This is a genomic window from Halomonas sp. BC2, assembly GCF_002078115.1.
GTDB lineage: Bacteria > Pseudomonadota > Gammaproteobacteria > Pseudomonadales > Halomonadaceae > Vreelandella > Vreelandella stevensii.
On sequence record NZ_LFGT01000021.1, the window covers coordinates 1 to 56,868 of the forward strand.

53 protein-coding genes and 1 other RNA gene (1 of these 54 only partly in view) are annotated in these 56,868 nt (G+C 59.6%); 21 read left to right on the forward strand and 33 right to left on the reverse strand.

Annotation, left to right across the window (positions count from 1 at the left end; all coding sequences use genetic code 11):
• Positions 1-317: 317 nt before the first annotated feature.
• Positions 318-1,343, forward strand: a complete 1,026-nt coding sequence (locus B7L71_RS12680) for an aspartate carbamoyltransferase (protein WP_016915646.1) — start codon at positions 318-320, stop codon at positions 1,341-1,343.
• A gap of 28 nt (positions 1,344-1,371) precedes the next feature.
• On the opposite strand, the gene ruvX is transcribed toward B7L71_RS12680, so the two are convergent.
• The 7 genes from ruvX to B7L71_RS12715 all read right to left on the reverse strand — a co-directional run bounded on the left by ruvX (position 1,372) and on the right by B7L71_RS12715 (position 6,086).
• Complete coding sequence (gene ruvX / locus B7L71_RS12685) at positions 1,372-1,827, reverse strand: Holliday junction resolvase RuvX (protein WP_081138420.1); 456 nt, start codon at positions 1,825-1,827, stop codon at positions 1,372-1,374.
• 18 nt (positions 1,828-1,845) lie between these two features.
• The gene (locus B7L71_RS12690; RefSeq protein ID WP_039179223.1) at positions 1,846-2,403 is read right to left on the reverse strand and encodes a YqgE/AlgH family protein; all 558 of its coding nucleotides are present in this window, start codon (positions 2,401-2,403) and stop codon (positions 1,846-1,848) included.
• A 40-nt stretch (positions 2,404-2,443) separates the two neighbouring features.
• On the reverse strand, positions 2,444-3,409 hold the full coding sequence (gene gshB, locus B7L71_RS12695; RefSeq protein ID WP_026001921.1) for a glutathione synthase: 966 nt from the start codon (positions 3,407-3,409) through the stop codon (positions 2,444-2,446).
• Between the two features lie 69 nt (positions 3,410-3,478).
• A complete protein-coding gene (locus B7L71_RS12700) occupies positions 3,479-4,183 on the reverse strand; it encodes a CvfB family protein (protein ID WP_081138422.1) in 705 nt (234 codons plus the stop codon).
• Between the two features lie 138 nt (positions 4,184-4,321).
• Positions 4,322-5,089, reverse strand: a complete 768-nt coding sequence (locus tag B7L71_RS12705) for a 16S rRNA (uracil(1498)-N(3))-methyltransferase (RefSeq protein ID WP_081138424.1) — start codon at positions 5,087-5,089, stop codon at positions 4,322-4,324.
• A 3-nt stretch (positions 5,090-5,092) separates the two neighbouring features.
• Positions 5,093-5,602 (reverse strand): protein-export chaperone SecB, encoded by a 510-nt coding sequence (gene secB, locus B7L71_RS12710; RefSeq protein ID WP_016915640.1) that lies wholly within the window; start codon positions 5,600-5,602, stop codon positions 5,093-5,095.
• Between the two features lie 61 nt (positions 5,603-5,663).
• On the reverse strand, positions 5,664-6,086 hold the full coding sequence (locus tag B7L71_RS12715; protein ID WP_016915639.1) for a rhodanese-like domain-containing protein: 423 nt from the start codon (positions 6,084-6,086) through the stop codon (positions 5,664-5,666).
• 252 nt (positions 6,087-6,338) lie between these two features.
• Here B7L71_RS12715 and gpmI point away from each other — a divergent pair, with 252 nt between their 5' ends.
• The 3 genes from gpmI (at position 6,339) to B7L71_RS12730 (ending at position 10,432) form a co-directional block, all read left to right on the forward strand.
• Positions 6,339-7,901, forward strand: a complete 1,563-nt coding sequence (gene gpmI / locus B7L71_RS12720) for a 2,3-bisphosphoglycerate-independent phosphoglycerate mutase (protein ID WP_081138426.1) — start codon at positions 6,339-6,341, stop codon at positions 7,899-7,901.
• The gene (locus B7L71_RS12725) at positions 7,901-9,037 is read left to right on the forward strand and encodes a murein hydrolase activator EnvC family protein (RefSeq protein WP_016915637.1); all 1,137 of its coding nucleotides are present in this window, start codon (positions 7,901-7,903) and stop codon (positions 9,035-9,037) included. The genes gpmI and B7L71_RS12725 overlap by 1 nt, the downstream gene beginning before the upstream one ends.
• A gap of 99 nt (positions 9,038-9,136) precedes the next feature.
• Positions 9,137-10,432, forward strand: coding sequence for a S41 family peptidase (locus B7L71_RS12730; RefSeq protein ID WP_081138427.1), 1,296 nt, complete (start codon positions 9,137-9,139; stop codon positions 10,430-10,432).
• On the opposite strand, the gene B7L71_RS12735 is transcribed toward B7L71_RS12730, so the two are convergent.
• The 4 genes from B7L71_RS12735 to B7L71_RS12750 all read right to left on the reverse strand — a co-directional run bounded on the left by B7L71_RS12735 (position 10,429) and on the right by B7L71_RS12750 (position 15,024).
• A complete protein-coding gene (locus B7L71_RS12735) occupies positions 10,429-11,682 on the reverse strand; it encodes a UbiH/UbiF/VisC/COQ6 family ubiquinone biosynthesis hydroxylase (protein ID WP_081138429.1) in 1,254 nt (417 codons plus the stop codon). The two genes, B7L71_RS12730 and B7L71_RS12735, sit on opposite strands and share 4 nt — an antisense overlap.
• Before the next feature lie 50 nt (positions 11,683-11,732).
• Positions 11,733-12,977, reverse strand: a complete 1,245-nt coding sequence (gene ubiH, locus B7L71_RS12740) for a 2-octaprenyl-6-methoxyphenyl hydroxylase (protein WP_081138431.1) — start codon at positions 12,975-12,977, stop codon at positions 11,733-11,735.
• 94 nt (positions 12,978-13,071) lie between these two features.
• Positions 13,072-14,409, reverse strand: a complete 1,338-nt coding sequence (pepP, locus tag B7L71_RS12745) for a Xaa-Pro aminopeptidase (RefSeq protein ID WP_081138433.1) — start codon at positions 14,407-14,409, stop codon at positions 13,072-13,074.
• Between the two features lie 36 nt (positions 14,410-14,445).
• Entirely contained in the window at positions 14,446-15,024 is a 579-nt protein-coding gene (locus tag B7L71_RS12750; RefSeq protein ID WP_016915631.1) for a UPF0149 family protein, read from the reverse strand.
• Between the two features lie 168 nt (positions 15,025-15,192).
• On the opposite strand from B7L71_RS12750, the gene B7L71_RS12755 reads away from it, so the two are divergent.
• The 3 genes from B7L71_RS12755 to B7L71_RS12765 all read left to right on the forward strand — a co-directional run bounded on the left by B7L71_RS12755 (position 15,193) and on the right by B7L71_RS12765 (position 16,389).
• Positions 15,193-15,501, forward strand: coding sequence for a cell division protein ZapA (locus B7L71_RS12755; protein ID WP_016915630.1), 309 nt, complete (start codon positions 15,193-15,195; stop codon positions 15,499-15,501).
• A 59-nt stretch (positions 15,502-15,560) separates the two neighbouring features.
• A non-coding RNA gene (ssrS, locus tag B7L71_RS12760) (6S RNA) lies at positions 15,561-15,742 on the forward strand.
• A gap of 20 nt (positions 15,743-15,762) precedes the next feature.
• The gene (locus B7L71_RS12765) at positions 15,763-16,389 is read left to right on the forward strand and encodes a 5-formyltetrahydrofolate cyclo-ligase (RefSeq protein ID WP_081138434.1); all 627 of its coding nucleotides are present in this window, start codon (positions 15,763-15,765) and stop codon (positions 16,387-16,389) included.
• Between the two features lie 392 nt (positions 16,390-16,781).
• Here the strand turns inward: B7L71_RS12765 and ilvA are convergent, their stop codons facing one another.
• Positions 16,782-18,296: a threonine ammonia-lyase, biosynthetic gene (gene ilvA, locus B7L71_RS12770; protein ID WP_081138436.1), complete on the reverse strand. Its 1,515-nt coding sequence runs from the start codon at positions 18,294-18,296 to the stop codon at positions 16,782-16,784.
• A gap of 157 nt (positions 18,297-18,453) precedes the next feature.
• Between ilvA and rpiA the strand changes: the two genes are divergently transcribed.
• Positions 18,454-19,128, forward strand: a complete 675-nt coding sequence (gene rpiA, locus B7L71_RS12775) for a ribose-5-phosphate isomerase RpiA (protein WP_081138437.1) — start codon at positions 18,454-18,456, stop codon at positions 19,126-19,128.
• Positions 19,129-19,158: 30 nt separating this feature from the next.
• Here the strand turns inward: rpiA and waaA are convergent, their stop codons facing one another.
• Genes waaA through B7L71_RS12790 form a run of 3 tightly spaced genes read right to left on the reverse strand, consistent with a single transcriptional unit; the run spans position 19,159 to position 22,977 of the window.
• Positions 19,159-20,460: a lipid IV(A) 3-deoxy-D-manno-octulosonic acid transferase gene (gene waaA / locus B7L71_RS12780; RefSeq protein WP_081138439.1), complete on the reverse strand. Its 1,302-nt coding sequence runs from the start codon at positions 20,458-20,460 to the stop codon at positions 19,159-19,161.
• A complete protein-coding gene (hldE, locus tag B7L71_RS12785) occupies positions 20,460-21,890 on the reverse strand; it encodes a bifunctional D-glycero-beta-D-manno-heptose-7-phosphate kinase/D-glycero-beta-D-manno-heptose 1-phosphate adenylyltransferase HldE (RefSeq protein WP_081138440.1) in 1,431 nt (476 codons plus the stop codon). Before hldE ends, waaA begins: the two co-directional genes overlap by 1 nt.
• A complete protein-coding gene (locus B7L71_RS12790; RefSeq protein WP_081138442.1) occupies positions 21,880-22,977 on the reverse strand; it encodes a glycosyltransferase family 9 protein in 1,098 nt (365 codons plus the stop codon). Before B7L71_RS12790 ends, hldE begins: the two co-directional genes overlap by 11 nt.
• On the opposite strand from B7L71_RS12790, the gene B7L71_RS12795 reads away from it, so the two are divergent.
• Entirely contained in the window at positions 22,976-23,707 is a 732-nt protein-coding gene (locus tag B7L71_RS12795; RefSeq protein ID WP_081138443.1) for a 3-deoxy-D-manno-octulosonic acid kinase, read from the forward strand. The two genes, B7L71_RS12790 and B7L71_RS12795, sit on opposite strands and share 2 nt — an antisense overlap.
• A gap of 10 nt (positions 23,708-23,717) precedes the next feature.
• Here the strand turns inward: B7L71_RS12795 and B7L71_RS12800 are convergent, their stop codons facing one another.
• Together B7L71_RS12800 and B7L71_RS12805 are read right to left on the reverse strand one after the other, a co-directional pair.
• On the reverse strand, positions 23,718-24,740 hold the full coding sequence (locus B7L71_RS12800) for a glycosyltransferase family 9 protein (RefSeq protein WP_026001919.1): 1,023 nt from the start codon (positions 24,738-24,740) through the stop codon (positions 23,718-23,720).
• 86 nt (positions 24,741-24,826) lie between these two features.
• Positions 24,827-25,993, reverse strand: coding sequence for a glycosyltransferase family 4 protein (locus B7L71_RS12805; protein WP_016915621.1), 1,167 nt, complete (start codon positions 25,991-25,993; stop codon positions 24,827-24,829).
• A 108-nt stretch (positions 25,994-26,101) separates the two neighbouring features.
• On the opposite strand from B7L71_RS12805, the gene B7L71_RS12810 reads away from it, so the two are divergent.
• Complete coding sequence (locus B7L71_RS12810) at positions 26,102-27,157, forward strand: glycosyltransferase family 9 protein (protein ID WP_081138445.1); 1,056 nt, start codon at positions 26,102-26,104, stop codon at positions 27,155-27,157.
• Here B7L71_RS12810 and B7L71_RS12815 read toward each other — a convergent pair.
• Complete coding sequence (locus B7L71_RS12815) at positions 27,119-27,880, reverse strand: glycosyltransferase family 2 protein (RefSeq protein WP_081138447.1); 762 nt, start codon at positions 27,878-27,880, stop codon at positions 27,119-27,121. The two genes, B7L71_RS12810 and B7L71_RS12815, sit on opposite strands and share 39 nt — an antisense overlap.
• Before the next feature lie 181 nt (positions 27,881-28,061).
• Between B7L71_RS12815 and B7L71_RS12820 the strand changes: the two genes are divergently transcribed.
• The gene (locus B7L71_RS12820; protein ID WP_081138448.1) at positions 28,062-29,714 is read left to right on the forward strand and encodes a sulfatase-like hydrolase/transferase; all 1,653 of its coding nucleotides are present in this window, start codon (positions 28,062-28,064) and stop codon (positions 29,712-29,714) included.
• A 20-nt stretch (positions 29,715-29,734) separates the two neighbouring features.
• On the opposite strand, the gene waaF is transcribed toward B7L71_RS12820, so the two are convergent.
• Complete coding sequence (gene waaF, locus B7L71_RS12825) at positions 29,735-30,754, reverse strand: lipopolysaccharide heptosyltransferase II (protein WP_081138450.1); 1,020 nt, start codon at positions 30,752-30,754, stop codon at positions 29,735-29,737.
• Positions 30,747-31,703, reverse strand: coding sequence for an ADP-glyceromanno-heptose 6-epimerase (gene rfaD / locus B7L71_RS12830; protein ID WP_081138451.1), 957 nt, complete (start codon positions 31,701-31,703; stop codon positions 30,747-30,749). The genes waaF and rfaD overlap by 8 nt, the downstream gene beginning before the upstream one ends.
• A 109-nt stretch (positions 31,704-31,812) precedes the next feature.
• Here rfaD and glyQ point away from each other — a divergent pair, with 109 nt between their 5' ends.
• The 4 genes from glyQ to gmhB all read left to right on the forward strand — a co-directional run bounded on the left by glyQ (position 31,813) and on the right by gmhB (position 36,413).
• Complete coding sequence (gene glyQ, locus B7L71_RS12835) at positions 31,813-32,772, forward strand: glycine--tRNA ligase subunit alpha (protein ID WP_026001915.1); 960 nt, start codon at positions 31,813-31,815, stop codon at positions 32,770-32,772.
• On the forward strand, positions 32,772-34,838 hold the full coding sequence (glyS, locus tag B7L71_RS12840; protein ID WP_081138453.1) for a glycine--tRNA ligase subunit beta: 2,067 nt from the start codon (positions 32,772-32,774) through the stop codon (positions 34,836-34,838). Before glyQ ends, glyS begins: the two co-directional genes overlap by 1 nt.
• A gap of 176 nt (positions 34,839-35,014) precedes the next feature.
• Positions 35,015-35,812, forward strand: coding sequence for a hypothetical protein (locus tag B7L71_RS12845; RefSeq protein WP_081138455.1), 798 nt, complete (start codon positions 35,015-35,017; stop codon positions 35,810-35,812).
• Positions 35,813-35,840: 28 nt separating this feature from the next.
• Complete coding sequence (gene gmhB / locus B7L71_RS12850; RefSeq protein WP_081138457.1) at positions 35,841-36,413, forward strand: D-glycero-beta-D-manno-heptose 1,7-bisphosphate 7-phosphatase; 573 nt, start codon at positions 35,841-35,843, stop codon at positions 36,411-36,413.
• 153 nt (positions 36,414-36,566) lie between these two features.
• On the opposite strand, the gene gyrB is transcribed toward gmhB, so the two are convergent.
• The 4 genes from gyrB to dnaA form a co-directional block, all read right to left on the reverse strand.
• Positions 36,567-38,987, reverse strand: a complete 2,421-nt coding sequence (gene gyrB / locus B7L71_RS12855) for a DNA topoisomerase (ATP-hydrolyzing) subunit B (RefSeq protein ID WP_081138459.1) — start codon at positions 38,985-38,987, stop codon at positions 36,567-36,569.
• A gap of 39 nt (positions 38,988-39,026) precedes the next feature.
• Positions 39,027-40,130 (reverse strand): DNA replication/repair protein RecF, encoded by a 1,104-nt coding sequence (recF, locus tag B7L71_RS12860; protein ID WP_081138461.1) that lies wholly within the window; start codon positions 40,128-40,130, stop codon positions 39,027-39,029.
• Between the two features lie 102 nt (positions 40,131-40,232).
• The gene (gene dnaN, locus B7L71_RS12865; protein ID WP_016915609.1) at positions 40,233-41,336 is read right to left on the reverse strand and encodes a DNA polymerase III subunit beta; all 1,104 of its coding nucleotides are present in this window, start codon (positions 41,334-41,336) and stop codon (positions 40,233-40,235) included.
• Positions 41,337-41,391: 55 nt separating this feature from the next.
• Positions 41,392-42,861 carry a chromosomal replication initiator protein DnaA gene (dnaA, locus tag B7L71_RS12870; RefSeq protein WP_016915608.1) on the reverse strand — a complete coding sequence of 490 codons (1,470 nt, stop codon included), beginning with the start codon at positions 42,859-42,861 and terminating at the stop codon, positions 41,392-41,394.
• Positions 42,862-43,394: 533 nt separating this feature from the next.
• On the opposite strand from dnaA, the gene rpmH reads away from it, so the two are divergent.
• From rpmH to B7L71_RS12900, 6 genes are all read left to right on the forward strand, one after another.
• Positions 43,395-43,529 carry a 50S ribosomal protein L34 gene (gene rpmH, locus B7L71_RS12875; protein WP_009723348.1) on the forward strand — a complete coding sequence of 45 codons (135 nt, stop codon included), beginning with the start codon at positions 43,395-43,397 and terminating at the stop codon, positions 43,527-43,529.
• Between the two features lie 13 nt (positions 43,530-43,542).
• Positions 43,543-43,944: a ribonuclease P protein component gene (gene rnpA / locus B7L71_RS12880; RefSeq protein WP_139790135.1), complete on the forward strand. Its 402-nt coding sequence runs from the start codon at positions 43,543-43,545 to the stop codon at positions 43,942-43,944.
• Positions 43,945-44,059: 115 nt separating this feature from the next.
• Complete coding sequence (gene yidC, locus B7L71_RS12885) at positions 44,060-45,742, forward strand: membrane protein insertase YidC (RefSeq protein WP_081138464.1); 1,683 nt, start codon at positions 44,060-44,062, stop codon at positions 45,740-45,742.
• Between the two features lie 117 nt (positions 45,743-45,859).
• Positions 45,860-47,239: a tRNA uridine-5-carboxymethylaminomethyl(34) synthesis GTPase MnmE gene (mnmE, locus tag B7L71_RS12890; RefSeq protein ID WP_081138466.1), complete on the forward strand. Its 1,380-nt coding sequence runs from the start codon at positions 45,860-45,862 to the stop codon at positions 47,237-47,239.
• A gap of 151 nt (positions 47,240-47,390) precedes the next feature.
• The gene (locus tag B7L71_RS12895; RefSeq protein WP_016915604.1) at positions 47,391-48,602 is read left to right on the forward strand and encodes an AAA family ATPase; all 1,212 of its coding nucleotides are present in this window, start codon (positions 47,391-47,393) and stop codon (positions 48,600-48,602) included.
• A complete protein-coding gene (locus B7L71_RS12900; protein ID WP_016915603.1) occupies positions 48,599-49,198 on the forward strand; it encodes a DUF4276 family protein in 600 nt (199 codons plus the stop codon). Before B7L71_RS12895 ends, B7L71_RS12900 begins: the two co-directional genes overlap by 4 nt.
• Before the next feature lie 201 nt (positions 49,199-49,399).
• Here B7L71_RS12900 and B7L71_RS12905 read toward each other — a convergent pair whose 3' ends face one another.
• The 9 genes from B7L71_RS12905 to B7L71_RS12945 all read right to left on the reverse strand — a co-directional run.
• The gene (locus tag B7L71_RS12905) at positions 49,400-50,245 is read right to left on the reverse strand and encodes a 23S rRNA (adenine(2030)-N(6))-methyltransferase RlmJ (RefSeq protein WP_081138468.1); all 846 of its coding nucleotides are present in this window, start codon (positions 50,243-50,245) and stop codon (positions 49,400-49,402) included.
• 78 nt (positions 50,246-50,323) lie between these two features.
• Complete coding sequence (locus B7L71_RS12910; protein WP_016915601.1) at positions 50,324-50,995, reverse strand: OmpA family protein; 672 nt, start codon at positions 50,993-50,995, stop codon at positions 50,324-50,326.
• 45 nt (positions 50,996-51,040) lie between these two features.
• Positions 51,041-52,210 carry a radical SAM family heme chaperone HemW gene (gene hemW / locus B7L71_RS12915; RefSeq protein WP_081138470.1) on the reverse strand — a complete coding sequence of 390 codons (1,170 nt, stop codon included), beginning with the start codon at positions 52,208-52,210 and terminating at the stop codon, positions 51,041-51,043.
• Positions 52,203-52,811: an RdgB/HAM1 family non-canonical purine NTP pyrophosphatase gene (gene rdgB / locus B7L71_RS12920; protein ID WP_026001914.1), complete on the reverse strand. Its 609-nt coding sequence runs from the start codon at positions 52,809-52,811 to the stop codon at positions 52,203-52,205. Before rdgB ends, hemW begins: the two co-directional genes overlap by 8 nt.
• A 236-nt stretch (positions 52,812-53,047) precedes the next feature.
• Entirely contained in the window at positions 53,048-53,344 is a 297-nt protein-coding gene (locus tag B7L71_RS12925) for a hypothetical protein (RefSeq protein WP_016915598.1), read from the reverse strand.
• Positions 53,345-53,429: 85 nt separating this feature from the next.
• A complete protein-coding gene (gene hemL / locus B7L71_RS12930) occupies positions 53,430-54,710 on the reverse strand; it encodes a glutamate-1-semialdehyde 2,1-aminomutase (RefSeq protein WP_016915597.1) in 1,281 nt (426 codons plus the stop codon).
• A gap of 37 nt (positions 54,711-54,747) precedes the next feature.
• Entirely contained in the window at positions 54,748-55,557 is an 810-nt protein-coding gene (gene thiD / locus B7L71_RS12935) for a hydroxymethylpyrimidine/phosphomethylpyrimidine kinase (RefSeq protein WP_081138472.1), read from the reverse strand.
• A complete protein-coding gene (gene hemJ / locus B7L71_RS12940; RefSeq protein ID WP_016915595.1) occupies positions 55,557-55,988 on the reverse strand; it encodes a protoporphyrinogen oxidase HemJ in 432 nt (143 codons plus the stop codon). The genes thiD and hemJ overlap by 1 nt, the downstream gene beginning before the upstream one ends.
• Positions 55,989-56,010: 22 nt before the next feature.
• Positions 56,011-56,868, reverse strand: partial view of a chloride channel protein gene (locus tag B7L71_RS12945; RefSeq protein WP_081138474.1) — the 3' end only. It continues 948 nt past the right edge of the window; only the last 858 of its 1,806 coding nucleotides appear in the window; the start codon falls outside the window, past its right edge; it ends in the stop codon at positions 56,011-56,013.

The window sequence follows — 56,868 nt, forward strand, 5'->3', positions numbered from 1 at the left end:
ATGGTGTTTGTCAAGGGCTGTTTTCAGCGTGTGAAGCGAGCGATCAATCCAACCAACAGATGACACTAACTTCCTGACAAACCGAAGGTTTTTCGACCTTCTGCACCGCTGGTAACGCTTGGCGTCCCCAGCAGCGGATGCGTACTTTACGGATTCGCTGCCGGGTTGGCAAGAGGCATTTACCAAATAGTCAAAAAAAGTCGCCCACGTGACCACACAACCCGTGGAAAGCACTTCGGCACTTACTGTTTGGCGGTTACACTTGGCACTCCGCAACATTCGCCACATCTATTGCACCTACGGATATGAGGTCTTCGATGAGCCAGCACTTGTTAACCGTCGATTCATTAAATCGCGAAAGCGTTGATCACCTGTTACGGGTGGCCGCACGCATGGAGCCGATTGCCAGTCGCCGTCAGGTCACGCGAGTGCTGGAAGGTGCGGTACTGGGCAACCTGTTCTTCGAAGCCAGTACGCGGACGCGGGTGAGTTTCAATGCAGCTTTCTGCCGTCTGGGAGGCAGTGTCTGTGACACCACGGGCTTTACCTTCTCGTCCATGGCCAAGGGCGAATCCTTGTACGACACCAGCAGGGTAATGAGCGGCTACTGTGATGCCATCGTCATGCGCCACCCGGATCAAGGGTCGGTTGCCGAGTTTGCCGCCGCAACGCATGTGCCGGTCATCAACGGTGGTGATGGTCCAGGCGAGCACCCAAGCCAGGCGCTGCTGGACCTTTATACCATCGACAAGGAGTTCCAGCGGTTGGGCAAGCGCCTGAGTGGTGCCCATATTCTACTGACCGGGGATTTGAAATACGGGCGCACGGTGCATTCGCTGATCAAGCTGCTGTCGCTTTATGATCCGCTGCGGATAACGCTGGTCTCCCCACCCGGCCTGGAAATGCCGTCTTATCTGGTGGATCTGGTGGCGTCACGGGGCCATCGCATCGAGCAGCGCGACTCCCTGGCCAGCGACTTCTCGGATCTGGACGTCGTCTATACGACGCGCATCCAGAAGGAGCGCTTCACGGATGAAATGAACGAGAGCTTCCAGGGGCTTTCCGATGACTTCATGGTCAATCGCGATTTTCTGGATCACCGCTGCAGCCAAAGCACGATCGTGATGCACCCGCTACCGCGCGATAGCCGTCCAGGCGCCAATGATTTGAACGTCGATTTGAATGGCGATCCGCGCCTGGCGATCTTCCGCCAGACAGATAACGGCATCCCCATGCGGATGGCCATTTTTGCCACGCTATTGAAAGTGGACGAGCTGATCGAGCAGGACATGCGGCCAGTGCGCTGGTTCGTACCGCCGCAAATTGGCACGCTGGACCGCTGAGGGGCAGACGGCTGAGCAGCTATAACGCTCAGTGCGCGGCTCGCCCACCGGGAAGGCCTTCTCGGTGGGCGAACCAGCCTTCCAGAATCAGCACGGCAGCGATGCCGTCCACGCTCTGCTGACGATAGTTGCCGCGATGTCCCGACGCGTGGGCGATCTGCTTGGCTTCACGGGTGGAGCCACGCTCATCGACCATTTCACACGGCTTGCCATAACGCCCATGCAGGCGGTTGCCAAACTTGCGCGCACGGGTACTCATGGGCGATTCGCTGCCATCCATGTTCAACGGTAGCCCGACCACGAACAGGTCGGGCTGCCACTCCTGAACCAGACGAGACACCACGTTCCAGTCAGGAATGCCGTCCCGTGCAGGCAGAGGCGTCAGCTCGCGGGCGCTGTTGAGCAGCTCATTGCCTACCGCCACACCGATGCGCCGCGTTCCATAATCGAATGCCAGGATCAGGCGCTCCCCACTGTCGGCCATCGCGTTACTGCCCCTTCGTCATGCGTGACCGGCGTCACGGGTCATCAGGTTGAGATCGACGCCCAGCAGGCCAGCGGCAGCGGCCAGGCGCTCGGCGGGAGGGGTATCGAACAGCACGCTTGGCTGGCCCTCCACCGTCAACCAGGCGTTGTCCTTGAGCTCATCCTCCAGCTGCCCTACTTCCCAGCCCGCGCACCCCAGGCACACGAGGAAGTGCTCTGGCCCCGTGCCATCCGCCAGCGCCTGAAGAATATCCATGGACGTGGTGAGGGCAATGCCATCTTCTACCTGGACGCTGGAATCCCACGCCTGGCTATCCCCTTCGTGCAGGATAAAGCCACGGTCTTTATGGGTGGGGCCGCCGTAATAGACAGGCGCATTGCGGTGCGGGCTCTCATCGCCCCCCAAGGAGAGCTGTTCGAACAGCGCATCCAGGGTGATCTCCAGGGGGCGGTTGGTAATCACCCCCATGCAACCATTGTGGTCATGGTCACACAAGTACACCAGGCTGCCCGCAAAGTTGGGGTCGTCCAGATGCGGCATGGCCATTAAAAAATGGTGTTTTAAGCTTTGCATGCGTCTCCTATGGCTTGCCGCTGAATCAGCAAGTCGGGCGTTATTGGGCGGAAGCAAGGCGACGCTCGATGGCGTCCAGCAGCATGCCGGCGATGTCGGTGCCGCGCTGATCGTCGATTTCCCGCACGCAGGTGGGGCTGGTCACGTTGATCTCGGTGATGTAGTCACCGATGACATCCAGACCCACGAACATCAGCCCTTTCTCACGGATCAGCGGCTGTACCTGCTGGATCAGCCAGTGATCGCGCTCGGTCAGCTCGCGACTCACGCCACGCCCACCGGCGGCCAGGTTGCCGCGGGTCTCTCCCGCCGAGGGGATGCGCGCCAGCCCAAAGGGCACAGGCTCGCCATCGACCAGCAGAATACGGGTATCGCCGTGTTTGATTTCCGGCAAGTAGCGCTGCGCCATGATCTGACGCTGACCGCGCAGCGTCAGCTGCTCGATGACGGCGCCAATGTTGCGGCCATCAGGGCCGATATGAAAAATGCCCGTGCCACCCATGCCGTCGAGTGGCTTGAAGATCACGTCGCCATGCTCGGCGTGGAAAGCACGCAGCACGTCATCACGGCTAGCCACGACCGTTGGCGCGCAGCACTGAGGAAACTGCTGGGCAAAGAGCTTCTCGTTACACTGCAGCAAAGCGGCGGTGGGGTTCACCACCAGCACTCCCTCGCGCTCGGCAAAGCCCAGCAGGTGCACCGCATTGATGAACTCGGCATCTACCGGCGGGTCCTTGCGCATCAGCACGACGTCCAGTTCTGCCAGTGGCCGCTGAGCTGCTTCGCCAAGGTCGTACCAATGTGCAGGATCACGATGCACGGTCAATGGACGCATGCGTGCGTAGGCCTGCCCTGCGTTCAAGAACAGATCGTCCTGCTCCATGTAGTGCAAGGTATAGCCGCGCTCCTGGGCAGCCCACAGCATCGCCAGGGTGGTGTCTTTCTTGTAGGCGATGTCACTGATCGGGTCCATCACGACACCGAGATGCAACGTTGAGTGGCTCATCGAAATACCGTCCATGCAGAAACAATCATTATTCAGTATGCCGTACTGCAGGCACGGCTCCAACCGCGGCTATTTGTCTGCGGTTTCGGAGAGCGCGCCGGGCACCAGGCGAATGGCATCAGGGGTCAGGGTGATCAGCTGTTGCTTGTAAAGCCGCCCAATCGCTTGTTTGTAGGCGCTCTTGCTCACCCCCAGGCGCGCCTTGATGGCGTGGGCATCGCTTTTATCGCCCAGCGGCAAGTAGCCGCCGCTTTCACGTAGCGCTTGCAGTATCTTGTCACCTACCACATCGAGGCGTGCCGCCCCCGGCGGCAGCAGCGAGATATCGACTCGGCCATCCTCGCGACGCTGTTTTACATAGCCTTTCAGCGTCTGCCCTCGGCGCAGCGGCTGGGTCATGTCGTCCTGATAGATCAATCCCCAATAACGGTGCTCGACCACCACTTTCATGCCCAGGTCCGTGCGATCGGCCACCACTACCGTGACCTCATCCCCCTGCGACAGCACCCAGGCGTCGTCGCTCAGAAAGCGGTCCAAGCGCATGGATGCCACGGGACGCCCCTGGTCATCGCTATACAGCATGACCAGAACGCGCTTGCCGGGATCCGGGCGAAACCGCTGTTCGCTATAGGGCAGCAGCACGTCCTTGGGCTGGCCCCAACGCAGAAAGGCGCCCGTACTGTTCACTGCCGTCACGGTCAAGTAAGCGACTTCTCCCAGCTGGGCAGTCGCATCGCTGGCAGAACGGGGGGAGGCATGGGACTCACGGGCCATGGAGGTGTCCTTGCGAAGGGTTGAGAATCGGTAGCGTACCTTGCTAACGCTAGCCAAAGCGAGGCCGTATTCGGCCTGACAGCCTGCTATACAAAAGCCGCTGCCACATAGAATGCGGCAGCGGCTGACAGTAAGCGCTTACAAATCGCCGAAATGATGCTGCAGGAGGGTCAGCGCGACGACCGGTGCGGTTTCCGTACGCAGTACACGGGGCCCTAATGTCAGCGGCGTAAAGCCGCTGGCGGTGGCCGCAGCGATATCGGTCTCGCTGAGCCCTCCTTCGGGGCCAATCAGCAACGCTGCCGAAGCGGGCCGAGACGACTGTGCAAAGCCATTGCCCGTGGCCAGATGAAGCATCAGGCGCAGCGGCTCTTGCCGTTCGGCCAGCCACTCCTCCAGCCCCTGCGGCGGGTATACGGGAGGCACCACTGCACGCCCACTTTGCTCGCAGGCGCTGGCAGCCACCGCCTGCCAATGGGCCAGCTTCTTCTCTTCTCGGTCGCCTTTCAGGCGAACATCCCCCCGCTCGGTATAGAGTGGGGTGATGGCAGCGACGCCCAGCTCCACGGCTTTCTGAATGGCATAGTCCATGCGATCTCCCTTGGAAATCGCCTGGCCCAGATGCACCGCTAGCGGAGACTCCGCGTTGCCTGGCCATACCGACTCGACGGTTGCGGTGGTCTGTTTTCGCCCCACCTCCGCCAGCCGAACGCCTGCCTCCTGGCCCGCCCCGTCGAACAGGATCAGTGCCGCGCCCTCCCCCATGCGCAGCACGCGGGTAACGTGCCTGGCAGGGCCTTCCGGCAGCGTGACGGTTGCCCCGACACGCAGCTCGGTGGGCACATGAAGGCGCGGCATCTTGCCGTGCGTGGCGAGCCAGTGTGCTGCCGAATGCGCTTCGAGCATGGCTTAGTGGGTGTTCTCGGCAGCCTGGCTTGCCTGCTGCGCTTCACGCTGCTTGCGCTGGGCGTACATGGCTTCGAAGTTGACCGGCGCCAGCATCAGCGCAGGGAAGCCGCCACGGTTGACCAGGTTGTCGATACACTCACGGGCGTAAGGAAACAGCAGGTTAGGACAGAAGGCGCCTAACGTCTGCTCCAGCTGCGCACCTTCGATGCCGGAAATACGGAACAGGCCAGCCTGCTCGACTTCAGCCAGGAACGACGTGGTGCCGGACTCGCTGTCATTCACCTGGGCGGTGACCTTGACCACGACTTCGTACTGGTCGTCAGCCACTTTCTGGCTGGTAGTGTTCAGATCCAGATTGACCTTGGGCTTGAACGCCTGCTTGAACACGGAAGGAGAGTTCGGCGCTTCGAAGGAAATGTCTTTCACGTAAATACGCTGCAAAGAGAATTTCAGCTGCGGCTTTTCGCCTTCAGCGGCACCGGCCTGCGGGGTGTTGTTATCTTCCGCCATGGGAGACTCCTCGTTATTCATTCAATAAAAAAGCGTGCGGCCCAGAGGCCGCTTTCGTCGTTTACTTCTTCACTACGGGAAGGCCATCGGCCTGCCACTGCATCATGCCACCACGCAACTTCGTGGCCCGCTCGAAGCCCGCCTTGACCAGCTTGGCTTGTGCGGCACCCGAGCTTTGGCCATGCTTGCACACCACGATGATCGGCTGGCTTTTGACTTTCTCCAGCTCGTTCATGCGGCTATCGAGGCTGCTCTGGGGAATGTTGCGTGCACCGGCGATATGCCCCGCCTTGAAGTCTTTGCTTTCACGAATGTCCACTACCACCGCATCTTCGCGGTTGATGAGCTGGGTGGCCTGGCTAGAGGACACGGCATTCGAGGCAGCGCTACGCGTTTCGTAGACAATCCACGCCGTGAGCACCAGCAAAAATGCCCCCACCAACAGGGGGTGGTTCATTACGAATTCGAACAGCTGATCGATCATCGCGAACACAATCTCTTGGTCTATGCAGAAAAAAGCGGCCTGGCCGCCATCAGAAACGCGACAAGTATACACGTCACAGGGCATACCGCGCAGGCCATGACGCCCAGCGGCTGCCTGCGTTATGATGCCCCAAGCACGCGCCCGCCGCGACCCTGTTTCTCAGGTACTGTCTGAAAACTGGCTGAACGGCCATTGCCAGCGTTTCAAACAGCACTTTTCGTTGCTTGGCTGACCCATATAACGAGGTTTCTCATGGCATCATCTGCACCCCGCCCCGTCGCCCTGATCATCCTGGACGGCTATGGCCACAACCCCGATAGCGCACATAACGCCGTGGCTGCCGCCCATACCCCGAACATGGATGCCCTGTGGGCCAAACGCCCCCACGCCTTTGTACACACCGATGGCCGCCATGTGGGGCTGCCCGATGGGCAGATGGGCAACTCGGAAGTGGGCCACATGAACCTGGGGGCTGGGCGCATCGTGTACCAGGACTTCACGCGGATCACCAAGGCCATCGAGGATGGCGACCTGGATATCAATGGCGTGCTGACCAAACCCATCGACGACGCCGTGGCCAACGGCAAAGCGGTACATTTGTTGGGCCTGCTCTCGCCTGGAGGCGTACACAGCCATGAAGACCACTTCATTGCCGTCGCGGAACTGGCAGCACGGCGCGGCGCTCAGCGAATCTACGTGCACGCCTTCCTGGATGGCCGCGACATGCCCCCGCAAAGCGCGCTGGCCTCCATCGAGCGCGCCAATGCCCGGCTTGCCGAACTGGTCGGTGCCGACAACGGCTTCGTGGCCTCCATCATTGGCCGCTTTTTCGCCATGGACCGAGACAACCGCTGGGAGCGGGTCGAGCAAGCCTATCGCCTGCTCACTGAAGGGCACGCCGACCACATCGCCACCAGCGCTGAAAGCGGCCTGCGGGATGCCTACGCGCGTGGTGAAACCGACGAGTTCGTGGCGGCCACCAGCGTTCCCGTCAACGGTAGCGCCATGGCGTTACAAGATGGCGACGCGGCGATCTTTCTGAACTTCCGCTCTGACCGGGCCCGCGAACTGACCCGCGCCTTCACCGATGCAGATTTTACCGGTTTCCAGCGCCAGACCCGGCCTGCCCTGGCGGGTGACGGCCTGGTGATGATGACCCAGTACGCCGCCGACATTGCCGCTCCGGCGGCGTTCCCCCCCACCGACCTCACCGATACGCTGGGCGAAGTGGTGGCCAAACGCGGCCTGACCCAGCTGCGCATCGCCGAAACCGAGAAGTACCCTCATGTGACGTTCTTTTTCTCGGGGGGTAACGAAGCCGAGTATGACGGCGAAGAGCGTATCCTGGTGCCGTCGCCTCGGGATGTGAAAACCTACGACGAAAAGCCGGAAATGAGCGCGTTCGACATCACCGACAAGCTGGTGGACGCCATCGACAGCGGCCGCTTCGACCTGATGGTGTGCAACTACGCCAACGGCGACATGGTCGGTCACACGGGGGATTTTGCCGCCGCCGTCAAGGCCATTGAAACCGTCGACACCTGCGTTGGGCGGGTCGTGGAGGCCATCGAGCGGGCCGGTGGCGCCTGCCTGATCACCGCCGACCACGGCAATGCCGAACAGATGGTGCACCCGGTGACCGGCGAGCCGCAAACCGCTCACACCACCTTCGTGGTACCGCTGATCTACGTCGGTGAGCGCGAGGCTCAGCTGTCGGACGGCCGTCTGTGCGATTTGGCGCCCACGCTGCTGGCGATGATGCATCAGCCACAGCCAGACGCGATGACGGGCCAGTCACTGCTGCGCTTCGCCTAATGCCATCGTGGCAACGACTGCCCTTGCTGGCACTGCTGATGCTGGGCACGCCCGCTGCCGTCGCGCAGGATGAGCGTGCCGCCCAGCAGCAGCTGGATGCGCTAGGCCAGCAAATCGATGCCATGACCCAGCAGCTGGGCGTGACGGACCAGGCCCGTGACAGCGCCCAACAGGCCCTGCGTGCCGTCGAGACGGAGCTGGCCCAAACGCACCAGCGTCTGGACCAGCTGCAGGGGGAACGCCGCCAACTGAACGAAGAGAGCGAGCAACTGCGCCAGCACCGTGAGCGGCTCGAGCAGGAAAGAGCGGCGCAATACGCAGCGCTGGGCCAGCAACTGGCGGCCCTCTACCGGCTGGGGCCCACCCCTCAGCTAAAGCTGCTGTTGAACCAGAGCAATCCCGCCGAGCTGGACCGTATGCAGGCCTACCTGAACCGCTTGACGCAGGCGCGGCAACGTCGCCTGGGCGACATTGCCCGTCTGGATACCGCGCTGGTGGATACCGAGCAGGCGCTGGCCGAGCGCCAGACCCGGCTGGATGCCCTGGCGGACGAACTGGAAGCGCAAAGCGCGCTGCTGGCCCGCCGTACCGAGGAACGGCGCAGCGTCGTGACCACGCTGGATGATCGTTACGAGAGCGAAGCCGACCGTCTGGCCGACCTCAGCCAGAGCCGCGAGCAGGCCGAACAGCAGCTACGCGCCATCCAGGCCGAGCTTGCCCGACTGGCCGAGCCGACGCCCTCCACCAACATCACCCGCACCCAGGGCGACCTGCCCTGGCCAGTACAGGGCGCCATCACGGCCAGCTTCCAGCGCCGTCAGGGCGTGCATTACAACGGTATCGTGATTCAAGCGGGCGCCGGCACGGCGGTCACGGCCGTCCACTCTGGGCGCGTGGTCTTTGCGGACTGGATGCGGGGGTTTGGCAACCTGATGATCATCGATCATGGTGATCAGATCATGACCCTGTATGCCCACCTTCAGCAGTTCGATGCACGCCCGGGCCAGCAAGTAAACCGGGGCGACCGCATCGGCCGAGTGGGCAACAGCGGAGGGCAGCCTTCGTCCGCGCTCTATTTCGAAGTGCGGCGAGGTGGCGCCCCCATTAACCCGCAACGTTGGATTGCACGACGTTGACGGGATAAGCTGATAGCAGCGGCACCCTTGAAGGTGTCGCGCCGACCGTCTAACCCATGCGGCGCCCAGCGGCGCTGCCTTTCGCCTAGCGGAGTACGCATGACGCTATCTGTAACCGAGGTATCGGCCCCTGCCAAGCGTTTCTTGGCGACCCTGCTTCCGCTCGCGCTGCTGGCAGCACCCTTACCCCTAGCGGCTCAAACGGCCAATAGCGTCGCCGACGACCTTCCGCTGGAAGAGATCCAGACCTTCGCCGAGGTGTTCGAACGCATCAAACGGGCCTATGTCGAGGAAGTGGATGATCGTACGCTGCTGCGCAATGCCATGCGTGGCATGCTCAGCGAGCTGGACCCTCACTCGGCCTATCTGGATGCCAACGAGTACCAGAGCCTTCGCGAGTCCACCCAGGGCGAGTTCGGCGGCATCGGCATCGAAGTCGGCACCGAGAATGGTCAACTCATGGTGATCACTCCCATCGACGATACACCGGCCTCCCGCGCGGGCCTGCTGTCGCGGGACATCATCATCGCCATCGATGGCACACCCACCGATAACCTCTCCTTGCAGGAAGCCGTCAACCTGATGCGGGGCGAGCCGGGCAGCCAGCTGCGGCTGTCCATTCTGCGCGCGGGCGAAGATAGCCCACGAGACCTTACGCTGACCCGGGAAATCATCCGTAGCGAAAGTGTGCGCCATGAAACCCTGGAGCCTGGCTACGGCTATTTACGTATCAGCCAGTTCCAATCACGCACGCCGGAACAGGCACGCCGCGCCCTCGAGCGCATGGCACGCGAACAGCCGCTCGAAGGCCTGATTCTGGATTTACGTAACAACCCTGGCGGGGTACTGCAGGCGGCGGTGGGCGTGGCCGACCTCTTCCTGGATAGCGGGCTAATCGTGTATACCGAAGGCCGCCTGTCGGATACCGAGATGTCCTTCTCGGCATCGCCCGATACGCCTGCGCGTGATGTACCGCTCGTGGTGCTGATCAACAGCGGCAGCGCCTCCGCCGCAGAGATCGTGGCAGGCGCGCTTCAGGACCAGCGTCGCGGGGTCATCATGGGCACCGAAAGCTTTGGCAAAGGGTCGGTGCAGCAGATCATGCCGCTAGGCAACGGCGAAGGTCTGAAGCTGACCACGGCGTTGTACTACACGCCCAATGGCCGCTCCATCCAGGCGCAGGGCATCGAGCCGGACGTGGAAGTGGTGCGTGGCCGCCTGGAAGTGGCCGAAAGCCGCCGTGAACTGCGCGAAGCCGACCTGGAAGGGCATCTGGGCAGTCAGAACCAGCCTCGCGAGCGCGCTGCCATGTCGCAGCGGTTGCGCGACGACTATCAGCTCAGCGAAGCGCTCAACCTGTTGAAAGCGCTCAATGTCGTCGACCGGCGTCGCTAACGGCACGTGCTCGGCAGGCGACCTCTTTCACCGGTGGCCTGGCGCATGATGAGCCGCTTGAGTGGCACCCACTGGTTCATGCCACTCATGCCGACATTACGCAGCAGGGTCAGGCCCGGCTGCTGACTGCCAAACAGCCCCTTGAAGCCCTTCATCAGGGCCAGCATGGCCGTATTGTCGAGGCGACGGCGGCGTTCGTAGCGCGACAGGATGGCCAGGCTGCCCCAGGGCGAGCCACGCCGCCAGGCAGCAACCACTTCTTCCGCCAACACCGCCGCATCCATCAGCCCAAGGTTCACCCCTTGCCCCGCCAAGGGGTGAATGCTGTGCGCCGCATCCCCCACCAGGGCAAAGTGCTCCTGCACATAGCTGCGGGCGTGGCGTTGTACCAGCGCAAAGCGATAGGCTCGATCGAGCACCGTGACAGCCCCCAAACGGTGATCGAAGGCACGCCCCAAGTCCTCTCCCAGCGCTTGCGGTGCCAGCGACTCAAGCCGGGCCGCCTGCTCGGGTGGCACGGACCACACAATCGAGCACAGCCGATCATCGCCGTCCACGGTCAACGGCAGGAAAGCCAGCGGGCTGCCGCTTACGAAGGCCTGACGGGCCGTCGCTCCATGGGCGTGCTCACAGCGCACGGTGGTGACCACCGCTTCCTGGCCCATGGACTCCTCTGCCACCTCGATGCCCGCCAGTTCGCGCAGCACAGAGCGCGCACCATCGGCCGCCACCAGCAGCGGGGTTTCCAGCTGGCGGCCATCCTCCAATACCAGCCAGCGCCCTTTGGAACTGGTCTGTAGCGCGGAGACGCGCACGCCATTCAGCCGGGTCAACGTCGGCAGGTTGGCCAGCGGTGCATTGAGTGCGGCCAGGGTCACGTCGTTCTCGACGATATGCCCCAGCACGGCGGTGCCCGCCTCGTCCGCCGAAAAGTGGATGTTGCCACTGCCCTCGGCATCCCATACCTGCATGTAACGGTAAGGCGTGATACGCGTCGCCGCCATGGCAGGCCAGGCACCCAGATGGTTCAACAGCCGCTGTGACACCGGCGTCAGGGCGCTGACACGGGGCGCCGGTAGCGCCTGGGCCACCTCTTCCAACTGCAGAGGCTTCTCACGGGCCTCGACCAGCGCGACCTGCATACCGGCCTTGGCCAGCAACCCTGCCACGCTGGCCCCGACCATGCCGGCCCCCACCACCACCGCATCGAAACGCGTGACCGTGGTTGCCTGTTCTGCTTGAATCGTCATAGCCAATCCTTATGGTGTCAGCGCCAATGGTGCGCGCTATTGTTCCAGCGCTATCGTTCTAGCCCCATGGCTCGGCGTGCTAACCCCCGGCGCAGCGGTCCCACCAGGTTCAGGCCGATCAATCCGGCACCACGGGCATGGGGCAGCAGTGGCAGCGAAGCACCGAACAGCCGCACCAGGCCATCGCTGAAACGGATGACGTTGGCACGGTCATCGGCACGGCGGCGCTCGAAAGCCGCCAGGGTTGCCAGACTGCCCAAGGGCTGCTGGTGTTGGGCAGCCTGGGCCAGCGCCTCGACCAGATCCATCACGGAGCGCAGCGCAAGATTGAAGCCCTGCCCGGCCACGGGGTGCAGCGCGTGCGCAGCATTGCCAAGCACCGCTAGCCCCGGCCTTACCGGTTCTTCAGCTGTCACCAGCGAAAGCGGATAGCAATAACGCTGCCCCAGCCGATTGAATCGGCCTACCCGGTCGCCGAACGCTTGCTGCAGCTGGCTCAAAAAAGCCTGCTCAGACAGCGCCATGCGCGCCTGCTCACCCCCGCTGGGGTGTGTCCAGACCAGCTCCATGGCCTGACCGGGCAAGGGCAACAGCGCAATGGGGCCTTCTGCGGTGAAGCGCTCGTAGGCGACCCCGTGGTGGGGCTGACTGACCCCCACATGGGCAATCACGGCGCTTTGTTCATAAGAGTGACAACGGCTCTGAATACCCAGCTGCTCTTTCAAGCCCGAGCGGCCTCCGTCGGCCAGTAACGTCAGCGTGGCGGTCAGCTCACTGCCATTCGACAGGCGAAGATGATGCTGCCCCCCCGCCTGCGGGGTCAGCGTCGTGACCGAGGCAGGGCAGTGCCATTCGATGGGGAGTTGCTGCAATCGACGGTGCAGCACCTGCCCCATCCAGGCGTTGGGAATCACATGCCCCAGCGCCTCGACGCCTAGCTCTTCCGCGCTCAGGCGTGTCGCCCCCAAACGTCCGCGCTCGCTGATATGAATGCGCTGGATGGGCGAGGCCTCAGCCTGCATCTCCTGCCACACGCCCAGTTGGCGAAAGCGCTGGGCGGAGCCCTCGGCAATGGCGCTGGCACGCGCATCGAAACTGGGCTGCCAAGTGGCCTGGTCGCTCGTGTCTGGCAGAGCCTTGGCCTCGATCATGGCCACGCGCCACCCAAAACGCTCTATTAGAGACGCGAGGGCGCACCCCAGGCTGGCGCCTACCAGGCCCCCCCCCACGATCACGATATCGTGAGTGGCAGGCCGCTCACTGGAAGGGTCTGTTACCGCTGCGGACACCTGCATTCACCTCTCCTGGCTTGGTTGTTCAGCCCATGCGAATCATCGTAACCCATAACGTAATTTACATAACGACTTCTTTAGCTTTGTAGGCTGGTCACTATTTAGCCATCAATTGCTCGATGGCCTCGACCTGCTTGGGAACTCCCTCGGTGATCACCTCTCCCCCAAGCGCAGTAACCACAACGTTGTCTTCGATACGAATACCGATCCCACGGTAAGCCGTAGGAATATCGTCATCACAAGGGATATACAGGCCCGGCTCAATGGTTAGTACCATGCCCGGCGCCAGCGGCCTGGGCGTGTTTTCATCGAGTCGATAGGTCCCCACATCGTGGACGTCCAGACCCAGCCAGTGCGACGTAGAGTGCAGATAAAAGCGTCGATAACTTTCGTCATCGATACGTGCCTGCACCTCGCCTTCCAAAAGCCCCAGGTCGATGAGGCCCTTGGTCAAATCGTGCACGACCCCTTGATGAATATCGGCCAGGGTAGCGCCTGGAGCGACGGCGTTCACAGCGCGCTCCTGAGCCTCCAGCACCACCTGGTAGAGCGCTCGCTGGGCATCGCTGAAGTGACCGGAGACCGGGAAAGTGCGGGTGATGTCGCCAGCGTAGAGATCGAACTCAGCGCCCGCATCGATCAGCACCAGCGCCCCTGCCTCCAGCGCATCGCTGTTTTCAATATAGTGCAGCACACAGGCGTTGGCGCCGCCGCCCACGATAGTGCTGTAGGCGGGACCGCTGGCCCCTTGCCACATGAACGCGTGCTCCAGTTCGGCCTGAAGCTGATACTCATACACGCCTGCCTGGCAGGTGCGCATGGCACGTACATGGGCCTGAGCAGAAATGGCCGCCGCATGGCGCAGCAGGGCGATTTCCCCCGGACTCTTGATCAGCCGCATCTCATGGATGAGTGGGCGGCAATCCAGCCAGCCTTTCAAGGCGGGCTTACCACGGCGCACGCTCGCCTGGGCCTGGGCTAGCGCCTCTTCCAGCAGGCTGATCGCTTCGGGATTGTCCAGCGGCGCGTAGAGCAGTTCGCGGCCATCGAGCAGCCTTGCCAGTTGCACATCGCGCTGGGCGTTCTCGAAGGCCTGGTCGACCCCCAGCTGCTGCTCCACCCCGCCTGCACCCAACCGACGGCCCGTCCAGGCCTCCAGCGTGGGGTCCCGGTCCTGGCAGAACACCACACTGCTGCCTTCGACACGCCCAGGCAGCAGCACCAGCAGGCCGTCGGGCTCTTGCAGGCCCGTGAGGTAGTAAAAGTCGCTCTGCTGACGGAAGCGATATTCGCTATCGTGGGAGCGTGTCACTAACGATGCTCCCGGTATCAGCATGGCCGCGTTCGGCGGCAGCTGGGCCATCAGCGCCTCACGCCGCTGGCGGTACTCGTCAGGCCCAATGGGCGCGGGGCGCGGCAATCGCTCAGGCAACATAGTGGCTCCTTGCGTATTCTGAAGAACAGTCAGATATCAGTGGACGGGGGCGTCGACCTGCTCGACCTGGGGCTGGCCCGGGTGCTGCTCGGTATACAGCAGCATGGCCGCCATGCGCGCGTGCTCGGTCAATGCAAACAGGTCGTTCTCGTTGTCCGGGCTATCATCGATATCGGTTTCGATCTGACTCAGCCCTGCCAGATCTTCGATGGCCTCACGCAGGGTCTGCGACCAGCGCTCTCGCAGCGTGTCATCGGCCACCTCTTCGACGACTTCCATGAAGCCCAGCGTCCACTCCTTGAGCCCTTGGGCCTGTTCGGCAAGCGAAAACAGCTCATCCGGCAGCAGCGGCGCGTAATTCAAGTCGCTGGCACTCAAGGCTTCCAGCGTCTGACGTCGCCAGCCCAACAGTCGCTCTGCACTTGCCTGGTCCCGAGGCTGTTCGACACCGAGGCCCAGGCAAACCTCTTCCAGCCACCCTTCGGCACTCACATCACGCAGCGCCAGCAGGCCACATAGGCGCCCATCCAGAAAAGCGGGAGACTGCATGCTCCCGTGCAATAAAAATACATCCGCCACGTCAGAAAAGTCCTGGCGCTCGTCAATCAATGACATGTTTTGTGCTCGCTTTAGCAAAAGTCAGAGTAAGATTCTGCGCAGAGCGCGGCCGGTACGTGCGTTGACCCCGTACGAGCGGCTCTCTTATAGTGAATATCGTCTATCCATCCTATTTATGTGATGTTAACGCATTGGGGCCCTGACTGGCCCGTGCTGGAGTCAATGATGAGTACCGCCAAGCGGCCAACGAAAGAGATCACCCTATTGGGGCGCAGCTATGTCATTGCCTGCGATAACGGTCAGGAGGTGCAGCTGGAGCGCGCAGCTCGCTACCTGGACAGAGCCATGCACGGTATTCACGCCCAGAGCAGCGTGTTGGGCAACGAGCGCATTGCCATCATGGCCGCCTTGAACATTACCCATGAATTGCTGGAAGCGCTGGACGAGCACCGTGCGGGTGAGGCTAACCTGAGCCGCCTCAATGAGCGCCTCGAACGAGCGTTGGCAGGTACTCGCAAGCCAACGGACGCGTAAAGAGAGCCGTTCGGGGCATGGATGCTTTGGCATTGGCAGCGCCTCTGTTAGGATAGGGATGTTCTCTGGAATGCGCGCCAGTCGTTATAGTCCCTCGAGCCTATACGCAGTACCAGGGGGCCAAATGCTAGCCAGACCCGTGCGCATGTCCGTGCGTCGGAAAGCCTGACGGTCTGGCTGCGGCCACCCACCTGAACCAATAGGTTCAGGGCCAGAACGACAGCGGCATTCTGGGGAACACTTCAACATGGCCTGATAGAGATGACGCATACGACGCCCGATGAAAAGCAGGCCCTGCGCCGTGAACTCAAGCGCAGACGCAAGGCGCTGACCGCCAAACAGCAACAGCAGGCGGCCCACTCACTCTGCCAGCGCCTGAGGCATCAGCCCGAAATCAGACGCGCCAAACGCATCAGTCTCTACCTGCCGGTCAATGGCGAAATCGACCCGACACCCCTGATCGCATGGCTTCGCCAGCGACGCACCACGATTTACCTTCCTGTGCTACGCCCTTTCAGCGCCAATAGCCTATGGTTCGTGCGTTACGACCAGCATACCCCCATGGTCAAGAATCGTTTCGGCATTGCCGAACCCTGCCCAAGGTTTGCTGCCCACCGTGGCCATCGGCTACCCGCCTGGGCACTGGATACGCTGATCGTACCGCTGGTCGGGTTCGACCAGCAGGCCAACCGCATGGGCATGGGGGGAGGGTTTTACGACCGCAGCCTGGCCTTCATGCGCAGACCTGGCCCGGCTCCCGCCTTGATTGGGGTGGCGCACGCTTGCCAACAGGTCGACCAGCTGCCGTTGGAGCCCTGGGATATTCCGCTCACGGCCGTGGTCACCGATCAAGCCACGGTACGCCCCATAAAAAGGGCTGATCCATGATCAGCCCTCTTGTTTGACCTTTTGCAGGCTCGCGACGTCGATACCGCTCTACCCTGCTACCATTGATCAACTTCCCGATATTGCCTGGGCATAGCCAGTCGCCAAAACCCCAAGCAAAAACACCACGGTTAGCGCCATGACCATATCAGGTTTTCTTCGCCGCATGCCAAATCTCCAACGTCTTTCCAAGTGCCGGTAGCCCTGGGTGCGTCACCAAGGAGTTGCCTTTGGAAAGATGACACACCTCATTATTTGTGGCGATGACTATAGGGCTATAAGGGGGGTAGTGACAACCGCTATTGGCACTATTTTCACCCCTTAATTAAACGTTTTAGTCTTGTGAACCTGGCGGGCAGTCCTTATCTGCGAAGTTAGCAAACACTTACATTCATTTACGCCATGAAAAGCCGATAGGCGGGATTGTCGCTCTCCTGCCAATAGCGGTAACCAATGGCATCCAGGTACTCGGTCACGTGGGTTCGGTCCTCACTGGGCACCTGCATGCCCACCAGCACACGGCCGTAAGCGGCGCCGTGATTACGGTAGTGGAACAATGAAATATTCCAGTCATGGGGCAGTTGGGTGAGGAAGTTCATCAAAGCCCCTGGGCGTTCCGGAAATTCGAAACGGTAAAGCTCCTCCTCGAAGTGCTCCCGGGGCCGACCGCCGCTGAGATGGCGAATGTGCAGCTTCGCCAGTTCGTTATCGGTCAAGTCTTCGACCTGATACCCGCCTTCGCGCAGCTTTTCGATCACCGCCAGGCGGTCTTCGCCACCTGGTTTTACCTGCACGCCAACAAAGATATGGGCCTCGCTGTCATCGGCATAACGGTAGCTGAATTCAGTCACCATTCGTTTGCCCAGCGTTCGACAGAACTTCTTGAAGCTGCCAGGCTTTTCAGCAATGGTGACGGCCAGGATGGCTTCGCGCTGCTCGCCCAGCTCCGTCCGTTCGGCAATATGCTGCAAGCGGTCAAAGTTGGTGTTGGCTCCCGAATTGATGCACAACAGGGTTTCTCCCTCCGCGCCCGTCTGCTGCACGTATTTCTTCAGGCCGGCCAACGACAGCGCTCCAGACGTTTCCGCCACGGCACGGGTATCTTCAAAAATGTCCTTGACCGCCGCGCACATCTCATCGGTGTTCACGGTAATGACATCGTCGATCAGGTCACGTACCAGAGAGAACGGCACTTCGCCAATTTGCGCCACGGCCACGCCTTCTGCAAACACGCCCACCTGCTCCAGCACGACGCGCTCCCCGGCCTCCAGAGCCGCTTTCAGGCAGGCGCTATCCTCGGCCTCGACGCCAATGATCTTGATATCAGGACGCAGGTATTTCACGTAGGCCGCCACCCCGGCGATCAGCCCACCACCGCCTACCGGGATGAAAATCGCATCCAGCCGCCCGCTGTGCTGGCGCAGAATCTCGACCCCGATGGTGCCCTGGCCCGCCACGACGTCGATATCGTCAAACGGTGGAATATAGGTGTAGCCATGCTCCTTGATCAGCTCCTGCGCATGCTCGGCGGCGGCGGCAAAGGCGTCGCCCTTCAGCACCACTTTTGCCCCCCGCGCACGTACCGCCTGCACTTTGATATCCGGCGTGATGCGAGGCATCACGATGACGGCCTTCACGCCCATCAGTTTGGCCGCCATGGCCAAGCCCTGTGCATGGTTGCCCGCCGAGGCAGCAATCACCCCCTTGGCTTTCTGTTCTTCCGTGAGCTGGGCCATCTTGTTGTAGGCCCCACGGATCTTGAACGAAAACACCGGCTGCAAGTCTTCGCGTTTGATCAAAATCTGGTTGTTGAAACGACGCGACAAAAAGGGAGCGGGGGAAATAGGCGTCTCGCAGGCCGCTTCGTAGACACGGGCCTGGAGAATCTTTTTGACGGTTGCTTCGAGCATGCTGATATCCCGGAAAAATGGCGTGACCCTGGCGGGTGCGAACAAAACCTCTATTGGTAGCAGATGACAACCGCCAACGTCTAGCGGCGTTGCCATCGGCAGCGGGCGTTCAGGCCGTTATACTAAGCACGACTGCCCACCCTGATTGGACTCCATCATGACACAAGACGAACTAAAAGCCGCTGTCGCCGATGCCGCGCTCGATGAAATCGAGCCATATCTCGAAAAAAGCACCGTGCTGGGCATTGGCACCGGCTCCACCGCCAACCTGTTCATTGATCGTTTGGGCGCGTTACGCGACCGCTTCAAAGGCGCTGTGGCCAGCTCTGAGGCCAGCGCAGAGCGCTTGAAAGCACAGGGTATCGAGGTCTTCGAACTCAATCACGTTGGCAACGTCCCCTTTTACATCGACGGTGCCGACGAAGTGAATGCTCACTTTCATATGATCAAAGGTGGGGGTGCCGCACTAACGCGTGAAAAGATCGTCGCCGCCTGCGCCGAGCGCTTCATCTGTATTGCCGATGGCTCGAAATACGTCGCCCAGCTCGGCAACTTTCCCCTGCCGGTAGAAGTGATTCCCATGGCGCGCTCTTATGTGGCCCGCGAGCTGGTCAAACTCGGTGCCGAACCCGTTTACCGTCAGGGCGTCATCACCGACAACGGCAACCAGATCATCGACTGCTTCAACTTCATGATCGACGACCCGGTAGCCATGGAGGCGCGTATCAATGGCATCGTCGGCGTAGTCACCAACGGCCTGTTTGCTGCACGCGGTGCCGATGTATTGCTGCTGGGTAAAGCGGATGGCGTAGAGCGCACGGCCTTACGCTGAGCTCTCGCCAAAGCCTGGCCTTGGCCAGGACTAATCCCCGGCCAAGGCCAGGCACCGGCCAAGCCCATCCAGCGTGCGCCAAAGCGCCCCGCGCTGGGCTGTGATTGCCGCTTGCCCAGCCAGCCCGCGCTGCCTGGCACACTCAGGGTTGGTGATGTGTTCTACCAGAACGCTCGCCAGCGCATCTGGCGTGTCAACCATCGTCAGTGCCTTGGCGGCCAAGAGCGGCTCGGCAACATCGCTGAAGTTTTCCAGTGACGGACCACACAGCACGGGCTTACCCAGTGCAGCGGGCTCCAACACGTTGTGCCCGCCCAGTGGCACCAGGCTCCCCCCCACATAGGCGACGCTGCCCGCAGCGTACAGCGTCGCCAACTCGCCCAGCGTATCCCCCAGGTAGACCTGGGTGGCGGGCGTGACGGGCTGTTGCTGGCTTCGACGACTCACCTTGAACCCTTCACGCTCACACTGGGCGGCCACTTCATCAAAGCGCTGTGGATGTCTGGGCACCAGCACTAACAGCGCCGTGGGGAAGCGCGTGAGCAATTGGCGATGGGCAGCCAGCAGCAGCGCCTCTTCCCCGTCTCGGGTAGAGCCAGCGACCCACACGGGACGCTGGCCCCACGCACTAAGTAAGCACTCACTCTCTTCCAATAGCCTTTCAGGAAAGGCTTGTTCGAACTTCAGCGACCCCACCACGGTGGTCGATTCAGCCGCACAGCCCAGCGCGTGAAAACGCTCGGCGTCCTCTGGCGACTTGGCAGCCAGCCACGTCACGTTGGCCAAGGCCCCCTGCATCAGCGAGCGCAAACGCTGGTAGCGGCCAAACGCGCGGGGCGATAGTCGGCCGTTCACTACGGCAACGGGCACCGCCTGCCGATGGCAGGCGTGAAGCAGGTTCGGCCACAGCTCGGTTTCAAACAGGATGGCAAGGTCCGGCTGTACGCGAGCCACAAAACGCCTGGCCGCGCCGGGAAAATCCAACGGCAAAAAACGGTGGGCAAGGCGCGTCTGGTCGGCAGTCTCCTGTTCTGCTATCAACGCCTGTGCCTGTCTGGCGCCGGTAGCCGTCATGGTGGTCAGCAGCAGGCTGTGGCGAGGAAAGCGCGCCAGCAGCCCTTCGATCAGCGGGCGTGCGGCGCGCACTTCCCCCACGGAAGCACAGTGCAGCCAAAGTCGCGGCGCGGGCGGGAGTGGTTCAAGGCGCAGTCCCAGCCGCTGGAGTCGTGAGTACGTGGGGACTTGCTCACGCCAGATGCGCCAGCCAATCAAGGGCGCCAGCCCATACAACGCTGCCGAATAGGCCAGCCGTGGCCAGCGGGGGGTGGTCATCAACTTTCGCGATCCAGAATCGAGCTGATCATTGCCGTGGTGGAAACACCATCCTCGAAGCCCAGCACCTTGACTTCGCCCCCGTTGGCAATCACGGCGCTGCCGCCAGCAATGTCTTCGGGACGGTAGTCGCCGCCTTTGACCAGAATATCCGGCAATACTTGCTCGATCAGGGCGGCAGGCGTGTCGTCACTGAACGGCACCACCCAATCCACCGCGCCGAGCCCCGCCAGCACCTGCATCCGCCGGTTCAACGGGTTGATGGGGCGCTTCGGCCCTTTCAACCGGCCAATGGACGCATCATCGTTCACCGCCACGACCAGCCGGTCACCCAGGCGCTTGGCCTGTTCCAGGTAGGCCACATGGCCTGCGTGGAGAATATCGAAGCAGCCATTGGTCATCACCACCCGCTCACCGCGCAGCTGCGCAGCGCGAACGGCATCGACCAGAGGCGCTGGCTCGATCACGCCGAACTCGGCCAGCTTGTCGCCATGCAGCGCGGTGTAAAGCTCGGCAATGGAGAGCGTGGCGGTACCCGGCTTGGCCACCACCAGGCCCGCGCCCAAGTTGGCCAGCATCATGGCTTCCGGCAGCGCATGGTTAGCGGCCAGGGCCAGGCCCATCAGGCCAATCACGGTATCGCCGGCCCCCGTGACATCGAACACTTCCTGGGCACGGGTGGGCAGGTGCAGCGGTGCATGGCCTTCACGGATCAGCGTCATGCCCTTCTCGCTGCGGGTAATCAGCAGCGCTTCCAGTGCCAGCTCGGCACGCAGCGCTTCGCCTCGCTCGGCCAGGATAGCGTCGGTGGCGCAGGGGCCTGCCACGGCCTCGAACTCGGCCAGGTTAGGAGTGATCAGGCTGGCTCCCCGGTACCTGGTGAAATCCTGACCCTTGGGGTCGATCAGTACCCGCTTGCCGTGCTGGCGAGCCATCTCGATCAGCCGCTCGACCTGATTCAACGTGCCCTTGCCGTAATCCGACAGGATCACCACGTCGCATTCGGGCAGCGCCTGTTCCACTTGTGCCAGCAGGGCGCTGGTGTCCACGCTATCGAGGCGCTGCTCGAAATCCAGGCGCAGCAGCTGCTGGTTACGGCTCATCACACGCAGCTTGGTAATCGTTGGGACATCAGGGCTGCGCTGGAAGTAAGTGCTTACATTGGCTGCCGCCAGGCGCTGGGTGAGCAGCTTGGCATTGTCATCCTCTCCCACCAGGCCCGCCAGCGCGGCGTGCCCACCCAATGACGCCACGTTGAGCGCCACATTGGCCGCGCCGCCGGGGCGGTCATCGGCATCTTCCACGCGTACCACGGGCACCGGCGCTTCCGGTGAGATACGCGAGGTGCCGCCATGCCAGTAGCGGTCGAGCATGACATCCCCGACCACCAGTACGCGGGCATGTTCCAGGGCGGTTAGATCAACTTTCATCCGAGAGTCCTGTTGTGGTGTGCGCTGCGCTATGCGCCAGCAGCGCGTCTAACTTGGCAATGACGTCGTCCGCCTTGATCAGGTCCATGGCATCGGCATGCCGCACCCGCTGCCCCCAGCTCACTTCGTCCACCGATTTATGCAGATAGGTGCGTACCGCATCGGGGTACGCATTGACGGCAAAATCGCGCCACAGATAGGGCGCAGCCCGCTGAGGGTTGGTGGTGGCATAGAGGCCAAGCGTCGGCGTGCCCATGGCGTTGCCCATATGCGCAGGACCCGTATCTGGGGCAATCACCGCGCGAGCGTTATCGATCAGCGCCAGCACGCCCTTCAGCGAGGTGCCGCCGATGGCATTGATGACGCTCCCCGGCTGGCAGAGCGCCTCGATATGGTCGCCCATTTCACGCTCCAGGGGGCTACCGCCCCCCGTGAGCACGCTCTTGAGACCATGCTGTACCCAGGCGTGTTCAATCACGCTGGCATACCCTTCCACGGACCAGTTGCGAAAATTGCGCAAGCGCGCATTGCTACAGGGGTTGATCACCAAATAAGGCGTGTCGCCACTGATTGCCCGGGCTTCCTCGTAGGCAACGGCAGGCACCGCGAGATTCCACTCCAGACGCTCGTCTTCGACGCCCAGCAGACGCGCAAAATCCATGAACGACTCCAGCACATGGGCGTTCTCGTGGGGGGCTAGCTGGTGCTGGGTGAACCAGTGCTGGGCGTCCTTGGCACGGGCCTTGTCATACCCTACCCGGACGCTGGCTTTGAGGCCGAGCGAGAGCACACTGGCACGAATGGCCTGCTGCATATGCAGCAGCACGTCGAAGCGGGTATCGGCCAGCTCACGCCAGAGGGCCCGCATGCCGGCAAGCCCGGTCGCTTTGTCGTACACGACGAACTCGACCCCGGAAAGCCCGGCCAGTAAACTGTGCTCCCCCTTGCCGATAATCCAGGTAATGCGCGCATGCGGCCACTGGCGCTGCAACGCTCGCACCGTGGGCACGAGATTGCACACGTCTCCCAACGCGGAGAGGCGCAAAATGGCAATATGGTTTGGTTGAGCAGGCAGAGAGGGCTTCATGCGCTTAGCGGCACTCCAGCAGAAAAATGGGCTGATTTTACATGATGCAGACAGTTTAAGTGACGCCTGCGCATCACACCAACTGTCCTCCCCGACTCACCCACTGAGCACGGCGCTGTTCGAGGCGGATTACTGGCAATCGCGAGGCCTGGTGGCCGGCGAAGCACCTGGCCGTGGCAGCAGCCTGTTCCTGCAGGCACGCGACCATGAGCAGTGGGTGCTGCGCCCTTACCAGCGCGGCGGGCTCATCGCCAAGGTCAACAAGCAGCGCTATGTCTGGCTGGGGGCAGAGCGCACACGAGCGTTTCGTGAAGTGCGCTTGACCGCCGCGCTGTATGAGCAAGGCCTGCCCGTGCCTCGCCCAGTGGCCTGCTGCGTCACTCGGTTCGGTTTGACCTATGAGGCGGCTCTGCTGACCGTACGCATCCCGGGCGCCCGAGCGCTCGCCTCCTTACTGAGCGCCGAAGAGGCAGACGAGGCGCTGTTGATGCGCGTAGGCGCCATGATCAAGCGGTTTCACCAGGCAGGGCTCGATCATGTGGATCTGAATGCGCGCAATATTCTGGTGGATCGCCAGGGAGAACCGTGGCTGATCGACCTGGATCGTTGCCGCTTGCGCTCGGCAGGCCAGTGGCAGGAGCGCAATCTGGCACGCCTTGAGCGCTCACTGGTAAAGTTCGACGCCTCCCAGGCCATGACAGCCATTCGGCAGGGCTACCGGGTAATCTGACGCCGAGCGATCACTGCCTGGAACGGCGACCTGGGTAACAACGCTGCAATAGCCCCTTGAGCTCACTTAAAATCTCCTCTTCACTTGGCACTTCGCCGCTTCTCCGGAACACTGCTTCGTGGCAGGGTTCATAACGGGGCCAGTAGCGGTAAGGCAGCGTACTGAAGAAGATACCCAGGGTAGGCGTATGCGTTGCCAGTGCCAGATTGCGCACGCCGGTATCACCGCATACCAGTACCGAGACTTCCGCCATCCAGTGACTTAGTTCATCAAGGCCCATACGTGGCTGAACCGAGACATTGGGGTGCCGAGCTACGACCTCAGCGAGAAAGTCCCCCGACTCCTCGGCTTTGTGCCCCTCCAGCAGTACATGCTGATATTGTGGCAATGCCTGTGCAGCCTGCTCGATCAACCTGCTCCACGCCTCTAATGTCAACGACTTGCTCGCTACCGAGGCAAACGGGAAATACACAATGGTCGCTGCTGCTTCCTCTCCCCGGTGCCAGGGCAGGGCAAAATCGAGCGGATAGCGTGGCTTGTGGCCCAATACCTTGAGGAAATCCAGCAGTACTTCGGCCTCATAGTGATAGTTGGAGCGCCGCAGTCCGACATCATAGAGCAGCGTATTGGACAGGCTGCGGTAGGGAAAGCCAAGTTTGATGGCCGCCGGTGTCATCAGGCTCAGTAACCTCGAGCGTGAGGTATCCGCTAGATCAAACAGCATATCCACCTTGCCCACCGAGCGCAGTGAACGCCACTGTGCTGCCAGACTACCACGCCCTTCCTGGACAAACACCTCATCGACAAGATCTTCCGGCACGGCATAGCGGTAGGCGGGTACCGTTGCCAGGATAATGTGCGCCTTGGGAAACAGGCGCCGCAGCTCCACCAAAAAAGGCCGAGCGGCCATGTAATCACCGAAGGCACACTGCCGAATCACCAGGATACGCGGCACCTCGTTCACTGCTGAACTCTCCAGCCAGCGTCGTCCGCGCTTACTCACGTAGGCACACTTATCAATCCAGGCTCTCACTTATGACTCCTCGTATAGCGCCTTGAGAGGTTTCACTCATTATCTATCCACTCCAGACCTGCATTGTTCCGACAAGACCGGGGCGGCTATGGCGCAGCCATGTAATATTCGATCAAACGCCTTACATGCTGCTGATTACTGAAATGCTGCTCAACGCGCAGCCTGGCGGCGGCTCCCATCTCCTGGCGACGTGGCGCATCAGCAATCAGAGTTGTCATGGCATCGCGCCAGGCGGGCACATCAAACGGCCCGACCAGTACGCCTGAAGCGCTGTCCACCAGTTCCGGCAGTGAGCCGGTGTTTGAGCCAATAATCGGCATACCACACGCCATCGACTCGATAATGGTCAAGCCAAAGGCTTCATTTTCCGAGGGAATGCAAACGATATCGAGCACAGGCAGGATTTCAGTCAAATCACTGCGATGACCTAAAAAACTGATCCTGCTCTCCAATGGAGTGCCTGCGATAAGTTGCTGCAATTGAGTATAAAAGCTTTCAATACCGCCCGAGGCATAGTCGGTTCCGCCAATCGACAGGGCATAAAAGAGGAGTGACTGGTCCAGTTCGAGCAGAGCCTTTACCCATACCTCCTGTCCCTTGCCTGGAGTGACTCGCCCCGGCAACCCGATCACTACCGCATCCACAGGCACCCCCAACTCGCGACGCTTGGCATGGATCGCCGCCAGATCGTTGCAGGGCTGGTAGTGCCGAGTATCAACACCGTGAGGTAAACACACCACCCGCTCTTTCGGCAGCGGCAAATTCCTGACATTACGTTGCCAGGTTGCCTGACTAATTGACAAAACACGTTCAACAGAGCCATAAGCCAAACGATGATAGGGGCTTTTCTTGGGGCGTCGCCCCCCCATATGGTCGGTATAAAGAACTCTTAAACCTGGCATCACTAGCTTGAGCAGGGTGATTAGCCGCAAGTCACTCGATTTATGGCAGTGGATAACATCCGCCTCTTCCTCAACCAACCAGCGTCGCAGTGACAGCACATGGGTAACGGCCTGCATATTACTGCTGAAGGCCCGAAAGGGAATGGTATGCTGCTGCATACTGGCTTCCACCCGAGTATTGGAAAGGCAGAGTCCCAGCACTTCCCAGCCCTCGCTCTTGAGGTCTGTAATGATGCGCTCGACGTATAGTTCCAGACCACCATTGCCATCCGATAGGCATAGCTGCACTACCTTGCGAGTTGCTACCGAGGGTTCCGCCAAGTCGTTCTCTGCCAAATTATTTGCTGCCATTACTGCACCTGTTGTATGCCCTGCCGGTTAATGCCGCTAGTCAGCACATTTTCCAGGCCATGTGCTCATTCTGGTAGTATACAGGCTGCAATTAACGGGGCCTAAACCATGGCGCACAAAGTGCTTGTCGTACGCAATGACAAAATTGGCGATTTTATGCTGGCTTGGCCAGCACTGGCATGCCTGAAAAAGGCAACGCCAACGCCGCATATCAGCGTATTGGTGCCTGACTATACAGCGCCGCTGGCCAGGGCCTGCCCGTGGGTAGATGAGGTGATGATTGATCCCGGCCCCAATGCGGATAAAGCCGCCCAGCAGGCCCTGCTGCATGAGGTCAAAGCAGCCAAATTCGATGCCCTGCTGACACTGTTTTCAACCCCTCGTATCGGCTGGCTGGGCTGGCGGGCGGGTATCCCACTACGCATGGCGCCAGCAACCAAGTGGGCGCAGATTTTCTATAATCAGCGTGTACGCCAGCGCCGTTCCCGCTCAGCCAAGCCAGAGTATCAATACAATGTGGACCTTGCCTGTGAACTGCTGGGCCGACTATCACTGACGCTATCTGCGTTACCCTCGCCCCCTTTCTGGCCACTGGAAAGCGAGGATCGCCAGCAGCAGCGTCAGCTATTGCTGCACAGCGCACAAGCAACCGAAAGCCAGATCGTGGTGATTCACCCCGGCAGTGGTGGTTCAGCGGCCAATCTTTCGCTGGATCAATACTCAGCACTGATCATACAGATTCAGCAGCAATTGGGGAGTGTGCATCCACCCCACTGGCTAATCAGTGCAGGCCCTGGTGAACAGCGCGAGGCCGAGGCATTGCAGGCAAAATTGGCGAGCGAAGGCGTGACAGCCAAGCCATTCCCTGCCACTACCAATGTGGCCGACTTCGCTCGCCAACTGGCGGGAGCTGACCTATTGATTGCCGGCTCGACCGGCCCGCTGCATATTGCAGGCTGCCTGGACATCGCCACGGCGGGTTTTTATCCGGCCAAACGCTCTGCCACGCCGCTCCGCTGGCAAACCTGCAACCGTGCGGAAAAGCGCCTGGCGTTCAGCCCGCCTTCAGGCGCTGACACACAGGACATGACTGCCATTGATCTCGACGCGGCAGCCCAACAGATCTCAGCGCTGCTTCTCGGCAGTTTGGGTACGCACCCATAGATCGGCGTACTTGGCGAACGTGGAATGCGCAGAGAGCAGAGCCAGCAACAGCCCCTGCTTGCCATCCTTGAAACCGGCTTTGAGCACGTACATCTTGAGAAAGCAGGCCAGACCATGGCGAATGCCTTGCCATAGCGTGGCCGTTTTGCCCTGCGCAGCCCGCTGCTCTGCCCAGGCCTGGGCATAGTGGGCGGATTTCTCCAGATAGTGGCGCAGGTCGCGGTAGGTGTAGTGAAGCAGGTCGCCGGATAACGGCTTTTCGGCAAGGCCTGCGTCGACGACCAGCTTCTCGTGCACCAACGCGGCGTTATACCCTGCCTGACCTTTCGGGTAGAGACGCAGCACCCGGTCTGGGTACCAGCCCGAGTGGCGAATGAAACGGCCAAAACACCAGGAGAGCCGACTGACGCTATATGCAGCGGGAGGCTGCTGAATGGCCTCTTGAATGCTGTCACGCAATTCAGGGGACACGCGCTCATCGGCGTCGACCATCAAAATCCAGTCACTGCTTACCAGGGCTTCTGCTCGCTGGCGCTGAATGCCAAACCCCTGCCAGTCGGCATTCACATGGACCTTGTCCGTGAACGCGCGGGCAATCTCGCAGGTAGCATCCTGGCTGCCCGCATCCAGCACGACGATTTCATCGGCCCAGGTGAGCGTTTCGAGGCATTCACGCAAATGGTGGGCTTCGTTTTTGACGATCAACACAGCAGCAAGAGTCACAGTTCACCTATCCCAGCGAATTTATACCAACGAATCTATAGCAACGAATTTATAACAACGAGATGAGCGATCCATTCGCTCATGCTTCATGGCCAGTTTCATTGCATGCTACCACGACCATGAACGTCGAGATTTGGTAAGCTAACAGGCTCATTCAGCAAGCGACGAAAAGGGACATGGCATGCTCGCTTCCAAGTCACCCCCCCTGACTCCCTGGCTACCGCTGGTCGTGATTGGCGCGAGCCTGGGCTATGCCGTTACTGTCTTGACGCGCTTGCCCTGGTGGACGCTTTTCATCACCGCCACCGTGTGGATGCTGGTAGGCCTCAAGCTGCGCTGGGGTGCTCCCTTGAATGCCCGCTACCGCCCCGTCTGGCCATGGTCGCTGCTACCGCTGAGCCTGTTTGGCATTTACGTCTACCTGGTCGACAGCTTTGGCAGTGTGGACCTGGGCGCGGTATTTTTCCATCTGCAAGCGGGCATGGCCGACCATGGCGGTGGCGGCAAAATGGTCATGGCAGTGGTATATACGCTGGTCGTGCTCGCCATGCTGATCTCCGTCCTATATATCGCCCGTCACGACCAGCGCTGGCGTCTGACCGAACGCTTTTTTGCCATTGCCTTGTTAGCCGGAAACCCGCTGCTATACGGGCTGGGGCAACGCAGTGCCGCCATCGTCACCGACGATGGGGCCTGGCTGGATCGACGCTACGTTCAGCCGCCGCTGGAAGACCAGCCCGGTGCTCCTAACTTGCTGCTCCTCTACCTGGAAAGCATCGAGCGTACCTATCGTCACGACATATTCGGCAATGCCTATGATGACCTTGACGCACTGGGGGCGCGTGGCGTCGTTTTCGAAGGCGTGCAGCAAATGGACAACACCGGCTGGACCATGGCCGGGATGATCGCCAGCCAGTGCGGCGTGCCCCTGATGCCCGCTGGCCTGTTGCATGACAGCCAGTTCGAACCCCTTTCTCAGGTCGTGCCTGGCGTAGACTGCCTGGGCGATATTCTTGCGGGTCAAGGTTACCGGCTCAGCTATCTGGGTGGCGCCAGTACGCAGTTTGCGGGTAAAGGTCTCTTTTACAGAGGGCATCAGTTCGACACGGTCAAGGGCAAGGAGGATTTCATCACGGACATGGACGACCCCGAGTATCTCAATAGCTGGGGCCTCTATGACGATACCCTCTACGACTTCACCGTCGACGAAATACGTCGCTTGAACCGTGAAGACGATGGCCCCTGGGCAGTGGTCAACCTGAGCATCGCGGGCCATGCACCCAACGGCTTTCCCGCCCAGCGCTGCCGGGACCGCCAAGGGGCCTTCGATGGCCAGGACATTCTTTACTCCGTGGAGTGTTCGGCCTGGCTGGCCCGCGATCTGATCGAACGCCTGGAAGCAGAAAACCTGCTGGAGAATACGCTGGTGGTGGTGCTCAGCGACCACCTGACCATGCGCGTGTCGGTATGGGACCAACTGACGGCGCTGGATCGCGACAATACCTTTATCATGCTAGGCGACAGGGTGGTGCCCCAGCGGATACGCCGCGAAGCCACCATGCTGGACGTGTTTCCCACCATACTGGACGCCATGGGATTGCCGCTACACGAGGGTCGTGCAGGCCTTGGCACCTCCCTGCTGGGCCGCCGCGCGACCCTGGCGGAAACCCACGGGCTGAGTACGCTCAATGCTCGCCTGCGCGAAGAAACGGCCCTCCAGCACCGGCTATGGGAAGGACTCGCTCCTCAGCGCAGAGAGACCGAGGAGAGTTCCTCGGCGCAGGTCATGGAGACCCCGGCCGATCAAGCCGAAGAAGTCGAGATCCTTCACTGACAGCTGCCTTGGCAGCCCCCTCACGGCAGGCCGACGCAGATCGACTGATAGACGCGCTCGACGGACAAGTCATTGAGACAGTTGGTATGACCCAACGGGCAAACCCGTTCGAAGCATGGCGAGCAGGAGAGCCCCAGGTAGTGAATGGACGCCTGTTCGGTGAGGGGCGGCGTATAGGCAGGAGACGACGATCCATACAGCGCCTGAATACGTACCCCAACTGCTGCCGCTACGTGCATCAGGCCAGAATCATTGGTCACTACCTGGCAGCAATCGGCCAGCAGATCGACGGCGTCGGCCAGCTGGGTTTTCCCGCACAGATTGTGCGCATGCGACAACCCCTTCACGATCGCCTGCCCTGCCTCATGGTCCTTTGCTCCGCCCAGCACGCGCACCTCGAAACCGTCCTGGGTGAGCTTCGCCGCCAACTGGTGAAAGTAGGCCAGCGGCCACTGCTTGGCCGGCCCATACTCAGCGCCTGGCATCATGCCGATTGCTGGGCGGGAAGAGAGCGCGAGGCTCAACCGCAGATTCACCAGGTTGTCACGGTCAATGGTGAGCCTGGGCTTGGGAATGGCAAACTGGCCAGTTTGCGCTTCAGAGGCAGGAAGCCCCAGCGAGACAAAGCGCTTGACGGTCTGATCCAGCACCTGTTTATCCAGCTTGCGGCGCTCTTTCAGCAGCCCGTAACGATGCTCCCCCAGGAACCCTACCCGCTCAGGGATCCGTGCCATGAAAGGCACCAGCGCCGCCTTCCAGGAGCGCGGCAGCACAATGGCGCGGTCAAAGCGGCCCCGCAACCGAGCGGCCAGCTCCCGCCGACTCGCCAGGCCAAATTCACCATGGCCGACCTCCAGTGGCAACACCTCATCGACTTCGGGCATGCGCTCGAGAATCGGCTGCGACCAGGCCGGGGCCACCACGCCCAGCGTGGCCCCCGGGGTGCGCGCCTTCAAAGTCATGAACAGGCTTTGCGCCATGACCATATCGCCGACCCAGGAGGGGCCGACCACCAGAAGCCGCTTGGCAGAGTCAGCCATTCAGCCACTCCAGATAAGCCTTGACCCCCTGAGCCACCGTCTTGAACTCGACATCACATCCCGCTGCTCGCAGGTGGCCGATGTCCGCACGGGTATAGCTCTGGTAGCGCCCCTTCAGCTCCTGGGGGAACGGGATATAGTCGATTTCGCCCTGACCATAGAAATCGATCACCGCTTCACCAATCGCCTTGAAAGGTTCGGCACGGCCCGTACCCAGGTTGAAGATGCCCGACGCGCTGGGGTTGTCCAGGAACCAAAGGTTCACGTCGACCACATCGCCGACGTAGACAAAGTCGCGACTCTGCATGCCCGCCTCATAGCCGCCGTAGGCACCGAACAGTTTCAGCGTTTCGCCGTTACGGATCTGGAGATGGTTGTGGTATGCCACGCTCGCCATCTTGCCCTTGTGTTGCTCTCGAGGGCCGTAGACGTTGAAGTAGCGGAAACCTACTACCTGGGTAGTCAGCTCGTTCCAGCGCGAACGCACGTGCTGATCGAACAGCAGCTTGGAGTAGCCATAGACGTTGAGCGGTTTCTCGTGCTCAGGGGCTTCCTTGAACACTTCGCTGCCGCCGTAGGTGGCCGCTGACGAAGCGTACAGAAACGGAATGCCCAGCTTCTCGCAGTAGTTGAGCAGCACCTTGGAGTACTCGAAGTTGTTCTCCATCATGTAGTGGCCGTCCCACTCCGTGGTATCCGAGCAGGCACCCTCATGGAAAATCGCATCGATGGTCGGCAGGTCCACCGTTTCACCGCGCAGCGCGGCTTTCACCCGGGCAATGAAATCATCCTTGTCCAGGTAGTCGGCGAGCGTGCAGTCCGCCAGGTTGACGAATTTGGTGCCATCGCGCAGGTCGTCGACCACCATCACATCGTCACGGCCACGAGCATTTAGCGCTTTGACAATATTGGCGCCGATAAACCCGGCGCCGCCTGTTACCACGATCATCTCGTTCTCCTTATCAAAAGCGGCTGTTTTGCTAACGTGCCTATAACCCATCTGCCTGTAATTGTATACTTGACGGCTTATGAATTCATGGCCAACGGTGCTTTCCGCGATGAGTGTCTCGACAAACCAATCGACACCCGATGTGTCGACCTTTCAAGGCTTGATCCTTGCTCTGCAACAGTACTGGGCAGAACAGGGCTGTGTGATTCTCCAGCCCCTCGATATGGAAGTCGGCGCGGGCACCTTTCACCCCGCCACCTTCCTGCGAGCGATTGGCCCCGAAACCTGGAACGCTGCCTATGTGCAGCCTTCCCGCCGCCCCACCGACGGCCGCTACGGCGAAAATCCCAATCGCCTGCAGCACTACTACCAGTTTCAGGTGGTGATGAAGCCCTCCCCCAGCAATCTGCAGGACCTGTACCTGGGGTCATTGAAGCGCCTGGGCCTCGACCCGCTGGTTCACGACGTTCGCTTCGTGGAAGACAACTGGGAATCCCCCACGCTCGGGGCCTGGGGCCTGGGCTGGGAAGTATGGCTAAACGGCATGGAAGTCACCCAGTTCACCTACTTCCAGCAGGCGGGCGGCATCGAATGCTACCCCGTTACCGGCGAGCTGACCTACGGCCTCGAGCGTATCGCCATGTACCTGCAAAACGTCGATAGCGTTTACGATCTGGTCTGGGCCATTGCGCCGGACGGCAGCAAGGTCAGCTACGGCGATGTTTACCTGCAAAACGAGCGGGAGCAGTCCGCCTACAACTTCGAGCACGCCGACGTCGACCAGCTCTTTGCTGCCTTCGACCATCAGGAAAAAGAGTGCAGCAAACTACTGGCCGCCAGCCTGCCGCTACCCGCCTACGAGCAAGTGCTCAAGGCGTCGCACACTTTCAACCTGCTGGATGCGCGCCACGCCATCTCGGTCACCGAACGTCAACGCTTCATCCTGCGTGTGCGGACCATGGCCCGTGACGTGGCGACCGCCTACTTCGAATCACGCAAAGCAGCAGGGTTCCCCATGGCGCCCGAGGCCCTGCGCCGCGAACTGCTAGCCGACCAAGGAGACGCATGATGGCCGTTGATACGCTTTTACTGGAACTGGGTGCCGAGGAGCTGCCGCCTACCGCCCTGGACGCGCTCTCTGATGCGTTTGCTGCGGGTATTGAAAAAGGTCTGCAGGAAGCAGAGGTTCCGTTTCACTCCGTCACTGCCTATGCAACACCGCGTCGTTTGGCCGTCCAGGTATCGGGATTGGCCGACAAGCAGCCGGATCGTGAAGTGGAGCGCCGTGGTCCCGCGCTGGCCGCCGCATTCAAGGATGGCGTGCCCACCAAGGCCGCCGAAGGCTTTGCGCGCTCCTGTGGCGTCAGCGTGGATGAGCTGATTCACCTGGAAACCGACAAAGGCACCTGGCTGGGCTTCCAGGAGCAGCAGCAAGGCGAGAGTGTCCAAGCACTACTGCCAGAGATGATTCGCAAGGCGCTTCAGTCGCTGCCGGTGCCCAAGAACATGCGCTGGGGTGCGTCTCGTGTGGAGTTCTCCCGCCCGGTACACTGGCTGGTCGCCCTGTATGGCAAGGAAGTGATTGCCGCAGAAGCACTAAGCCTGCAGGCCAGCCGCACCACCTACGGTCATCGCTTCCACGCCCCGGATGCGATCCAGCTCGAACACGCCGACGATTATCTGGCAGTACTGGAAAACGCCTACGTGCTGGCCGACCGTCAGCAGCGCCGCGAGCGTATTCGTGAGCAGGTGCTGGCCGAGGCAGAAGTTCAGGAAGCCAATGCGGTCATCGATGAAGACCTGCTGGTCGAGGTCAGCGGTTTGGTCGAGTGGCCCGTGGCATTGACCGGCAGCTTCGATGAGCGCTTTTTGGACGTGCCCGCCGAGTGCCTGATCTCCTCCATGAAGGCCAACCAGAAATACTTCCACTTGCTGGATGACCAGGGCAAGCTCAAGCCGCTATTCATCACCATTTCCAACATCGAAAGCCAGGACCCTGATCAGGTTATTGCCGGCAATGAGAAGGTCATCCGTCCTCGCCTCGCGGATGCTGCATTCTTCTACGATACCGACCGCAAAAAAACGCTGGCATCGCGCATTCCTCAGCTGGAAAGCGTCGTGTTTCAGCAGCAGCTCGGCACGCTGGCAGACAAGGCACGCCGCAGCACGGCCATTGCTACCTTCATCGCCGAGCGCATCCAGGGTGATGTTGCCCACGCTCAGCGTGCCGTGGCACTGGCCAAATGCGACCTGGTCACTGAGATGGTACTCGAGTTCCCCGAGCTGCAAGGCATCATGGGCCGCTACTACGCCGAGCAGGATGGCGAGCCTGCCGAAGTAGCCCAGGCACTGGAAGAACAGTACCTGCCGCGCTTTGCCAGCGACGCCATCCCCGCCAGCCTGACTGGCCAGGCACTGGCCCTGGCAGACCGCCTGGATACGCTGGTGGGCATCTTCGGCATCGGCCAGCGCCCCACGGGCGCCAAGGACCCCTTTGCCCTGCGCCGCGCGTCCATTGGTGTGCTGAATATCCTGGTAAAAGGCGAGCTGAACCTCGACTTGCGTGAACTGCTGCAGGTCGCCGTCGACCAGCACCAGCAACTGCCCAAAGCCGAAGGACTGGTAGAGGAAGTGCTGACCTACATGCTCGACCGCTTCCGCGCCTGGGGGCAGGACGAAGGCATTACCGCCGAGATGTACCTGGCCGTGCGTGCTCGTCCCGTCAGCAAGCCGCTGGATTTTGCGCGTCGGTTACGTGCCGTCAAAGCCTTTGCCCAGCGTGAGGAAGCCACCGCTCTGGCGGCTGCCAACAAGCGTGTCTCCAATATCCTGAGTAAGCAGGCGCACGATGGCAGCACACAAGTCGATACCACACTGCTTCAGGAGAGCCCCGAGCAGACACTAGCGGAGGCCGTCATCCACTGTAAGCAGCAGGTAGCTCCGCTATTTGCCGCCGGTGAGTACCAGCAGGCTTTGGACACACTGGCAACGCTGCGTGAGCCGGTCGATACGTTCTTCGATCAGGTCATGGTCATGGCCGATGACGAGGCCGTGCGTCGCAACCGCCTTGCTCTACTCGCCAGCCTGCAGGCGCTTTTCCTCGAAGTCGCGGATATTTCTCAGCTACCCCAGTAAGCCTCTACTCGTAAGCGCATGCAACCCGGCCCTGGTGGCCGGGTTTTTTGTTGACTGTGTTCAACGAAGCTTTTGTTTCACGTGAAACATCAAGATAAAATTAATGAAACATTTCAATTGCCGCTGCGTCTGATATACCGGGCGGCCACGCACTTACGCCGTCAAGGGAGTTGGCCATGTACGATATGTTTCTTTTCGATACTCTGCCTCAGCAGCAGTCCAATATGGCATCCTATGAGCTGGCAGGGCGAAAGGTCTGGCTGAAAAAAGCGGCTAAACGTAACTCACGGCTGGCTTACCTGCCGCTGACCTTGATGGCGCGCTGGCTGAACATCGAAGCACTCAAGCCGGTGCCCAACCTGGGCGGCCAAGAGAGCGTGGCGCTGGAAGCCAGTCGCATCAAAGCATTGTCTGCCGCGGGTATCGCCGTACCGACCATTCTGGCAGAAACCCCTGACGCCTTGTTGCTGGCCGATGCGGGCAGCGCGGAGGAACCCGCAGCCACGCTGCTGGAGAAATTGACCCAGGCGCAAACACCAGACGAAATCGACCAATTGTTAAACCTTGGTATTTCAGCGCTCAATGATGTGCATGAGCGCAGCTGCTATCTTAGCGAGGCCTTTGCACGCAACATACTGGTCAACAAGGATGGGGTCGTGTTCATCGATTTCGAAACGGACCCAGGCCAGGTACATGAACTCACCGACTGCATGGTGCGCGATTGGCACTGTTTCATCTTTTCTCTCTATGGCAAGCTGAGCAAACGACCTCTTCATCGTGAACGCCTGACCGCAGCCCTGATGGACGGCCTGCAGGCCACCCGCGACGATGTACGCGAACGCTTTCTGGCGACCTTGCCGCGCCTGCAGCGTCTCCAGAAAATTCCTTTCCAACGCTTTGGCAGCGATGGTAAGAAAATTGCCCATACCCTGCATGCCTTGGCGCTACTGAATCAGCACCTACGCAGTAAATAGGACTTTCATGCCTTCGATGACTTCTCTGATGCCAGAACGGCTCGTGATTCTTGACCGGGATGGCGTCATCAATCACGACTCGGATGACTACATCAAGTCCCTGGCGGAGTGGGTGCCCTACCCTGCTTCCATTACGGCCATCGCGCGGCTTTCACAGGCCGGTTTTACGGTAGCCGTGGCCACCAACCAATCAGGCATTGCACGGGGCTATTACGATGAAACCACCCTGGCCGCCATGCACCATCACATGAGCACCTTGGTAGAAGCCGAAGGTGGCCAGATTGCGCACATCGCATATTGCCCCCATGGCCCGCAAGATGCCTGCACCTGCCGAAAACCGTTGCCCGGCCTACTGACGCAAATACAGCAGGCACTTGGCCTGGATCACCTGGGAGGTAGCTGGATGGTAGGTGACAGCCTGCGAGATCTGCAGGCCGGAGAGGCGGTAGGTTGCCAAAGTGTGCTGGTAAAGACAGGCAAAGGTGAGAGAACGCTAGCCAAAAGTGTGGGCCTGGAACACACGCTGGTCGTCAATGACCTTGCTGAATTCGTTGACCAGTTGTTAGCCGGTGCACTGGATACTCACCCACGGCGTGGCTGAAGGTGAGTTAAGCGCCAAACCTGCACACTCCAGGCTCTTACAGCAGTCTCATACAAAAAAGCCGCAGAGGGCGATGCCCACTGCGGCTTTTCTTATTCAATGTTTCACGTGAAACATCTTTCATTAACGACCGCTAGCTGATGGAGTACAGCGCTATACGTCAAGATTCGCCACCAGAGCGTTGGTTTCGATAAAGTCACGACGTGGCTCTACTTCATCGCCCATCAAGGTGTTGAACATCATATCGGCGGCAACGGCGTCTTCAATGGTCACGCGCAGCATGCGGCGACTATCGGGGTCCATGGTGGTTTCCCAGAGCTGATCCGGGTTCATTTCCCCCAGCCCTTTATAGCGCTGCACTGACAGGCCACGCTGGCCTTCCTGCATCAACCAGGACAACACATCAGAGAAGTGGCTAACCGGCTTCTGACGCTCGCCACGGGCAATGTAGGCGCCCTCTTCCAACAGCCCGTTAAGCGTTTGCCCAAGCCCTGCAATCGCGCGATAGTCAGCACTCTCGAAGAAATCCAACCCCCACACATAATCAGTCGTCACGCCATGGGCAATCAGTGACACTGCGGGAAGGTGCAGACCACGCTCGGTGTCTTCCTGAAGATAGAACTGATAACGCGGGCCGCCCTCATAAGCCACTTTGTCATCCATGGCTTTCTGAAGCTCACCAATCCAGTTCTGCATGGTACCGCGATCTTTCAGGCTAGCTTCCCCTTGCAGTGCAGTGGCATGTACTACCTGCTTCAATACCTCTATGGGGTAAGCACGTGCCAGGCGATCAATCCGCTTCATGACATTGCGGTACTGATTCACCAGGGCCTCTAGCTGCGAGCCTGCGATGCCCGGTGCATCAGCATTCACATGGAGCCCTGCGCCATCCAGTGCCGTCGTGGTCAGGTAGTCCACCATGGCCTGCTCGTCTTTCAGGTAGAGCTCCTGCTTGCCACGCTTGATCTTGTACAGCGGTGGCTGCGCAATGAAGATATGGCCCCGCTCGATCAGCTCGGGCATCTGGCGGAAGAAGAACGTCAGCAGCAGCGTACGAATATGCGAACCATCCACGTCGGCGTCCGTCATGATGATGACCGAATGGTAACGCAGCTTGTCAGGGTTGAACTCTTCGCGACCAATACCACACCCCAACGCCGTGATCAGCGTCCCTACCTCAGCGGAAGAGAGCATCTTGTCAAAACGCGCTTTTTCGACGTTAAGGATTTTACCCTTCAACGGCAGGATGGCCTGGGTACGACGGTCACGACCCTGCTTGGCACTGCCGCCGGCCGAGTCACCCTCCACCAGGTAAAGTTCTGACTGGCTGGGGTCTTTCTCCTGACAATCAGCCAGCTTGCCGGGCAAGCCAGCAATGTCCAGAGCCCCCTTACGACGCGTCATGTCACGAGCTTTTCGGGCGGCTTCACGGGCTCGCGCCGCGTCGATCATCTTGTTGACGATCGACTTGGCTTCATTGGGCTTTTCGATCAGGTAGTCTGCGAACAGACGCCCCATCTCCTGCTCTACCGCCGTTTTCACTTCGGAAGAAACCAGCTTGTCCTTCGTCTGCGAGGAGAACTTGGGGTCCGGTACCTTCACCGAAATGATGGCCGTCAAACCTTCACGAGCATCATCACCGGAGGTATTGACCTTCGATTTCTTGAGCAGATTTTCAGCTTCGATGTAATGATTCAGCGTTCGCGTGAGGGCTGCCCGAAATCCTGCCAGGTGGGTGCCACCGTCTCGCTGGGGAATGTTGTTGGTGTAGCAGAAGATGTTTTCTGTAAACGCATCGCTCCACTGCATGGCCACTTCGACTTCCACTCCGTCTTCGCGCTCCGCATTGAAGTGGAAAACCGGATTGAGAACGGTCTTGTTCTTGTTGAGGTGATCAACAAAGGCTTTCAAGCCACCCTCATAGTGGAAGAGCTCTTCCTTACCACTGCGCTCATCCATCAGGCGGATTGCAACGCCGGAGTTCAGGAAGGAGAGTTCACGTAGCCGCTTGGCCAGAATATCGTAGTGAAACTCGATATTGGCGAACGTGGCAGGAGACGGACGAAAATGTACGCGGGTGCCGCTTTTTTCAGTTTTGCCCACGACCCCAAGGGGAGCCTGCGGCACGCCGTGGTGATAGATCTGCTCAAATACTTCGCCTTGCCGCCAGATGGTGAGACGCAGCTCTTCTGAAAGCGCGTTGACCACCGAGACACCTACCCCGTGCAGCCCGCCAGACACCTTGTAGGAGTTATCATCGAATTTACCGCCTGCGTGCAGCACGGTCATGATGACCTCGGCTGCCGAAACGCCTTCGCCTTCATGCAGTTCAGTCGGAATACCGCGGCCGTTATCACTTACGGTGATCGATTCATCCGGGTGGATGACGACGCGAATTTCACTGCAGTGGCCTGCCAGAGCTTCATCGATGGAGTTATCCACCAGCTCGAAAACCATGTGGTGCAGCCCGGTGCCATCGTCGGTATCACCGATGTACATGCCCGGACGCTTGCGTACTGCGTCCAGTCCTTTGAGCACCTTGATGCTTGATGAATCGTAAGCCTGCTCGCTCATTGACCACTCCGTCGTGAAGTCTGTCTGGTTCCGTGTCGTTTAGCCATCCGTCTCCAATTGACTCCATCCAGCCGGGGAATGTTTCACGTGAAACATTTTTATGTCCGTACTGGCTTGCCAACTATTCCTTAGAGCCGTGGCTTCAACGCTGGTAATAAAAGCCTGACACTGCATTTCTTCCAGTAAATGGCAAAATTGATGGCGGTGCCTGTCATCCAGCTCCGCAGGTAAATCATCAATCAGATAGATACAGTGCCGCTGCGTGGTACTTTCCAGAAGCCGCCCCTGAGCCAGCTTCAGCGCACTAACGACCAACTTCTGCTGGCCTCTGGAAAGCACCTCAACGGCGGGCTGCTTGTTCAATCGAATACGCAGGTCTGCTCTCTGGGGGCCCTGCTGGGTAAACCCCATCTGCTGATCCGTCTCGCGGCTATCTCTCAGCACTTCCGCCAGAGAGCGCTGCTTATCCCACCCTCGGGCATAGCGAAGCGTCAGGCCAGGTAGTGGCAGCAATTTATGCAGCGTTTCTTCGAACATGGGCAAGAACTGGCTAAACCACTCAAGGCGAAGCCGATCCATCTCTTCGCCCCACTGTGCAAGCTCTTGCTCCCAAACAACCAGCTCACTGGCCACCATTCTACCACGCCTGAGAAGGGCATTCCGATGTTTCACTGCTCGGCGCGTTCTTCGCCAGGCATCCAGGAAATGATGTTTCACGTGAAACACACCCCAGTCGAGAAACTCTCTACGCCCGGCAGGAGAGCCCTCCAGCAACCTGAAGGCATCGGGATTGATGAGCTGTAGGGGCATCGCCTCCACGAGCTCGGCCAAGCGCACCCCCTTCTCCCCCCTCAAACGCAGCTCCAGCTCGCGCTGAGTGCGTAACCGCCTGACCCCCAGGGTAACCTCAGGGTCACCCCCCAAACGACCATACAGGGTCATATATGGGGCTTCCGTCTGTATGGCATGCTTGAGCTGACGGGTTCGAAAGGAGCGCCCCATACCCAGCACATGAATACCTTCCAGAACGCTGGTCTTGCCACTGCCATTATCGCCGTGCAGCACATTGATGCGCGGCGATGGCTGCAAGGTGGTGGGGGCCAGGTTACGCAGGCCGTGGAAAGTAAGCTCCTTGATGCTCATGCGTCGATGTCACTCTTCAAGACCATTGATTGCCGTCCAGCACACGTGAAAACGGCGCTTCTGAAGCCAGAAGCGCCGTCATAGATAACGTCCTGCTGCCGTTTATAGACGCATGGGCATGACGACGTACAGCGCATCACCGCCACCTGGCTCTTCCAACAGCGCACTGCTGTTGGGGTCGGCCAACGTCATTTGAACGCGGTCTTCATCCAACACGGAAAGCACGTCTACCAGATAGCCAACGTTGAAGCCGACTTCCATGGCACTGCCATTGTATTCGACAGCGACGTTCTCCTCGGCCTCTTCCTGTTCCGGGTTGTTGGCCATGACCTTGAGGTTGCCCTCTTCCAGATAGAGACGTACGCCACGGTACTTCTCGTTGGAGAGGATGGCGGTCCGCGACAGCACCTGACGCAACTCCGCGCGCTCGGCAATCAGCACCTTGTCGCCATTGCGCGGCACGACACGCTCGTAGTCCGGGAATTTGCCGTCAATCAGCTTGGACGTGAACGTAAAGTCGCCCGTGTGAGCACGCACATGGGTCGCACCCAGCGTCAGGCTTACGGGCTCGTCACTGTCGTCAAGCAAGCGAGACAGCTCCAGAATACCCTTGCGCGGCACGATCAGTTTCTGCGCCTGGCTGACGGCCACTTCTACCGGACGTGAGCACATGGCCAGCCGATGCCCATCGGTGGCCACCGTGCGCAGCAGATTGCTCTGAATCTCCAGCAGCATGCCATTCAGGTAGTAGCGCACGTCCTGCTGGGCCATGGCGAAGGATGTCGACTCGATCAAGTGCTTCAATGTACCGCGCGGTACGCTCAGTTCCTGGCTACCATCCGCATCTTCGATGTTGGGAAACTCGGCAACCGGAAGTGTAGAAAGTGTAAAGCGCGAACGACCACTACGTAATACGGCGCGCCCGTCCTCCACAGCCAGTTGAATATCCGACTGATCCGGCAATGACTTGCAGATATCCATCAGCTTGCGCGCAGGTACCGTTGCTGCGCCTGGCTGGTCCACCTGGCTGGCCACCGTGCGCCCCACCAATTCGACTTCCAGGTCGGTACCGGTCAGCGCTACCTGATCACCTTCGACCTGGATCAAGACGTTCGACAGCACAGGCAGCGTTTGGCGCCGTTCTACGACCCCCGCCACCAGAGTCAGCGGGCGAAGCAGCGCCTCTCGGGAAATGGTAAATTTCATCGAAACTCCGGTTTTCTATCCTGAAAGGCCCACCGCAGCAGGCCGACATAATGGGTTAACTGGTCAGCAGGCGCAGGAGGTTCTTGTAGTCCTCGCGAATATCTGCGCTCTCTTCCTGCAACGCCTTCACTTTACGACAAGCGTGCAATACCGTCGTATGGTCTCGCCCACCAAAGGCATCACCAATTTCCGGCAGGCTGTGATTGGTCAACTCCTTGGCCAGCGCCATGGCCACCTGCCGAGGGCGCGCCACTGAACGAGAGCGTCGCTTGGAGAGCAGGTCCGCCACCTTGATCTTGTAATACTCAGCCACCGTGCGCTGAATATTATCCACCCCCACCTGCTTGTCTTGAAGGGCCAACAGGTCTTTCAACGATTCACGGATGAAGTCCTGGGTGATCGGCTTGCCCATGAAGTGGGAGTCGGCAATGACCTTTTTGAGCGCACCTTCCAGCTCCCGCACGTTGGAACGTATTTTCTGAGCGATGAAGAAGGCTGCATCATGCGGTAACTCGACCTTGGCCTGGTCGGCTTTCTTCATCAGGATCGCGACCCGCGTCTCCAGCTCAGGCGGCTCGATGGCTACCGTCAAGCCCCAACCGAACCGCGACTTCAAACGTTCTTCGACGCCACTGATCTCTTTGGGGTAGCGATCCGAGGTCAGGATCATCTGCTGGCCACCTTCCAACAGGGCGTTGAAGGTATGGAAAAACTCCTCCTGGGAGCGCTCCTTGCCAGCAAAGAATTGAATATCATCGATCAACAAGGCGTCGACACTGCGATAAAAACGCTTGAAGTCATTGATGGCGTTGAGCTGAAGCGCCTTCACCATATCCGCCACGAAGCGCTCGGAGTGCAGATACACCACTCGGGCGTTTTCCCGCCTACCTGCCAAGGCATTGCCCACGGCATGCATCAAGTGGGTTTTACCCAGGCCTACACCCCCGTAGAGGAACAGCGGGTTATAGGCCCCACCCGGATTTTCGGATACCTGCCGAGAGGCCGCACGCGCCAACTGGTTCGATTTACCTTCCACGAATGTATCAAAGGTGAAGTTGGGATTCAGGCCGCTGCTGTGCTTCAGGCTACCTTCTACCTGTACCTGGCGCTCGTTGCCGCGTCGGCCAGCGCCCGGCTCTTCGCGCAACTGCTCGATCTCACGCTCATCGCCCACTTCACCGCGGGGCGGAGTATGGACGGCGGGAGCAGGTGCCTGGGCAGGCGATGCGGAGACGGGATTACCCAGCTCTCTAGGCTGTGGCGCAGCTGCCGAGGTGCGACGACTACCCACGGTAAGGCTGACCTTGGGAGGTTTGGAAGGGGCAAGCTCGCGCATCAGTTCACTGATTCGCTTGGCATATTTATCGCTCACCCAATCGCGCACGAAGCGGTTCGGCGCCAACAAGCGAAGCTCGTTGGACTCTCCTTCTTCTGCCTGCAGCGGACGTATCCAGGTATTGAACTGTTGCGAATTCAGTTCGTCCTGCAGGTAGTCCAGGCACTGTTGCCAAAGCGCGAGTGACACTCATCTCACCATCGATTGAAAACGGCCGACCATTGTAGCGCCCAACGAAACGGTTATCCACACGCACTCGGGGCTCTTTTTCCCCTGTGGACAAATGCCCATGAGGGCTTAGGAAAAGCAGCGGACGGCATGGGTACAAAACCGCATACTGCTGAGTTGTGCTGCGTTAATCACACATAAATCACAGCTTTTACGCCGCTTTACAGCCAGTTACCCACAGATTTTTTATCATTTTAAGATTTTGATAAAAATAGAGATAAATGAGTTATCCACAATTAGTATCCCCACTATTAATAACAACAGGTTTAAGAAAACCCATTAGTAATAGTAGTGTCATCGACGTTCGTCAGACTGACGGGGTATCGTGGATCGCCATTGCCCTTTTCACGCTTTTCATGCAAGGAAAAATTGCACCGAGGCCAGGAAGTCTCTACAATTTCCGGTCTTGAATTGAAACTCCCCGGCTGGTTCCTCACTGGACCGGGTCATCTGGAATTCAATTTCCGTCCTAAACCACGTGGGAATAACGAGTTATGAAACGCACTTTTCAACCCAGCGTTCTCAAGCGCAAGCGCGCGCATGGCTTCCGTGCTCGTATGGCAACCAAGAACGGCCGTGCCGTCATCGCACGCCGCCGTGCCAAAGGCCGCAAGCGTCTGAGCGCCTGATCTCGGATTGCGTGTGTCGCCTCAAGGCTTTCCCCGGTGCTTGCGATTGCTGAACGCTGGGGATTTCAGTCACGTGTTCGAACAAGCCGACTTGAAAGTCCATGGCAAGGGCATGATGGCGCTAGCGCGCTTGAACAGCCTGGGACATCCCCGCATTGGTCTGATAGTCAGCAAGAAAAATGTGAAGCTTGCTGTGGATCGTAACCGCTTCAAGCGCCTGGTTAGAGAATCCGTTCGCCTTCGTCAGGATCGCTTGCCCGCTGTGGATATCGTGATCATGGCCAAGCGAGGCGTTCAGGAGATCGATAACGAGACGCTGACTCGCCAATTGCATGGCATGTGGAAACGACTCCAGCGCGAGGCTCCGGCGGTATCGACATCTCCGCCATCACATGGCCTGACACGTGACACTTGACGACACACCTCGCCGCTCGACCTCGGCCTGCCGCTTGGCAGGCTTTCGTGTGTCATGGGCCGAGCAAATGACACTGCGCCATTAGCATGTTCACCACCCATCGGGCAGAACCCTCATGGACGTAAAACGACTTTTATTACTGATTCCACTGGCAGTGCTTGCCTACCTACTGGTTGTACAGTGGAATCAGGATTACGGGCAGACCAGCTACGACTCCACTCCCGAAATGACCCAGACAAGCAATGGGGCACCTGCGAGTGAAGGCGGCAGCGACGATCTTTCCGTTCCCAGTACTTCCGCACCTCAGGCCGCCATCGATGAAGGCATGAGCGACTCGCCAAGCTCGACCGCCAGTCGTGACTTCATCGCCGTCACTACCGATGTGCTGGACGTACGCATCGACCCCTTTGGTGGGGATATCGTGTATGCCGCTCTGCCACAGCACAAGCTGACGCTGGACTCTGAACGCAACTACGTGTTGCTATCGGATAACGCCACGCGCAGCTACGTAGCACGCTCTGGCCTGCAGCTGGATGGCCAGTCAAGCCGCATCACGTTTACGCCTGAAAACACCGAATACCGCCTGGGTAACGACGAGCAAGAGCTCACCGTCGACCTGACGGCAGAGGTCAACGGCGTTGACGTGATCAAGCGTCTGACCTTCGAGCGCGGCAGCTATGCGGTCAATGTCAGCTATTACCTGGCCAACAACACTGATGAGCCTGTCAGTGCCCGTTTCATTGGCCAACTAGCGCGCGATAACAGCCCAGACCCCTCCAGTGGCGTCGCTATGGGCATGAGTTCCTATCTGGGCGCCGCCTACTCGTCACCGGATACCCGCTACGAAAAAGTCGATTTCGATGATATCCAGCGCGGTCGTTTCGAGAACCGTGAGGCCCAGGGTGGCTGGGTCGCCATCATTCAGCACTACTTCGTCTCTGCCTGGGCACCTGCTCAGAATCAGCAGAACCTGTACTACGCGACCACCGACTCCAGCAACCGCAACGTTGCCGCCTTTGCAGGGCCGGTGACCAGCGTGGCCGCCGAAGGCGAAGCGACTCTGGGGGCTACCCTTTACATGGGTCCCAAGGTTCAGGAGTACCTGGAGCAGGTGGCACCGAACCTGCGCCTGACCGTGGACTACGGCTGGCTGTGGTTCATTGCCAACCCGCTGTTCTGGCTGCTCGACAAGATTCATGACCTGGTCGGCAACTGGGGCTGGTCCATCGTTCTGCTGACCGTGCTGGTCAAGCTCGCGCTATTCCCGCTTTCAGCCAAGGCCTATAAGTCCATGGCTCGGATGCGCAAGCTCGGGCCGGAGATGCAGCGTCTCAAAGAGCTTTATGGCGATGACCGCCAGAAAATGTCTCAAGAGATGATGAAGTTCTACCAGAAAGAGAAGATCAACCCGCTGGGTGGCTGCTTGCCGATCCTCATCCAGATGCCGGTCTTCATCGCGCTGTACTGGATGCTGCTGGAATCCGTTGAACTTCGCCATGCGCCGTTCATGCTGTGGATCCAGGATCTGTCGGTGAAAGATCCGTACTTCATTCTGCCCATCCTGATGGGGGTATCGATGTACGTTCAGCAGCTGCTCAACCCGACGCCTCCGGACCCCATGCAGGCCAAGATCATGAAGATGCTGCCCATTATCTTCACGTTCTTCTTCCTGTGGTTCCCGGCGGGTCTGGTCATCTACTGGGTGGTGAACAACATCATCTCGGTAGCCCAGCAGTACGTGATTACCCGCAATATCGAGAAAGACCCCAACGTGGGCAAAGGGATGCGCACCAAGTAGCCTCTCATCCCGCCCTTTACCAGACCCCCGCTAAAGCGGGGGTCTGGCGTTTCAGGCCTGCCCTTTTCTTCCGCTGCATACACGATACACTCTCTTTTTTGATCTCCAGGACGCGTTATGGCTGAACGACTCTATACCCAAGACACGATTACCGCCCTGGCCACCCCTCCGGGACGCGGCGGCGTTGGCATCATCCGCGTATCCGGCCCGGAAAGCCGCCATATCGCTCAGGCCATACTGGGGCAATGCCCTCCCCCGCGTCATGCCTATTACGGTCCCTTCAGTGGTGCTCAAGGCATTATCGACGAAGGAATTGCGCTGCTGTTTGCCGGGCCTAACTCCTTTACCGGGGAGGACGTGCTGGAGCTGCAGGGGCACGGCGGCCCCGTGATCATGGATATGCTGCTGGAGCGCTGCCTCGCCCTGGGGGCACGCCTGGCTCGGCCAGGCGAGTTCTCCGAACGCGCGTTCTTGAATGATAAGCTGGACCTGGCCCAGGCCGAGGCGATTGCCGACTTGATCGATGCCAGCTCACGCTCGGCTGCCGAAAATGCCCTGCGCTCGTTGCAAGGCGAGTTTTCACAGCGCGTTTCTGGGCTGGTTCAGCAGTTGATCGAGCTGCGTGTCTATGTTGAGGCCGCCATCGACTTCCCCGAAGAAGAGATCGACTTTCTTGCCGATGGCCACGTGGCAACGCATCTGGAACAGGTGCAGCAGGCGCTGGTGCGTGTGCGCCAGGCCGCAGGCCAAGGCGCCTTGCTGCGTGAAGGCATGAGCGTGGTGATTGCAGGGCGCCCCAATGCGGGCAAGTCCAGCCTGCTCAATGCGCTGACCGAGCAGGACACGGCCATCGTCACGGACATTGCGGGCACCACCCGCGACGTGCTGCGTGAATACATCCACCTGGACGGCATGCCACTGCATATTATCGACACCGCTGGCCTGCGCGATACGCCGGACGCGGTAGAAAAAATTGGCGTTGCCCGGGCTTGGGAAGAGATCGAGAAAGCCGATCGCGTACTGCTGCTAGTCGATGCCTCGCTTACCCAGGCAACGGACCCCATGGCCATCTGGCCCGAATTCGTGGCCCGCCTGCCGGACCAGCAGCGATTGACCCTGGTGCGCAACAAGATCGACAGCAGCGCCGAAGCGCCAGGGCTCGAAGCATCTGAGTTACCCACAGGCACTCCCATCGTCAGGCTCTCGGCCAAAACGGGGGCAGGTGTGGATAACTTGAAAGCCCATTTGAAAGAGGTGATGGGCTTTTCCGCCACTACCGAAGGTCGTTTCTCGGCACGCCGCCGCCATCTGGATGCCTTGGACCGTGCCATGGCCGCATTGGAAGCAGGGCGAGCTCAGCTGGAAGGCTACGGTGCAGGAGAACTATTGGCCGAAGATCTGCGCGATGCCCAGCAGGCACTGGGAGAGATTACCGGGGAGTTCAGCGCCGACGACCTGCTTGGAGAGATCTTTGGCAGCTTCTGTATCGGCAAGTAATTCGAGCAACATAATTAGGCCAGAGCGTCGACACCAACGCTGGGGCAGATACGCCGCCTAAGCCAAATCACGGTAGCCAAAAACACTTGACCACTACACACTGGAGACCAGTGTGATGAAGGTATTTAAAGTCTGATGCGGAGAGACAAGAATGATACATCCTCCTTTTATTAAGCGCATCGTCTTGCGCAACTACAAGAGCATCGGCTACAGCGATGTATGTTTGCGCCCGCTAACTTATCTGGTTGGGCACAATGGTGCAGGCAAAAGTAATTTCATGGATGCTCTGCATTTCGTACGCGACGCGCTGTTCAATTCGCTGGATAGTGCCTTGAATGAGCGCGGCGGCATCAACGAAGTGCGCCGACGTAGCGGTGGTCATCCCACACATTTCGCACTTCGTATCGAGTTTGTCATGCACGGTGGCCAAGCCGCTCACTATGGCTTCGTCATAGGAGCGTTGAAGAATGGCGGTTACGAGGTTCAAAGAGAAGAGTGTGTTATCGCAGGTATTGGCAAAGGCCCATTCTTCCGAATCGACAAAGGCAAATTACGTGACAGCAGCGAAGCGACCTTTCCGTCTGTCACTGCGGATAGGCTAGCATTGGTAGCCGCTTCAGGGCTAACGGCTTTCCGCCCGGTATTCGATGCCTTGACTGCGATGGGGTTCTATAACCTCAACCCCAAGCTGATGCGCGAATTACAGAAGCCGCAAGATGGCCGACTGTTGCGGCCGTCTGGGGAGAACATCGCCAGCGTGATCGGTCATTTGGAAAAAGTAGCACCTACCCAGATGGCGCTGATCCAGGAGTATTTGCACTCCGTGGCACCGATGGTGCATGGCGTGGAACGCAAGCCTATTGGGCCAATGGAAACATTGGAGTTTCGCCAGGATATGGCGGGCTCCAAGCACCCCTGGCGCTTCCTTGCTCAAAATATGTCCGATGGCACCTTGCGTGCCTTGGGTGTTCTGGCCGCGTTATTACAGGGTAATGTGGATTATTCACCAACTTTGATCGGCATTGAGGAACCTGAAACTGCACTTCATCCTGCAGCGAGCGCTGCGCTGCGTGAGGCGTTGGTGCGTGCGTCCAAAACTACGCAAATCCTGGTAACCAGCCACAGCCCGGACCTGCTGGATGACCGTAACATCGACGAAGATGCCGTGCTGGCCGTAGTATCAGAGGCAGGGGAAACCAAGGTTGCGCCGCTAGATGAAGGATCGCGCCAAATGATGCGGGATCACCTGTTCTCGGCAGGAGAACTGCTGCGCATGAACCAACTGGCACCTGATCGCATGAGCATAGATCAACAGAACAAGGCTGCCTCTGGTGACCTTTTCAGTGAGACAGAATCCTCATGATCCAAATAGCCAGCATTGTAGAAGGCCATGGCGAGGTGGCCGCACTACCTGTGCTACTGCGCCGCTTGAACGAGTGGCGCCCCGGACATTGCTATGCGCAGGCGCTACCGCCCATTCGCGTGCATCGAGACCGCTTCCTCAATCGAGAAGACGAGTTTCGCAAGCAACTGCTGTTAGCAGCCGCCAAGTGTGGTGAGCAGGGGTGGATTTTGGTGGTGCTGGACGCCGATGACGATTGTCCAGTCGAACTGGCGGCTGACATCTATCAGCGCGCAAGGCAGCATGTGCCGCACCGACGCTTGTCGGTAGTGTTGCCAAAGCGAGAATACGAAGCCTGGTTCATTGCCGCAGCACGATCGCTCGACGGGTGCAGGGGATTTCGTTGTCCAGATGAACTTCCAGCCGACGCAGAGACACCACGAGACGCAAAAGGCTGGTTACGCCAGAATATGGGAAGCCAAACCTATAGCGAAGTACTAGATCAGCCTGCTTTCACCGCTTACTTCGATCTGCAACAGGCACTTGATAACAGCCGATCATTCCGCAAGTTGTGCAAAGAGTGGCAAGCCAACGTCGTCGATATGAACGTGGATTGAAGCATGAAATTTCGTATCGCTGCCCCAGCTTAACTCGCCTAACCGGCTACCCGGCTCGAACTGACGACCAGTGGCACGCCAATATTGTCGAAAGTGACGAGCAAAGGAGCACATCCTTCCTACAATCGGATGTGCAACGCCGCTCGCAGTCATGTCCGATTTGGACAACTTGGCATGAGTCCCTTTGATACCTGTGGATCCCTACTCCGGGACCAACCAGGACGCTCGGAAGCGGCTGTGAACGCTTAGCTTTGGCGTTACCTGAGCCATGGCATTGGTCAGACGCTCATCCAGCCCCCAGGGGGGGTTGATGACCAGCATACCGCTTCCATACATGCCGCGGGCACCCGCCTCAGGGGCGCGCAGCAGCAATTCGCTTTGCCAGATCTTGCGAATTCCGCTGTCACGCAGGCCTGCCAGCAGCGCTTGATGGTGTTCGGCAGGTAATAACGGATACCAGATCATCACCACGGCATGCCTGGCTTTCTCGAGCACGTAGGTCGTGCTCTCCACCACTTCGTGATACTCGACCTTGCGCTCGTAGCTGGGATCCATCAACACACACACCCTGGGGGTCGATGCCGGTACCTGGTGGCGCAGGCCGGCCAGTCCATCGCCGAAGATACGCGTCGCCCGCTTGGGCAGCGACTGGCTGGCGAGATGTTCGTGCTCACCGGGGTGCAGTTCGAACAGGGTCAGCCGATCCTCCGAGCGCAGACGCTGGGCGAGCCACCAGGGGGAACCCGGATAGCAGGAGAGCGTATTGGCATCTGGCTGAGCAGTGACCACGGCCTCAAGCCAGGCACTGAGAAGTGGATCGGCCAACTGCTGGCGATGTTGCCAAAGCGGTAAAACGCCCTCACGGTACTCCAGCAGCCGCTGTGTCTCTTCGGTAGCCAGCGGATAGAAGCCTCTGCCCGCATGGGTATCTACATATGTAATTGCTGATTTTTTACGTAACAGATGATCAATGACGGCATAGAGCGTCAGATGCTTCTGAACATCGGCGAAGTTACCGGCATGGTAGGCGTGTTGGTATGACAGCATGAGGATGCCTATATAAACAGAACGCCCGCTATGGGAGCATAGCGGGCGTTCTAGAGCAATACAGGGTTTTTTTGCGGCTTATTGACCGTTGCCTGTCGGGGTCAGCGTGATTTCTACACGACGGTTTTGCGCCCGTCCCTGCTCGGAATCGTTGCTGGCAACGGGCCGGGTAGCACCGTAGCCCAAGGTGTTCAGACGCATGGAGGAAACGCCATTCTGGCTCAGGTAACGCCCTACCGATTCGGCACGGCGCTCGGAAAGCCGCTGGTTATAATCCGCGTTACCCGTGCTGTCGGTGTGGCCAGCAATATTGACGCGGGTATCCGTGTACTGGGTCAACACATTGGCCACTTCATTGAGTGCACTGCGTGCGTCGCTGGTCAGCTCAGCAGAGTCGAAACCGAAGGTGACGCTGCTGGGCATGTTCAGCACGATGTCATCGCCACGACGGTCGATCTCAATACGTGATCCCTGCAGGTTTTCACGCAGCTGCTGCTCCTGGCGGTCCATGTAGGCCCCCACCCCAGCACCGGCAGCGGCGCCAACAGCTGCGCCGATCAAGGCCCGATCACGACGGCTGGTGCTTCCATCACCAGACAAGGCACCGGCGGCGGCACCAATGGCAGCCCCCACGCCCGTACCTACGGCAGTGCTGGAGCGTTGTGTTTGGCCGCCATAAGGGTCGGTGGTGGCACAGCCCGCCACCAGAATAGCCGCCGCCAACGGGGTCAGTAGTCGGAACATACGCATCACTTACTCCTTTTTACGATTAGGTTCTGCCCTTGTGATCACTGTTCACTCATCGCTGATCAGTGCCAGCAATTCGTTCAAGAATAATAGACCTTGAGGAGAAGCACGCAGCTTTTCAGGCATTTCCACCAAAAGTCCTTTTTTGTGAGCACTTTGTAAACGGTCGAGTAACCGTTCCACAGGCTGCCCCGTATTCGCTTGCCACGCCTGCAGGCTTACTCCTTCCGTCAACCGCAGCGCATTCATGGCAAATTCCAGCGGCAGCTCATCAGCATCGATCAACTGCTGGCCTGCCACAAAACCACGTGGATCGTTGAAACGCCTCAAATAAGACTGAGGTTGGCGGGTTTTCCAACGGCGTTCGATCTGCCATTGGCCATTCCTATCGATATGCGTCAGCTTGCCGTGGGCACCCGCCCCAATGCCCAGATAATCGCCAAAACGCCAATAGTTCAGATTGTGCTGGCTTTGTAAGTCGGGGCGCGCATAGGCCGATATTTCATAACGCTGTAGCCCTGCCTGTTCAAGGCGCTCATGCCCCGCCTCCTGAATGTCCCACAGCGCTTCCTCTTCAGGTAACGGAGGTGGGTGTGAAAAAAAAGCCGTATTGGGTTCCAGGGTCAGCTGGTACCAGGAGAGATGCTCTGGCGACAGTGCCAAGGCCTGGTCGATGTCTTCCATGGCCTGTTCGGGCGTTTGCTGGGGAAGCCCATGCATCAAGTCAATGTTGATATTCTCGAAGCCCGCCGACCTGGCCTGCCCCACGGCCGTCAATGCCTCTTGCCCGCTGTGGATACGCCCAAGCGCTTGCAGTTGAGCGGGCCTGAAACTTTGCACGCCCAGCGAAAGCCGGTTGATACCCGCCTCACGGTAACCGACGAAACGCTGCTGCTCAGTCGTGCCTGGGTTGGCTTCCAGGGTGATCTCGATCGATGGTGCAAACGCCAAACGCTGCTGAATGCCCTGAAACAGCCGCTGATAGAAGTCCGGCGAGAGCAGGCTAGGCGTCCCGCCGCCAATGAAGATCGTTTGCAGAGGGCGTTCGGCTGCCAGAGGAAGATCGTGCTCCAGATCAGCCAATAGCGCAGCCAGGTACGCCTCTTCAGGGAGCCCCTGGGCGCCTGGCTCGTGAGAGTTGAAATCGCAATAAGGGCACTTGCGGACACACCACGGGGTGTGGATGTAAAGCGACAGGGGCGGCAGTGCCTCAGCCATGCGCCACCTTCAGGATATCCACGAGATCGTGCAGCGCACGCCCGCGGTGGCTCAATCGGTTCTTGGACTCTGACGCCAGCTCAGCCACGCTCATGCCTTGATCCGGTAACCAGAACAGAGGATCGTAACCAAACCCACCATCCCCACGGGGATGCGCCAGAATTTCACCTTCCCAGCTGCGCTGTACGATGACGGGGACAGGGTCTTCGGCATGACGCAAATAGACCAGCACACACCAGTAGCGGCCACTACGCTGGCCTTCCGCACAGTCGGCAAGCGCCGCCAGCAGTTTCTGATTGTTGCGTTCGTCACTCTTCGGCTCACCGGCATAACGCGCAGAGTAGATACCCGGTGCTCCTTGCAGTGCATCCACCTCCAGCCCCGAATCGTCTGCCAGGGCAGGTAACCCGCTGACTCGGCTGGCTTCACGGGCTTTTAACAGCGCATTCTCAACGAAGGTCAGTCCGGTTTCTTCCACGTCTTGCACGCCAAACTCTGCCTGTGCTCTTACATCGAGCCCAAGCGGGGCAAGCAACTGATTGAACTCTTTAAGTTTTCCTGCGTTTCCACTGGCCAGGACAAGCGTCGTACCCGTCGACATATCGAAACCTCCAAACAGGGAGCCTCAGTTTACGCTTATCGGAAACGCAGCTAAAGCACACGAAATGTAACTATCAGAATTTTAATCATCACAACGCAATGACCATAAAACTGGCTATTTTATATATAAAAATCAAATACTTATTCAGAAATATCAAAACAGCATAAAAATATTCAAATTACTTTACTCATTATTTTAGTAACAATTCTTTACGAAAATCATCTTATAGACAACAGTCATAAGGTCACCTGCTGACGCTCTCCTTTGAATGAGGCTTTCCCCATGTCCCAGCAAAAGACCCAAGGCTTGGTGTACATCGTCAGCGTACCGCCCTTGCCTTGGGTCGAGGAGCGGGAGCGGTTGCTGCCCTTGACGGTGCCTTCCAACGTATCGCCTTCGAAGGTAAATTCTGCTGGAACCGTGCCACGGGTTTCAGGGTGTTCGACGGTGTCGCCGTCCTGGGTAATGCGCCACTCGGCGGTGAATAGCGTGCCGTATAGACGTGAAGCGTGCCAAGCCGATGATCGTTTCATGTTAGCTACCTCGGTAACCACAAGGGCCGCTCATGTTGAGCGGCCCTTGTAGTGTAGCAGTCGACATACCCCCCGTTACTGAATACTACATAACGGCAAAGGCTTTTTCGGCGGCATCCAGCGTGAGCTGGATATCTTCTGGGGTATGGGCGCTGGACATGAAGCCCGCTTCGTAGGCAGACGGTGCAAGATAGACGCCATGGTCGAGCATCGCACCAAAGAAGCGGCGGAAAGCATCCGGGTTGCACGCCGTGGCCTGAGCGAAATTATCGACCCGCGATTGCGAGGTGAAGAAAACGCCGAACATTCCCCCCGCCGACTGGGTCAACATGGGTACCCGCGCGGCGTTGGCACGCTCCTGCAGGCCGTTACACAGGGTTTGCACACGCTGGGTAAGAGCATCATGGAAACCCGGCACCTGCAGCTTGGTGAGCAGCGCGACGCCTGCGGCCATGGCCAGCGGGTTACCCGACAAGGTGCCTGCCTGATACACCGGGCCAAGCGGCGAGATGTTCTGCATGATGTCACGCTTGCCGCCGAACGCCCCGACCGGCATGCCCCCGCCCACGACCTTGCCCAGGCAGGTGAGGTCAGGCGTGATGCCGTAATAGGCCTGGGCCCCGCCCAGGGCCACACGGAAGCCGGTCATCACCTCGTCGAAAATCAGCAAACTACCGTACTGGTCGCACACACGGCGCAGGGTTTCCAGGAAACCAGGCTGGGGTGGGATACAGTTCATGTTGCCCGCCACCGGCTCGACGATGATGCAGGCAATCTGCTCGCCGATCTCGGCAAAGCACGCTTCCACGCCTTCCGGGTCATTATAAGAGAGCGTGATGGTGTGCTCGGCAAGCGCGGCAGGCACACCGGGCGAGCTGGGCTCACCGTGGGTCAGCGCGCCAGAGCCCGCCTTGACCAGCAACGAATCCGAGTGGCCATGGTAGTTGCCTTCGAACTTGACGATCTTGTCTCTTCCCGTGGTGCCCCGCGCCAGCCGGATGGCCGACATGGTCGCCTCGGTACCGGAGCTGGTCATGCGGACCATTTCCATGGACGGAATCATCTCGCAGATCAGGTCCGCCATGGTGGTCTCTACTGCCGTAGGCGTGCCAAAGGAGAGCCCATTATCCAGGCGCGCCCGCACGGCGGCGAGCACGTCCTGGTCGGCATGACCGGTAATCATCGGCCCCCAGGAACCGATATAGTCGATGTAACGATTGCCCTCGACGTCGAACAGGTAGGCCCCCTGGGCGCGCTCCATGAACACCGGGGGACGATGCAAGCCTTTGAAGGCGCGCACCGGCGAGTTCACGCCACCGGGAATATGGCGACTGGCCAGATCAAATAATTCTGCAGATGTGGTCATGGCATCCTCTATAGCAATAGCTGACGGACAATAAAAATCAAAAGCGTGCAGGGCGTGATAGACGTTGAGGCAAACACTGCCCGCTGGGCGGCTGATAGCCGTGTGACAAACTCTCCCAGGTAAAGTGCTGTGCCTGTTCGCAAGCCGTAGGTAAGCGCTCACCTACCGCTAAACGAGCGGCCAGGGCGGAAGCCAGCGTACATCCGGACCCGTGAAATACTTCCGGCAGCCTGGGCCACTGCCACTGGCGAGTGGTATCGGGCGAATGCAGTGTGTTGACCACCTGCTGCCCGCTGCCGGGCAGAGGCTCATCCGTGGCGGTGACCAGTACCGCCTGGCACCCGCGCGATAACAACGAAACAGCGCGGGCCGTATCATCGAACGGTGCGTCGATCTCAGGCGTGAGCGCGATCAGTTCATGACGGTTGGGCGTCAGGATATCCACAAGGGGAAGCAGACGGTCACTATAAAGCTTCTGCAAACGGGGTATGGATAACTCAGTGCCGCCGCCCGCTTTCAAGACGGGGTCTGCCACCACCGGTACACCCGGAAAACGCCGCACGATCTGCTCGGCCGCACGCAAGGTCGCTTCGTCCGCCAGCAAGCCTAGCTTGATGGCGGCAATCTGCATGTCGACCAGCGCTTCTGCCATTTGCCGCATGGCAGCTGCATCGGCTGGCAATACCGTGGTGACATTATGGCAGTTCTGCACGGTCAGGGCGGTGGGAATGGTCACTGCCCAGCCACCACACGCGGCGATGGCTTCGCTATCGGCGACCAGTCCAGCGCCGCCGGTAGGGTCATGGCCTGCCAATACCAGTACAACGGGAGGAAGTGGTTGGCGCATCAAAAGGGTTTCACTACCGCCAGAAGAATGATGGCGATCAGGGCCACGACAGGGGCCTCATTGAACCAGCGGAAGAACACGTGGCTCTTGGTGCAGCGATCCTGGGCCAACTGCTTCAAATAGATCAGACATACGTGGTGATAGGCCACCAGCAATACCACCAGCGTCAGCTTCACGTGCATCCAGCCCTGAGTGAACCAGGCAGGTACCAGGTAAAGCAGCCAGCCGCCAAACAGCAGCACGACGATCATGGAGGGCGTCATGATGCCGCGATAAAGCTTGCGCTCCATGGTCTTGAAGTAGTCGATGGCCTGGACATCCCCCTTGTCGCGCGCCATCGCGTGGTACACGTATAGCCGTGGCAGATAGAACAGTGCAGCAAACCAGGTCACAACGGCCATCAGGTGAATGGCCTTTATCCACTCGTACATGGTCTCTCCTTAATAGGTGCGCTCATTGCGAAACAGTGGGGTCACGGGGGTCAGAATGACGTGTATCGGTATAGTGGTAATAGCGCTCGATGGCGCCGCGAGTAATGATACCTGAAATTCGCTGCTGCTTTGGCCGGTAGCCATGAATCACGTAGAGCGCATCCAGCGTATTGTCCTGCAGCTTGAGGAAGGCTTCCGACAGGGTGGCCTGCAAACCGATGGGGGCCATTTCCAGCCGCTGCCCGGGAATTTCCAGCAGGTCGATCAACTCCTCCTCTTGCGCGGCTCCCTCTTTCAAGGCTTCGTCATGCTCCAGCAACCAACGGGCCAGCTCTGCCGCTTTCAAGCCCAATACCGGCTTGTCGTCGCTGGATCGTTCGATCACCAGCCAGGTAGGGTTGGTCTCCAGCCGCTGGCGGGCCTGCTCGAGGGTGATCATGCGCTCGGTACGCACCAGAGAGCGCTCCATGACCGCCGGCACCGACACTCTGGAAAGTGCCTGCATCAACGGCTGCTGCAAGGGGTGCATGCCATACCGCACCGAACTGACGAAAAACCCTTCACAGCCCGTCAACTGTCGCGAGGTCAGGCAAGCCACCACCACCGCCAGCATGCCAGGCAACATCATGTGGGGGATGTGGGTCAACTCCAGCAGTGCCATCAAGGCCGCCAGCGGAGCCTGCAGCACAGCGCCCATCATGGCGGCCATCCCCAGCATGGCATAAATCCCGGGATCTGCCGCCTTGTCGGGCCATAGCCAGCCACCCAGCATGCCTGCCAGTGCGCCGGTGGCTGCGCCCGACACCAGCACGGGGCCGATGATACCGATCGGCACCCCGCCCGCCACGGTCAGGGCCGTGATCAGCAGTTTGCCGATCAT

Excerpts from the sequence above, each read along its gene's own strand:
- mnmE (WP_081138466.1), top strand. The coding sequence starts at position 45,860 with ATGGCTGAACGACTCTATACCCAAGACACGATTACCGCCCTGGCCACC.
- B7L71_RS12810 (WP_081138445.1), top strand. The coding sequence starts at position 26,102 with ATGGCGCACAAAGTGCTTGTCGTACGCAATGACAAAATTGGCGATTTT.
- recF (WP_081138461.1), bottom strand. The coding sequence starts at position 40,130 with ATGAGCATCAAGGAGCTTACTTTCCACGGCCTGCGTAACCTGGCCCCC.
- B7L71_RS12895 (WP_016915604.1), top strand. The coding sequence starts at position 47,391 with ATGATACATCCTCCTTTTATTAAGCGCATCGTCTTGCGCAACTACAAG.
- B7L71_RS12790 (WP_081138442.1), bottom strand. The coding sequence starts at position 22,977 with ATGAAGCCCTCTCTGCCTGCTCAACCAAACCATATTGCCATTTTGCGC.
- gmhB (WP_081138457.1), top strand. The coding sequence starts at position 35,841 with ATGCCAGAACGGCTCGTGATTCTTGACCGGGATGGCGTCATCAATCAC.
- secB (WP_016915640.1), bottom strand. The coding sequence starts at position 5,602 with ATGGCGGAAGATAACAACACCCCGCAGGCCGGTGCCGCTGAAGGCGAA.
- rpmH (WP_009723348.1), top strand. The coding sequence starts at position 43,395 with ATGAAACGCACTTTTCAACCCAGCGTTCTCAAGCGCAAGCGCGCGCAT.
- ilvA (WP_081138436.1), bottom strand. The coding sequence starts at position 18,296 with ATGCTCGAAGCAACCGTCAAAAAGATTCTCCAGGCCCGTGTCTACGAA.
- B7L71_RS12690 (WP_039179223.1), bottom strand. The coding sequence starts at position 2,403 with ATGCAAAGCTTAAAACACCATTTTTTAATGGCCATGCCGCATCTGGAC.
- rpiA (WP_081138437.1), top strand. The coding sequence starts at position 18,454 with ATGACACAAGACGAACTAAAAGCCGCTGTCGCCGATGCCGCGCTCGAT.
- ruvX (WP_081138420.1), bottom strand. The coding sequence starts at position 1,827 with ATGGCCGACAGTGGGGAGCGCCTGATCCTGGCATTCGATTATGGAACG.
- B7L71_RS12715 (WP_016915639.1), bottom strand. The coding sequence starts at position 6,086 with ATGATCGATCAGCTGTTCGAATTCGTAATGAACCACCCCCTGTTGGTG.
- pepP (WP_081138433.1), bottom strand. The coding sequence starts at position 14,409 with ATGTTGCCTGAGCGATTGCCGCGCCCCGCGCCCATTGGGCCTGACGAG.
- B7L71_RS12725 (WP_016915637.1), top strand. The coding sequence starts at position 7,901 with ATGCCATCGTGGCAACGACTGCCCTTGCTGGCACTGCTGATGCTGGGC.
- gpmI (WP_081138426.1), top strand. The coding sequence starts at position 6,339 with ATGGCATCATCTGCACCCCGCCCCGTCGCCCTGATCATCCTGGACGGC.
- B7L71_RS12700 (WP_081138422.1), bottom strand. The coding sequence starts at position 4,183 with ATGGCCCGTGAGTCCCATGCCTCCCCCCGTTCTGCCAGCGATGCGACT.
- glyQ (WP_026001915.1), top strand. The coding sequence starts at position 31,813 with ATGAGTGTCTCGACAAACCAATCGACACCCGATGTGTCGACCTTTCAA.
- hemW (WP_081138470.1), bottom strand. The coding sequence starts at position 52,210 with ATGGCTGAGGCACTGCCGCCCCTGTCGCTTTACATCCACACCCCGTGG.
- hemL (WP_016915597.1), bottom strand. The coding sequence starts at position 54,710 with ATGACCACATCTGCAGAATTATTTGATCTGGCCAGTCGCCATATTCCC.
- gyrB (WP_081138459.1), bottom strand. The coding sequence starts at position 38,987 with ATGAGCGAGCAGGCTTACGATTCATCAAGCATCAAGGTGCTCAAAGGA.
- glyS (WP_081138453.1), top strand. The coding sequence starts at position 32,772 with ATGGCCGTTGATACGCTTTTACTGGAACTGGGTGCCGAGGAGCTGCCG.
- gshB (WP_026001921.1), bottom strand. The coding sequence starts at position 3,409 with ATGAGCCACTCAACGTTGCATCTCGGTGTCGTGATGGACCCGATCAGT.
- B7L71_RS12750 (WP_016915631.1), bottom strand. The coding sequence starts at position 15,024 with ATGTCATTGATTGACGAGCGCCAGGACTTTTCTGACGTGGCGGATGTA.
- B7L71_RS12735 (WP_081138429.1), bottom strand. The coding sequence starts at position 11,682 with ATGACGATTCAAGCAGAACAGGCAACCACGGTCACGCGTTTCGATGCG.
- ubiH (WP_081138431.1), bottom strand. The coding sequence starts at position 12,977 with ATGCAGGTGTCCGCAGCGGTAACAGACCCTTCCAGTGAGCGGCCTGCC.
- B7L71_RS12820 (WP_081138448.1), top strand. The coding sequence starts at position 28,062 with ATGCTCGCTTCCAAGTCACCCCCCCTGACTCCCTGGCTACCGCTGGTC.
- B7L71_RS12900 (WP_016915603.1), top strand. The coding sequence starts at position 48,599 with ATGATCCAAATAGCCAGCATTGTAGAAGGCCATGGCGAGGTGGCCGCA.
- hemJ (WP_016915595.1), bottom strand. The coding sequence starts at position 55,988 with ATGTACGAGTGGATAAAGGCCATTCACCTGATGGCCGTTGTGACCTGG.
- B7L71_RS12705 (WP_081138424.1), bottom strand. The coding sequence starts at position 5,089 with ATGCTCGAAGCGCATTCGGCAGCACACTGGCTCGCCACGCACGGCAAG.
- waaF (WP_081138450.1), bottom strand. The coding sequence starts at position 30,754 with ATGGCTGACTCTGCCAAGCGGCTTCTGGTGGTCGGCCCCTCCTGGGTC.
- B7L71_RS12910 (WP_016915601.1), bottom strand. The coding sequence starts at position 50,995 with ATGCGTATGTTCCGACTACTGACCCCGTTGGCGGCGGCTATTCTGGTG.
- rdgB (WP_026001914.1), bottom strand. The coding sequence starts at position 52,811 with ATGTCGACGGGTACGACGCTTGTCCTGGCCAGTGGAAACGCAGGAAAA.
- B7L71_RS12905 (WP_081138468.1), bottom strand. The coding sequence starts at position 50,245 with ATGCTGTCATACCAACACGCCTACCATGCCGGTAACTTCGCCGATGTT.
- B7L71_RS12730 (WP_081138427.1), top strand. The coding sequence starts at position 9,137 with ATGACGCTATCTGTAACCGAGGTATCGGCCCCTGCCAAGCGTTTCTTG.
- B7L71_RS12795 (WP_081138443.1), top strand. The coding sequence starts at position 22,976 with ATGCGCTTAGCGGCACTCCAGCAGAAAAATGGGCTGATTTTACATGAT.
- dnaN (WP_016915609.1), bottom strand. The coding sequence starts at position 41,336 with ATGAAATTTACCATTTCCCGAGAGGCGCTGCTTCGCCCGCTGACTCTG.
- B7L71_RS12765 (WP_081138434.1), top strand. The coding sequence starts at position 15,763 with ATGACGCATACGACGCCCGATGAAAAGCAGGCCCTGCGCCGTGAACTC.
- thiD (WP_081138472.1), bottom strand. The coding sequence starts at position 55,557 with ATGCGCCAACCACTTCCTCCCGTTGTACTGGTATTGGCAGGCCATGAC.
- B7L71_RS12925 (WP_016915598.1), bottom strand. The coding sequence starts at position 53,344 with ATGAAACGATCATCGGCTTGGCACGCTTCACGTCTATACGGCACGCTA.
- yidC (WP_081138464.1), top strand. The coding sequence starts at position 44,060 with ATGGACGTAAAACGACTTTTATTACTGATTCCACTGGCAGTGCTTGCC.
- B7L71_RS12805 (WP_016915621.1), bottom strand. The coding sequence starts at position 25,993 with ATGGCAGCAAATAATTTGGCAGAGAACGACTTGGCGGAACCCTCGGTA.
- B7L71_RS12845 (WP_081138455.1), top strand. The coding sequence starts at position 35,015 with ATGTACGATATGTTTCTTTTCGATACTCTGCCTCAGCAGCAGTCCAAT.
- waaA (WP_081138439.1), bottom strand. The coding sequence starts at position 20,460 with ATGACCACCCCCCGCTGGCCACGGCTGGCCTATTCGGCAGCGTTGTAT.
- B7L71_RS12680 (WP_016915646.1), top strand. The coding sequence starts at position 318 with ATGAGCCAGCACTTGTTAACCGTCGATTCATTAAATCGCGAAAGCGTT.
- B7L71_RS12755 (WP_016915630.1), top strand. The coding sequence starts at position 15,193 with ATGAGTACCGCCAAGCGGCCAACGAAAGAGATCACCCTATTGGGGCGC.
- hldE (WP_081138440.1), bottom strand. The coding sequence starts at position 21,890 with ATGAAAGTTGATCTAACCGCCCTGGAACATGCCCGCGTACTGGTGGTC.
- rfaD (WP_081138451.1), bottom strand. The coding sequence starts at position 31,703 with ATGATCGTGGTAACAGGCGGCGCCGGGTTTATCGGCGCCAATATTGTC.